Source organism: Streptomyces sp. NPDC031554 (assembly GCF_055580685.1).
Genome location: NZ_JBVIKX010000012.1, coordinates 169,929 through 227,599 on the forward strand (window position 1 = coordinate 169,929; position 57,671 = coordinate 227,599).

A 57,671-nucleotide genomic window follows, 5' to 3' on the forward strand; every position below is an offset into this window, starting at 1 on the left:
TGTCGTAACATGAAGCGTTGCGGCCGACAGGAGGAGCCCATGAGCGCCAACAGCAGGCTGACCATCGCCGCCCACGCGCTGGCCTGGATCGGCCTCTATCAGCGCCAGGGCCATGGGGTCGCCACCTCCGAGCAGATCGCGACCAGCGCGAACACCAACCCCGTGGTGATCAGACGGCTGCTCGGCGAGCTGCGCAGGGCCGGGCTCGTGGAGTCCCGGCGAGGCGCGGGCGCAGGCTGGTCGCTGGCACGCGAGCTGGAGTCGATGACCCTGCTCGACGTGTACGAGGCAGTGGAACCCGGCCCGTTGTTCGCGATGCACCGCACCACCCCGGACCAGGGATGCGTGGTGGGTCACGGGATCCAGCCGGCGATGCAGAGCATCTACGAAGGCATCGAGGAGACCCTGAGACACGAGCTGGCCCGCGTCACGCTCGAGAACGTACTCCAGGGCGTACTCGCCACGCCTCGCTAGAGGGCTGTCACGTGGGCTGATCGAGCCGGGACGATTTCCGGGTGGATCAAACCGGGAGAGGTCGTCCGCCGAACCCCCGGCCTTCCGGGCTGCGGCCGAGGTCGGTGAGGTCGGGCATCCGGGCCTGGTCGCGTCGCAAGCCGTAGGCGACCTCGAACAGGGCGGTGTCAACGAGGCCGGTGCGTGGGAGAAGCCGCACCTGGTGCTGCCGAAGAGGCTGCGGTCGGCGAAGCAGCCGGACTGGTCACGGGCGGTGATCGACTCCTCCCCTGGCTTCGCCGGGGCCACCCCCACCCCCGTGCGGGTGGCCCGCAGGGGCCCGAAAGCGGTCCCAGCCCGGTCGACCGCGCACAGCCGGGCAGCAAGCACCACGTCCTGGCCGACGGGCGGGGCATCCCGCTCGCGGTGTCGCTGACCGGCGGAAACCTCGGGCGACGTCACCCAGCTGATCCCGCTGCTGGACAAGATTCCACGCTGCATCAGCGAATTCAGGCGGTGTGTGCCCCGTCGAACCCGGGCGGGCCGGTGCGGGGAGCCGCGGTCGAGATCCGCGGCGCGGGAACGGAGCCGATGAGGGCCGCCGCGGGTCCGCCGTCGGCCGGAGAGCCCAAACGATAAAATGGTCTCTTACTGTCACGAAGTGGGTGAAAATGGCGCTACAGGACAACGTCACTGGGGGCCGGCCCGGCGAAACACCCGAGCCGTACATCGCGGTCTCGGCCATCGCCGTCGCCATCGCCGACGAGCGGGGTGTGATCACGGGGTGGAGCGAGGAGGCCCGGAGCCTGCTCGGTTACGCCCCGGGAGAGGTCGTCTCACGTCCCGCAGCCGATCTGCTCGTCTCGCGCCTGCCCGCCTCGGCTCTGCGCCCCCTGATGAAGCAGGTGCCGTGGTACGGCGTCGTCCCGGCTCGACACCGAGACGGTCGGGCGGTGGACATGGCCGTCCGGGCCTGCCCCTGCCCGGACAGGAGCGGGCGGACCCAATGGGTCCTCACGGCCTCGGTTCCGAGCGGCCCGAGCCCGCCAGAGGACAAAGGCACCCTGCTGAGGGAACTCACCCTCTCCCAGCTCCCGGTTGCCGTGGCGTTCTACGACCAGGACAACCGGGCAGTGGGAGCCAACGACGTGATAGCCCGGATAGTGGGCCTGTCCGAGGAGCAGATACGAGGGCGCCGCCTCATGGACTTCCTGCCCAGCCCGGCATACGACGAATTCACAGCCCTCCAGGACCAGGTGGTGCGCACCGGGGAACCCGTGCACGTGGTCCGGTACCTCCGGGCACCCGGCCAGTCACAGGGACGCGCCTGGTCCGTGTTCCTCTCCCCGTTGAAGAACCACCTCGGCCACGTGCAGGGATCATCCGTCGTGCTTCTCGACATCACCGAGCAGTACCTGGCCCGCCAGCGACTGCTCCTGGTCAATGAGGCCGGCAACCGCATCGGCAGCACTCTGGACGTCACTCGTACCGCACAGGAACTGGCCGACGTGATCGTCCCCCAGCTCGCGGACTACGCATCCGTCGATCTGCTGGAGTTCATCCATCGTGGCGAGGAGCCGCCCGACAGCCTGCCGCGCGGTCCGATCACCATGCGCCGAACCGCACGCCAGGCAGGCACCCATACCCTCCTCGACACCATGCTCGAGCTGGGGAGCAAGGTGGAGTACCCGATGTCCGCGCCCACGGCCGAGTGTCTGGCCACCGGCCGTTCCGCGGTGTACGAGGTGAACGGCTCCTCCATGGCCCGATGGACGGCCCAGGACTCCGAGCGGGCCACCCGCATCCTCCTGACCGGGGCGCACTCGGTGATGGTGGTGCCGATGCGCGCTCGCGGTGTCACTCTCGGCTCGGTCTTCCTGGGCCGCACCCAACGCCCGGAGACGTTCACACGGGATGACGTCCTACTGGCCGAAGAGATCACGGCCAGGGCCGCGGTATGCATCGACAACGCCCGGCGCTACACCCGTGAGCGCACCACGGCCGTGACCTTGCAGCGCAGTCTGCTGCCCATGACACTGCCCTGCCGGCCGGCGGTCGAGATCTTCTCCCGCTACCTGCCCGCCAGAGGCCGGGCCGGCGTGGGGGGCGACTGGTTCGACGTCATCCCCCTCTCCGGCTCCCGGGTCGCCCTGGTCGTCGGGGACGTCGTCGGCCACGGGATCCAGGCCTCCGCCACCATGGGGCGGCTACGCACAGCCGTCCGGACCCTGGCCGACATCGACCTGCCGCCCGACGAACTGCTCACCCACCTCGACGACGTCGTCATCCGCCTGTCCTCCGAGGCCGCGGCCGACGCCGACATCGCCGGAGACATCGGCGCCACCTGCCTCTACGCCGTCTACGACCCCGTCTCCCGCCACTGTTGCCTGGCTCGTGCCGGCCACCCTCCGCCCCTCGTGGTGACCCCCGAGGGCGAGGCCGCCTTCCTCGACCTCCCCGCGAGCCCACCGCTCGGCCTGGGCGGCCTGCCCTTCGAGGCGTGCGAAGTCGAACTGCCCGAAGGCAGCCTCCTCGCCTTGTACACCGACGGCCTGGTCGAAGCCCGCGGCCATGAGATCGACGAAGGGCTCCGTGCGCTGCGCCAGGCCCTCACCCGGCCCACGCAGACGTTGGACACGCTCTGCGACAACGTACTCGCAACGCTGCTGCCCGCCGCTCCCGATGACGACGTCGCCCTGCTCGTCGCCCGCACCCACACCCTGGGAGCCGGCCAGGTCGCCACCTGGCGTCTGCCCTCGGACCCCGCCGTCGTCACCCAGGCACGCAAACAGGTCACCGACCAGCTCACGGCCTGGGAGCTGGACGAGTCCGCCTTCGCCATCGAGCTGGTGGTCAGCGAGCTGGTCACCAACGCCATCCGCTACGGCCGGCCCCCCATCCAGCTGCGGTTGATCCACGACGGCAGTCTCACCTGCGAGGTCTCCGACGCCGGCAGCACCTCCCCACACCTGCGCCGCGCCCACTCCTTCGACGAGGGCGGACGCGGCCTGCTCCTCGTTGCCCAGTTCGCCCAGCACTGGGGCACCCGCCGTGCCGCCCAGGGCAAGACGATCTGGGCCGAGATACCTCTGACGACCTGAGCCGACATGGTCGGCCGAGCCGCGCGACGGGCCCGGGACGGACGCACCGGAACTGCGGGAGGCAGGTGGCAGAGGACTCCCCCAGGCGACACATGTGCATATTGGTCAGGAATTCATGGAGCTCTTGTTCAGGACGTAGCAGACGGTGAGGCCGCCGAAGCAGCCGCGGACGACGTGCGGTCATCGCTGACGTCCGCGGAAGAAGCGGCGGACCTCAGCGGCCCGTTCGGCCTGGTTCCGGACCCGGTGCCGTCCGGACGGACTGTGCTCGAGCTCGGCGCTGACCAGTTCGTCGGGGTTCAGCTCGGGCGAGTACGGGGCAGGAGGTACAGCTCCGCATCAAGGCCTCCCACACCGACGACGACAGAGGCCGCGCGTCCCCCACCGGATCACTCACCACCCACCAACGGCCCAGAACCCGAACCGTTTCGGATCAATAGGGCGTGCATCGGAAGTGCTCTAGGGTGGTGCGCTGGTCGGCCCCAGGCACGGGGTCTCAGAGGGGCGGGGAACAGGATGTCCGTAGAACGTCACGTGGCGGGGATGCTCCAGCAGATCGCCCGTCAGCAGGACATCGTCGAGATCGCCCCCCAGGGGACCACGACGAAGGCGGCCGCCCTGGCGCACGTGGCGGAGCAGTACGGCTACACGTACGGCATGGCGTACAGGACCGGTTTCAAGAACTCGCTCGTGCAGGTCCGGATGTACCGGGACCCGCGGCCCGACGCGCGCGTCCGCGAGGCGGCCACCATCGCCGCCCATCCGCGGGCGGGCAACGGCGGGACGGTGCCGGGGCTGGAGCAGGGCTCGCTGAAGCCGCTCCCCGAAGCGGTCGGTGCGGTGGCCGTGCTGAAGGACCTCGTCACCTTCGACGTCATGGCCCAGTACATCGCCGACCGGAGACAGAAGGTACTGGGCTACCTCGCCTGCGCGGTCCTGACCGTCCTCCTGCTCATCGACAAGTCGCCGGTCGAAGCGATCGCCTCCGGCGGGGCGGTCGCACTCCTCTTCACCGTCGCGTTCAAGGTGGGCGCGATCCGCCGCAGGAAGATCGCACAGCGGCTCACGGACGCCGGGTTCCTCCCGGTACGCGACGAACAGGGCAGCCAGCGGTTCCTGCGCCCGGGACAACAGTTGTCCGGCCATACCGACCCGTTCACCACCTGAGGTCCTGACCTGCGGAGCAGGCAGGACCGGGACACCGCTGGGCAGCTGCCGGCGGCCGAGCTCACCTGGCTGCTCGGCGTGTGTGCGTCCCGGAGGGTGGCGCGGTGCGGGAGCCCCCCCGAGTGCCGTCGGCTACTGCCCAGCGTCCTCGGACGGCCCAGGAACGCCTCAGTCATGAGGCACACGGCCGACGTCGAACGGCGGAGGCGGCCCGCCACTGCGTGGTGATGCACCCCTCTTCCATGCCCCACCACTCCTTCGCTACGCCGTGCTTCAGCAGCCCTTGCACCTTGGCGAGACCGGCGGCGGGCGGGACGTCCAGGGCGACCATGCCGAACCGCTCTATGCCCTCGCCGTCGACGCCGAGCCCCTTGAACGCGTTGATCACGCTCTGTCGTGCAGCTCCCGATCCGCCGTCACGGAACACGATGAGGCGGATGGTGCAGTTCTCAGAACGCCGGACCACCTCGCCGGCCCATCGCACGCCTTCCTCGTCCGGCTCGATGGCCACTCGCTTTCACCGTGGTTCCCCGCTGTTCCCCTCCCTGTCAAACGATCAATTCCGGGGGATTCCCGCGGAGGGTGGGGGTGGGCGGCGGCCGAAGCCACCGCGAGACGGTCAGGCGGCAGGCTGCCGGCCCTGGTTGTCGAGGTGGCGGCGGGCGGTCAGGCGTCAGGGTCGACTTCGGGGTGCGTGAACCGCACGGGCTTGTCCAGAGACCGGGCGTAGACGATTTCGGCTCGGGTGCTGTCTCCGATGTAGTCGCCGACCACGAGCACCTCATCAGCGAGTCGGATCTTCGCCCGGTGCAGACCGTCGAGTCGAACCTTCAGCGCCTCGGCCTCGACAGGGTCGGAGCAAAGTGCGTGCGGCGACTTCATGTCACAGCTCGGTTTGACGACGATCTTTCCGACTTTTGTCTCGCGCAGATCGGCCTCGTTCATCTGGGTCATGAAGCGGGTGGAGCCACAGATCGCGACGATACGTGGGAGGCTCAACAGCTTCTTCGCGTCGGCGAACTTCTCCTCGGGGGTGAGCAGTTGCGGGGATGACACTCGTTCCTCCTGGTGGAGTGGTCCAAGGGGTGCCTGCGGGCAGGAAATCTCGTTCAGCGCGATCGGTGGCTCTTGCCGGTGTCCCTTGCTCCGCCGACCAGTGCCGTTCGATCTTCGTGAAAGGATGCGGCAACCGCAGCAGGGAGCGGTCCGACGACATGAGGGCTCCATGACATCGATACCACCGAGAGCCGGAAGTGCTGCTCGCAGTACGGCAGTCGTGCTGGCGGCAGCAGTGACCGGCGGACTGTTGTTCGCGACTCCGGCGCGAGCCGCTTACCACGACACCGAGTTCCGCAGTGTCTCCATCAACAACGGCAAACCGATCGTCCTGGGCACGACCGGCTCGGTGACAGTACCCGTCAGCGCCGAGATCTATGACGATTCCGGGGGCCTGGCGACCATCGACGCGGCTGTGGCGGGGACCTTCCTCGAAGGTCCCGTGGCTCACAACATGACGTGCGTGCCTACCACCGCCACCGTGTCGACCTGTACCGGGGTGGCGATTCTCTATCCAGGGGGCAAGCCCGGACGCATCGGGCTACAGGTCTCGGGCTACGCGGCCGACGGCGGCTCGTACTTGGAGCACACCCTTTATCCGCAGTACGAGAATCTGCCGGGCAACAACGCTCTGTTGCTGATGAAGACCGGGTTGGCAGCGATGAACGCCGCTCCTGAGCCGGCTCGTAAGGGCGGCACCCTCACCTTCGCCGGCCGCCTGACCCGTCCTGACTGGAACGCCACAGAAGTGGACGGTCTGACGAAGGCCACCGTCGGCTATCCGGGCCAGCCGGTGAAACTGCAGTTCAAGAAGGCCGGCGCCACGACCTACACCACGGTTAAAACAGTCACCTCGGGGACGGACGGCAAGCTGAAGACGACCGCCACGGCGAACGGCTCGGGCGCTTGGCGCTGGCTGTTCGCTCAGAACGGCACGTCTTCCTCCGCCGCATCGACGGAGGACACCGTCACGCTGTTGAAGGTGTCGAAGCTGACGGTGAACGCCGGCCCGGAACCGGTGGCCAAGGGGGCCGAACTGACAGTTGCCGGCCGCCTCACCCGCGCGACGTCCGACGCGGCCACGACGTTCACCGGTTGCGCCGATCAGCCGGTGAAGCTGCAGTTCAGGAAGTCGGGCAGCAGCACGTACACGACGGTCAAGACTGTCCGCACGGACGCGACGGGCCGCCTGAGCACTACGACGACGGCCAAAGCCGCGGGCTACTGGCGATGGTCGTACGCGGGGAGCGGCACAGTGGCCTCCGTCAATGCCACGGCAGACGGGGTCTCTTTGAAGTGAGCCCCGTCGCCTCGTCCGGCACCACAGAACTCACAGGTTCCGGCCGAGAGCGACCGCCCGCGTGGAGACCGAGGGTCCCGGACCATGATCGGTCCGGGGCCTTCGCCCGGTGCCCGGCAGGATGCGAAGGTGCGTCACCCGTTGTGGAAGTCCTGAGCAGCCCGTCCAGAAGTGGAGCGGGACGCGCTTGCGCAGGGGTTCGAAGCAGGCGCGGCCGAACCGTCTGGCGCCTCAGCGTCCACGGCGGTGATCGCGGTGTCGCCGTCCGGCGCGAAGGCCCCGCCGTCCGGAAGCACGAGGCGTGCGGACGGCGGGGCCGAGGGATCGAGCGGGGTGTCAGGGCGCCATCATCGATATCCCGAACGGCACGGCCTGCGGGGCCGATTCGGTGCCGTCGGCGGCCACGGCGGTGACGAGGTAGTAGTAGTACGCCCGCGCCAGACCGGGGTCCTTGTACGTCAGGGCCGTCACGCCCGTGGCGATGCGGTGCTCAGGGGTGAAGACGTCCGAAGCGGACGTGGACCGGTAGACGTTGTACGAGACGGTCGCACCCTGGTCGCATGCTCCGACCTCCCAGTTGAGCTGGGCGTAGTCCGCGCCCCGGCCGCCCCCGGTGATCCGCGGGGTGGCCGGTCCGTCGAGGACCGGGCAGGGCAGGAGGGCCTCGGCCGTCGGCGAGAAGTCGGACCACTGGCTGTGCGTGCTGACGGCGCGCACCACGTAGTACCAGGTCTTGCCGAGGGGGACGTTCTCGTTCGTGAACGTCGTCCCGGTGATGAGCGGGGAGACCGAGTAGGCCGTCGCCGGGTCCGTGCCGGTCGTGCGGTAGACGTAGTAGCCGGCCACATCGGTCGACGTGCTCGCGGTCCACTCCACCGTGACGTTGCCGTTGCCGGCCGTCGCGGTGACCGAGGCGGGCGCGGCCGGCTTCTCGTAAACCGGCAGCCGCTTGCCGTAGACGGTGCCGTAGCCGGGCTCGGGCAGGGGGGAGACGTTGCCGGCCGCGTCGACGGCGCGGACGGTGTAGCCGTACTGCACGCCGGCCGGGGTGGCGGTGTCCAGGTAGGTGCCGTCCCGCACCGCGGCGATCTGCTCCCACGCGCCGAACATCGGCTTGCGCATGACGAGGTAGTGGTCCGTGTCGTCGGTGTTGGGCGTCCAGACGAGGTGCACGCCGTCCGTGGCGTCCCAGGCGTCCAGGCCGTACGGCATGTGCGGCGGGGTGGTGTCGCCGGTGCGGGTGGCGGAGGCCGTCGTCGACGGGTCCGACTCCGTGCCGAGGGTCGTGACCGTCCTGACCTGGTAGTGGCGTACCTCGCCGACGGGCGCCGCACGGTCGTCGTAGCCGGGGCCGGTGACCGGCGTCCCGGTCAACCGGGTCCACGGACCTGCGGCCGACTCGGCGGCGTAGACGTGGAAGCGGTGGGAGGCGTCACCGTCGTACCGCCAGCCGACGGTGTTGCGGTCGGCCCAGCCGTTGGCGGAGACGGCCGTCGGCGGGAGCGGCTTGGCCTCGGCGGCGTCGAGGCGGACGGGCGTGGAGTACGCGGAGGTGTTGCCCGCGCTGTCCTTGGCCCGCACGCGGTAGTAGGAGGTCGTGCCCACGACGGCGGACGGGTCGGTCAGGGCGGCGCTCTGCGGGGGCGCGGCGACCGAGGCGAACGGCCCCTCGGGGACGACGGCCCGCTGCACCTCGTAGGAGCTCGCCCCGCTCACCGGGGACCAGGAGAGCCGGGCGCCGGCGGACGGGTCGTACGTGGCCGTGAGCCCGGTGGGCACGGCGGGGGCCGTCCTGTCGGCGCTGACGACTCTCGTCACCGCGGACAGTGCGGAGACGTTGCCGGAGCGGTCGACGGCGCGGAGGGCGTACTCGTGGGCGGCGCCGGTGGCCGGGGGCGCGTCGGTGAAGGTGGTGCCCGTGATCGGGGTGGAGTTGAGCGGGCTCCAGCTGCCGGTGCCGGCGGTGCGACGGTGGACGCGGTAGCCGGCCAGGTCCATCTCGGGGTTGCGGGACCAGGTCAGGGTCGTCTTCAGGGTGGACGCCGAGTAGCTCGACTTCACGCCGGCCGGGGCGAGGGGGGCGGTCTTGTCGTACGTGGCGCCGATGACCGGCTTGTAGGAGAAGGAGACGTTGGCGGTGCCGGTGAACGCGGCGAAGTCCACCCGCAGGGTGTGGGTCCCGCGCGGCACGGTGAGGCGGACGGTCTTGCGCCGGGTCGAGCTGACGTCGCGCCACAGGTCGATCTTGCGGGTGCCGTCGATGTAGACGCGGGCGCCGTCCTGGACGGCGACGCTCAGGTCGAAGGGACCGCCGGAGCCGAAGTTGCGGGTGGTGGTCCAGCGGACACCGAAGTGGTTGTTCGGCAGGGTCACGCCGGAGGGGTCGCCGGAGCCGTAGTTCTCGGCGATGGCGGTGTCGCAGGCGGTTCCCTTCGGAGTGCCGGAGAGGGTGGTGTTGGCGTAGTACTGGGCCTTCCACACGCCGGCCGAGCAGGTCACGGCCGCGTGCGCGGTCGCGGGGAAAGCAAGCCCGGCCAGGGCTGTGGCCAAGGACAGCACGACCGCACCACCTGTACGGCGCACCGCGCCACGGAATATTCGCATCTACGGATGCTCACACTTTCGCCGAGGAGATGAGGACAAGGCGTGTATGCCGCACCCATGGTGCCATTTGAAAGATCGCTTGCGATAGATGGTTTACGCGGTGAAGGCACCGACGAAACAGGACTGCGCAGGGGACGAAAATCAGCCATTGCCTGACAGCCCTGCGGCTGGATCGAGGCCTGCACGCCGGCCGGCCACCAGCCCACGTGGACACCACGTTCCAGGATGCGCTGGAGGGCGCCGCCGTGTCCGCACGGGCTGCTGCCGTCAATGACGCATGGGCGCCGCGAGTAGTGCGGCAGCGTGTGGGCGGCTCGGTCGAGCCGTGGAACGAGCTGGTCCGGACGCCGTGTGGCGCCGACGACGATCATTCCGGCCCCGCCCGACGCCTCCAGCAGCACTCAGCGCTCGACCCCCAGCCGGAGATGCTCGCGTCCGGTCTCGCGAAACGCCTCGTCGAGGCCGGCCGGGGCCTGATCCTCGCGGGACCCGGCGGCGGAACTCGGGCGGACAGCTGCGGGGCATGACGGCTTCCGGATGCTGCTGGATCAGTCGACTCTCCAGCAACCCGACTCCATCAGACCCGGGGCAGACCAAGGGCGTCGGTCAGGGCGAGACGAGCCGTGATGCGTTTACCGACCGGTTCCTGCTCGACAAACAGGTTCTCGGTGACGGCCTTGACGATCTCCAGGCCGTGCTGGCCGATCCGGTCGGGATCCGCCGCCCGGGCCGTCGGCACAGTGGGGTCGCTGTCCCAGACCACGATCTCCACAGCACGGCCATTGATGCGTAGTTCCATCAGGACGGGGCCGGGAGCGTACTTGAGAGCGTTGGTGACCAGCTCACTGATCACCAGCTGAGCGAGGTCTCTGACGCGTGAGGGGATGGGCAGGCGGTGGTCGGTGTGGGCCTGGTCCAGGAAGGTGATGGCGTGGTGGCGGGCGTCGGCGATGCAGCCTTTACCGCCGTCCAGTGCGTAGCCGGCGCGCATCAGATACTCATGTGATGCCGGACAGCCGTCGTCGTCGGCATGGGATTGCACCTGGCACCGCCCTCGTTCCCCGATTTACGCACACCTGTACCCCAGATTCCGCCCTGCATGTCACAGGCATGTCGTTCGGCACAACTGCTCGAGAGTATGCGACTGGGGTGGTGGGGCAGAATCACCCGTGCGCGTCCTGCCCCGGGGCGCACCGAGCGCAGTCGAGGAGACGGTGACCGACATCGAGAAATCAGACCGGCCGGAGAGACTCTTCATCGCGCACGGCATGGTTGGCGATGTCCGTGTGGTGACCGTGGGGGGCGAGATCGACCACGACGTCCGGGACGTCCTTCGCCAGGCCTTGCTGTTCGAGGACGACGCGCCACCTCCGCTGCGGATCGTGGTGGATCTCAGCGCGGTGACCTTCATGGACTCCAGTGGTATCAACCTCTTCGTCGCCTGCCATCAACAGGTGAGCAAGACGCACGGCTGGGTGCGGATCGCCAGTGCCCAGGACTCCGTCCTGCGGGTGCTGAAACTGGTCGGTCTCAACAGCATCATCAGCTGTCACCCCAGCATCGAGCAGGCCCTCAGCGCCTGAGTGTCCCCGCTCAGGACCCGAACGAGGTGTCCCTTTGCCGACGCTGCACGGCTGCATCCGGCTCCTGCCCCACCAGTTCGGGAAGCGGCTGCCCCGAAGCCCATCCGATTCGCCACCTCGGCGATCGCGTACAGCTTGGTATCGGTGTGCTGGGACACCTCACGCAGCACACCGAACCCGGCCGCCGGCGGTGTCCGGTAGAACGCGATGAGGACACCGATGGCCTGATCGATCGCCGCATGAGAATCGATTGCACGCCTCAGCCGGGCATTCTCCCGCTCAAGGCGGACCACCGCGGCGTCATGTGCTCCACCAGGTGCGGTCCGCTGCTTACGGGACGTCGTCATGGCGGGTTCTCCCCACAGGGAACGGGCTTTCAACGCGTCCATCTCCCCACTGGAACAACAAGACCCGCCCCCTCCACGCAAGACGAAGATCACATGCATGCAGGGTTCATCGCCGTCCATGGGCGGCGTCCAGCTGAGAACCGGTCCCCCCTGACCCTCACCCTGCCGAGCCGCTTCTCGCCCTGGATCACAGCCACATCGGAGAGGGATCACCACTGCTCTGATCGCATGGGTTCACCCGCTTGGGGTGGTGTCCGGAGCCGGAGGTATCGGGGTGGGGCCGTCTTACCGTTCGTTGGGGGTGTTCTCGATCGCCCACCTGCAGAAGAGGGCGAGTGCCTCGGTGAGGTTGCCTGGTCCGCATGCGGCGTGGAAGGTCATTTCGGAGGTCCATGCCATGACCCAGTCGTTCCTGCTGCGTTTGAGGTCGTGACGGGGGAAGTCGTGTCTTTCCAGGTCGGTGTCTCCCAGGTCGATACGGACGGACCAGCCGGGGTTGTCGAGCGTGTCGATCTTGACGCCCCGCTCGTGCTCCCAGTCCTCGTCGCACTGTGCGGAGTACCAGGCCTGCAGCCACTCCAAGACGTTCTCTGCTTCGTTCACGGCACGAGATGCTAGTGCCGCATCAAGCAACGTTCGCCCTCAATGCTGCCGACACCGTCCACCACCAGGAACAGGGCAGCATGATCCGCCGCTACATCAGCTGGTGGAACAAGCACGCCGCCGACGAATGCCTCCGTCACCAGGGCCAACGACGCCTGACGCAGCACTGGAGGGCCTGTCTCGCCGATGCAGCCGGGCGGCGAGCGAGACAGTGCGTAAACTTTGGTTTCCATATATCGACTCGGGAACTATAGTTGTCACATGATGGCCTTTGAGATGACCCCGGAAGAGCAGACAGAGCTCGACAAGGCGCTGTACGACGCCTTGAATCCGCTGGCCTCGGCGATTCGCTCCCGACAGACCGGGCTGCCCGCGGAACGTATGTGGGAAGCGGATCCCATCGAAGTGACACTGTCCGTCCTGGCCGCTTGGAAGGTGATGGATGCCGAGGTCAGGCGGTTGACCGCGCACGCGGCAGCAACCGCTGGCTCCTACGGCGCCAGTTACGAGCAGATGGGGGCCGTCTGGGGCATCACCCGACAGGGTGCCCGTAAGAAATGGCCCGACGCCGTCAGCCGCTCAGAGCCCGCGACAGCAAGAAGGAACACGCTTGCGCTTTTCGGGGGGACTGCCGAACTGGTACAGGCGCCTTCCGGTGACTGGAGTTGGACAGCCGTGGGCGCTGATGGAGCATCCGCCACGGTCACCGATGGGACACGCCACGCGACCGCGGAAGAAGCAGCAGCCCATGTGGGCGCTTTCCTCAAAGAACACGCCCTCGACCGTTCGTAGCATCAGGCAACGTTCGCCCTGTTCACGACCTCGCGGAGGCGTTCGTCGGCGGCGTGCTTGTTCCGCCAGATGATGTAGCGGCGGATCATGCTGCCTTGCTCTTTGTGCCCGGCGTGGTCGGTGCCGTCGAGGGTGAAGTAGCGCAGGGCGGTGAACTGGGCCTCAATGCGGTTGAGCCAGGAGCTGTTGGTCGGGGTGTGGGCGATCTCCACGTTGTTGGCCGCCGCCCAGGTCCCGACCCGCCGGCACCGCTTCGTCGTCAGGTGCGGGGAGTAGTTGTCGCAGACGATCGCGATGCGCTTCCCGACCGGGTGCGACGCAGTGAAAGCCGAGCTGCCGCCGCACGTGCGGACCTACGAATGTGACTCTGCCACCTGGTCATCGACCGGGACGACGACGCCGCGCTCAGCCTTGCCGCTCTCGCGGCAGCCGCAGTGACCGGTACCGGAACGGCCGGAGACCAGGACACCGCCCCGCTGGTGTCGAAGTCTCGTGGAGCCGACCAGAGGACCCGCGTCACCCGCACCCGCACCCGCCGCAAGGCGAGCGCGGGTGCGGGCAGGTGGCGCACCCCTGCCGCAGCAGCGGCAGACGGAAGCGAGAGACCGTACTCAAGCCGAAGCCCTCACACTTCGGCGAGGTGACGGACCTTCCGGGCCGAAACGCCCGGAACACCGAGAGCCGCCGAGGCTCTCGGCAACGGTTGCGTCGAAGGACTCGGCGAGTGCGTCGTCCGCGCTGGAGCGGCGGCGCTCCGTACCGCTTTCGACATGCCCAGGCCCACGGCGGTGCAGGCCTCGCGTGCACCGTGCGTTTCTGCCCGGTACGCAGGCACGGACGGAGGAGTGGCTGCCGGCATCGGGGATTCGGTGTGCCCGCGTTCGTGTTCTGCCGGGGTGATGACGTCCTTTCAGTTGCCATGCCACGTACCGTTGGCCGCGTGGGAGCTGCCGAGCTCCTCGAAGGAAGCCATAGCCGTAACCGGCCCTTTCTCCGTAAGCCCGGCGAGAAGGTTCTTGGGCCTGACGGGAAGGAGGGGGCATGGACGATTTCGAGGTGGACCAGGTGGTCCAGCGGGCCCTGGACCGGCTGACTCTCCTGGCGGAGACCACCACCGCCATGACCAGCACGCTCGACTCCTATGCCGCGGTGCAACGGGTGTGCCGCATTCTGGTGCCCCAACTGGCCGACTGGTGCGTGGTCGACCTGCTCGACGACGACGGCCGTCCTCGCAGGGTCAGTGTCGTTCACCGCGATCCCGGCCTGCTGCCGGTCGGTGGCCTGACGGGCCTGTTGCCCAACGTCCCGGAAAATCCGGTTGGTCCGCTCTCACGCGCGCTTATCGGCGCCGGCCCCCTGCTGGTGACCACAGCCGACATCCCTAGCCCCGACAAGGCTGCCGACCCGCTGCACGCCTGTCAGCTCGAGCTGTTTCACCAGCTCGGCACCTGCACCGCCGTGGTCGCCCCCGTACGTGCCCGCCGGCAGGTCCTCGGCGCCCTGACCATCGGCCGCTCAGCCGATCGCGCGCCTTTCACCGACGATGACCTCGCCATGGTGGAGGACCTGACCCATCGCATCGCTCTGGGCGTGGACAACGCCCGGCTGCACCGCGAGACCCAGCACATCGCCGAACGACTCCAACGCTCGCTCCTGCCCGCTCTTCCTCGAACCGGCCCGCTGCAGATGGCCGCTCGTTACGCACCCGCCGCCGTCACCGCCGAAGTCGGCGGCGACTGGTACGACAGCTTCCCCCTGCCCAACGGCAGCACCACCATGATCATGGGCGACGTCACCGGTCACGACCTGCGCGCCGCGATCACCATGAGCCAGCTGCGCAACATGCTGCGCGGCATCGGCTGCGACCGCCAAGAACCTCCCGGGCAGATCCTGCGCCGTCTCGACCTCGCTCACCAATCGCTTTATCCGCATGCCACAGCCACCTGTGTGTACGCCCTCCTCGACCAGGACGACGGCGGAGGCTGGACGCTCACCTACTCCAGCGCCGGACACCCGCCACCTCTGCTGGTCACTCATGAAGGCGACACCCGCTATCTCAAAGGCGGCCGTGGCCTCCTCCTCGGCGTCGACCCCGACCTCCCGCGCGCCCACGCGATCGAAACCCTGCCCGCCCGCTCCATCGTGCTCATGTACACCGACGGCCTCATCGAACGCCGTGGGGAGGACCTCACCCACGGAATGACCCGCCTACGACAGCACGCCGCTGCCCTCGCCCGCGAAGATCTCGACACGTTCTGCGATGAACTCCTCGCCGGCATGGCCACCGACCACACCGACGACATCGCCCTCCTCGTCGCACGGACACCCACCCGATCACATCGCCCCAAGTGACCTCGCCGGCAGCAGCCAAAGCACGGTACGCCTGTGCACGATGCCGTTTCGCAGCGAGGACAGCAAAAGCTCGACCGGGAAGCGCCGAAAGAGCCGGCGGAGGCGGCGGGTGGCTACCGACCAGCCGCGTGACGATTACTGCTCGACCTGCGAGCTCCGCTATTCCTCAGACGCACCTCGCCCTGGCGAGGGGTGTCTTCCAGTGCAGGCGCTCCTGACTCTCCTCACCATCCAGGACATCGGCAGCCATACGAACTGACGCAACGTCATCTCATTTCCCTGGACCGCAGACCGGATGCAGGACACGAGCCCGTCAGGCAGAAGCCGACGGATATCTCACGCGTCCGGATTCGTCTCAGCCGCGGTGCGCAGCAGCCACAGTGGCCGCCGGCCCAGTCCCATGAGGGCGATTCGGAGCGCCGGGTCGCTGAGGGCGGGATTGAACAGCAGGTGAAGGTCAGCCACATCCATGAAGGGGTGTCGGTCAGGTCCCATCGCAGATCGGTCACTTGTGACGGCAGCACAGCAGCAGCGCGCAGCGGGGGGTGTGAAGCCCTGACAATCGAAGGATCCATAAGTGGCCTGGGGGTGCCGGGGCCGGCCCTGAACCGGCTCCGGCACCCCCAGGAACTCGACCCGAGCCTCAACCGGGCCAAGTGCCGGTCATGCGTCGGGTGGCGACAGCGCCGGCCCGGTCAAGTGCGGCCTTGACCCCGACGAAGATCGCATCCTGCAACATGGCGACAAGCAGCACTTCCATCCAAGCACGCTCTTCACCAGTGGTATCGGGAGCTTCCTCATCGTGGCCGCGCATCCTCCGCGCCCGCTCGAACAAGCCCCCAGCGACACACCGTCAAAAGGCGCCCACGGCGAGACCGACCGGCTTGCGGGCAACTTTCGAGGCCTTCACACCGCTCACCCCTTCCTCCGGCGCAGCAGCCACAGCACGACACCGGCCCCCGCGGCAGCCAGCAGAAGACCGCGGTTGTCCCGCGCCACCTGCGCACCCTGGACTGCCTGGGCGCGGACCGGCTCCGGGGCCCTGTCCTGTATCAGCTGACCCGCCTGGGCCGCCTTCGAGCGGACCTGCCCGGCCGCCTGGGCAGCCTTGTCCTTCACCAGGTCCGGCAGCTTGTCCTGCACCCGGGACGCGACCTGGGCGGCCCTGGCCTTCAGCTCTCCCGCCTTGACGGTGGCCCCCTCCTTGGCCTCAGCCGCCATGTCCTGCGCGCGGGCCTTCACGTCAGTCTTGCCCGCCAGGGCCGTGACCGTCCGCCCCAGCTCCTGACGGGTCTGCTCAACCTGCTCGCGCAGCTCCTTCGGTGTCGGAGTCGGGGAGGCGGTGGTCTCGTCGTGCGGCTGGGTCATCGCTGTGCACTCTCCTTGATCTCGGCCACGTCGGCCTTCACGCTGTCGATCGTCTTCTCGGGCGTAAGGGGTGCGCCCTGCTTCACCTGGTTCTTGCCCGCCAGCACCAGGACCGCGGTGATCGCGCCCAGCGCCGCGGTGACGATCAGCGCGGCGGCCCATACGGGCAGCGGCACCGCCAGCGCGGCGATCGCGGTGGCGACCAGCGCCTGCAGCATCAAAAAGCCCACAACGCCGGCGGCGCCGAACAGTCCGCCGCCTTTGCCGTAGCGCTTGCCCTTCTCCTTCATCTCCGCCTGTGCCAGCTTCATCTCGCCGCGCACCAGGTCCGTCAGCTGCTGCGAGGCCCGCTGCACCAGTTCGCCCACCGGCTCGCCGCCGCTGTGACTGCCCCTGCTCCCTGCAGTGGGTGACTGCACGGTAGACACGACGATCACCTCCCGTCCTGTTCGTCCGGTCTCCGCCGACGGGTCTTGAGCCCGTCGGCGGTGCGCACGCGAGTACCCAAAAAACACCAGCTCAGGACACCGAACACGACTCACTTTCAAGAAGCGGGACGGGGATGTGGCTCGCGGGTTACCCGCACGCTGCGGCCAGGGGGGAACGGCGGTGGCCTGGCCGGCACGTCGCGTACGGGCGGCAGTGCGGATCGCTTCGACCAGGCCGCTGTGGCTGTCGGAGATGACCGGGCGGACGCCGCTCAGGCCGGTGGCCCGCCGGTTGAGCGGAGAGCGGTCACCGGCAGACGGTGCACCTCAGGGAGCAGAACCCACGCACTCACCCCCGGAGATCCCCTACACCACGCAGCGGGACGCCGTCGATCGGTACGGGCGACAACCCCTTACATGTCGGGATGCTCCGGCAGGGCGAGCCAGTCCGGCCAGGAGATCTCGCGGCCGAGGAAACGCGGCTGCTCGAACGGCCAATCGGCGGCGATCCACTGCGGCACCAGCGCGTCGAGGGCCTGCTCGACCTTGCTGCCCACCAGCTCGTCCACCACCCACCAGGAGATCTCGCCGTCCGCGCCGACCCTCTCCGGTGGGTCGATGTAGACACAGCCGAGCAGAGCTGTCTCCGCCGCGTCGAACAGTGCGTAGTTGAAGGACTGGTGTGCGGCGATCTCCCTCTCGTGCCGCAACAGGTCGGCCTGGTCGGTCTCGTAGGTCATGGTGGCCGCGGGCCAGCCCCAGGCCGGGCCGAAGATGGTCCACAGCCGCTCGCGCGAACCCATCACAGCCGGATAGTCGAGCGGGGTGTCCGCCTCCCGGATCGGCCGCAGGTGATGGCCGCCGCCCGGCAGCGGTACCAGGACGGGGTGGACGAAGTCATCGGGAAGCCAGCTCATGGCGCCCGACCGTAGCAGCGCGCGCCCGTCCGCTCTCCTGGATTTTCCCCGCATGCCGTCAGGGCCTGCTCTCATGCCGGGCAGGGCCCGCGATCACCCGATCGCACGTCACAGCAGTCCTGGGATGCATTCGTCCCGGCGTGAACGCCGGGGCCTTCTGCAGGGACCCCGGTAACCGCGTCGTGCGGGGACCTTCGGGCTGAAGCCGAGCCGGTGCATCAGCCGGGTGTTCCCGGAGACGCTGTAGGAGACGTAGAACTTCCTGCCGAACGTCGTGGGTATGAGGACATCGAACGGACTCAGCCGTCACCAACCTCAGCGATGCTCAGTGTGATGATCCGCGCGAGTTGCTGACCGGCCCGACGAGCAGCCCGGGCCCACCTGGTCACGTTCGGCTGGGGGAAATGGATCTGAAGGCCCTTCGCGGCCTGTCCCTCCACCGAAGCCGGATGATGAGCGACAGCTCAGGCGGTGGGACGGGAATGCACGCTGACGGCGTAGCCGCCGCCTGGACGGTAAGCATCGCCGGCCCAGGTGGCGAAGCGCTCCCGCAACGTGAGTCCGGCCTCCGTGCACCAGTGGTCGAACTCCGCCAACGTCACTGTCGGTTCCGGCAGCGGCAGGTGTTCCGCGTCCAGTCCCATACCGGTGATCAACAGGCCGCCAGGCCGCAATACAGCGGCAAGTTGCCGTATGACAGCCGGTTCGGTACCGGGAGCCAGCAAAGGGATCACATTTCCCGCGGCGAGCGCCAGGTCGAAGCCGGTTTCCAGACCGAGGCCGTCCAGGTGTGCCAAGTCACCGTGGAGCCACTCTTGCGTGGGGGCGTGGCGGCGGGCGACGGCGAGCATGGAGCGGTCGATGTCCACGCCTGTGCAGTGGTGACCCAGCTCGGTGAGTCGGATCGCGATCCGCCCGGTGCCGCAGCCTGCATCGAGGATCCGGGCCGCGGGTGCCAGCAGCGCGTTGCACAAGGCGGCCTCACCGTGGATGTCATGGCCTGATTCAGCGAGCCGCTCAAACCGCCGGGCGTAGTCCTCACCGGCTTTTCCGCCCGTCAGTTCCGCCCAGCGGTCTCGTTGGCTGCTCATCGTCTGCGCGCCTTCCGGTAGAGAGGACAAGCACAGCGCCCATCGACTCCCTGGTCAAATCGACGGCACAAGCGAGCCGATGTCGCCGACGGCCCGGGCCCCGCCCCATCCGCAGCTCGCTCGGCATCCGATCCACCAGCACATCCTGATGGTCTTCGTCGCGGGTGCGGCAGGTGTACCAGGCGTCGGACCTGGAGCGCCCGGCTCACCCCAGGGACCGGAGATGCTGCTGGTGGCTGCACCATGCCGGAGACGCCGGAGCCGGCTCGACGATCGGCTCGACGAGCGGCTCGCTGCAGGGCCCCTCCCCCGTTGTTTTCTTGATCAGCCCTGTAACGGAGTGGCTCGACCATGACGTCGGGGCCTGAGCGCGATACGTGGCGGAACTCGACGACTGAAGCATCGAGTCACACGTGTGATCACTCCGAGGTCTGTCGCAGACCTCCCACCGGCCTCGTCCGGTTTCGTCGCCTTTTCGGCAGGTCATCACGAACGGCCGGAAACAGAGCCGCAAAGGTCGAGGTGCCCATGGGACACGCGCGACGCCACCGGCACGCTGTTTTGCCGAACCAGCAACAAGAGTGGCAGTTCAGGACCCGTTGCACGACGGTGGGCCCGTGACCAACGACATCGCAGCAGGATCACCCTCGTCCAACACCCCCTCACCTGCCGACGGCTACCTCGGCGACCCTGCGGTACGGGCGGAATGGGACAACCGCTACGCCGACCGACAACAGCTGTGGAGCGGCCGGCCCAACGGCGCGCTCGTGGCGGAGGTCGCCGGGCTCACACCTGGGCGAGTGCTCGACGTCGGCTGCGGCGAGGGCGCGGACGCCGTCTGGCTCGCGCGCGGCGGCTGGGACGTGACCGCGCTCGAAGTCTCGGGCGTGGCACTGGAGCGGGCGGCCGGGCACGCGCGGGACGCCGGCCTGGCCATTCACTGGGTACACGCCGCACTCACCGAGGCGGCACTCCCGCCGGCCTCCTTCGACCTGGTGTCCGCGCAGTACCCGGCCTTGTTGCGCACCCCCGATGCTGCGGCCGAGCGAGCGCTGCTCGCGGCCGTCGCGCCCGGCGGCGTCCTGCTGGTCGTACACCATGCGGGCATGGAAACCCAGCAGGTACACGACAGCGGATTCGACCCAGCCGACTACGTCTGGCCCTCGATGATCGCTGATCTGCTCGACGACGACTGGGAGATAGAGGTGGACGAGCAACGGCCTCGCGTGGCACCGGACGGCGGCGCAGGCGCGCACCACACCGACGACCTGGTGCTGCGCGTCCGCCGGCTGCGCTGATATTTGCGCAGAACCGGTGCCGGTTCGACACCGGGAGCCACAGTTTTGAGCGTCACTGCCGTCGGCTCAGCACTGGCGTCGGACGATGGAACATCGTGCGACGCCGGCCGGCGGCGACTCCGATCCCGGCCGTGACAGCGTCCACGAGGTCCTGGTCCGGTCAGAACTCGGAGCTTGCGGCGGCCGTTCACCGGTCCATGTCCAAGAGGAGCAGCCGGCCCGGCCACTGCGCTTCGGGTACGCGGGCCGAACCGTTCCGTGGACAAAAGCCCCGGCCGCGCCCGGCGGTTCAGCCCGTGAGGGTGTTGAGCCAGCCGGTCAGCAGACGGTTGGTCTCCTCGGGACGTTCCTGCTGGATCCAGTGGCCGCAGCCCTCTATGAGGTGGGAGGCGGTCAGGCCGGGGAGGGTGGTGGGGAAGGCATCGACAGCGTCGGACATCCAGGTGGTGGAGGCGTCCAGAGCGCCGCCGATGAACAGGGACGGCTGCTTGATCGGGGCGCCGCGGTGGGGGGCGAGATCTTCCCAGTCGCGGTCCATGTTGCGGTAGCGGTTGAGGGCGCCGGTCAGACCTGTGCGCTCGAACTCACCGGCGTAGACGTCGAGTTCCTCCTCGGTCAGCCAGGCCGGGAGCGGTCCGGCGGGGAAGCGGTCGCGCAGCCGGCCGCCGTGGGCGACGAAGTGCGGGTCGGGCTCGCCCCGGGCGGGCATGGTGTCGGCGGACAGGGCGGCGTAGAAGCCCGCGAGCCAGCCCCGCACGTCGGGCTCGATCTCCGTCTCAGCGCGGCCGGGCTCCTGGAAGTAGGAGACGTAGAACTCCTGCTCGGGGCCGCCGATCCGGCCGAAGATGCCGGTGGGACGGGGGCCGCCGGGTGGCGCGTACGGGACGCTCAGCAGGGCGACGGCCCGGAAGACCTCGGGGTGGAGCAGGGCGGAGGTGGCGGCGATGTTGGAGCCCCAGTCGTGGCCGACGACCACCGCGCTCTCCTCGCCGAGGGCACGGACGACGGCGACGTTGTCCTCCACCAGGTCCAGCATCCGGTAGGCGTCGGTCTCCGCAGGCTTGGAGGAGCGGCCGTAGCCGCGCACGTCGATCGCCACCGCCCGGTAGCCGGCCGCGGCGAGGGCAGGGAGCTGGCGGCGCCAGGAGTACCAGGACTCGGGGAAGCCGTGCACGAGCAGAACCAGCGGGCCGGTGCCCTGCTCGACCAGGTGGAGGCGCCCGGCCGGGGCTTCGACGGTGCGGTGGCGGAGCACGGCGGGCGACTCGGGCTGCATGGGGCTTCTCCTCGGTTCGCGGGTGAGTGCGGGTACGCATCGATCATGCGGCGCGGCGACCGTCCACCGCGATTGCCCTTGCCCATCTGGCAAACTTGCAGGACAGGATGGTGGAGCGGCACGTCCGGAAGGGGGCGGAGCGGGTGACGGGCGACGACGTGGCCGACACGCTGGCGACGATGGGCCCCCGGCTGCGGGCTGCGCGCGAACACCGCGGCTCCACGCTCACCGGCGTCAGCTGCGCGACCGGCATCTCCCCGAGCACGCTGTCCCGGATCGAGACCGGCCGGCGCAAGCCCACTCTGGAAGTGGTGCTGCAGTTGGCGAAGGAGTACGGCGTCTCCCTGGACGAGCTGGCCGGCATCGCCCCCGCCGCCGAGCCCCGCACCTCCGCGCTCCGGCGTTTCGGCGACGACAAGGCGGTGCTGCCGCTGACCCGGTACGTCGGGGGCCTGCACGCCCACAAGCACGTCCTACCCGCCGTCCAGGAGCCGCCCGCGAGGCCTCGGCAGGTCTCCCACGACGGCTGGGAATGGCTGTGCGTCCTGTACGGGCGGCTGTGGCTCGCACTCGGCGACCAGGACCTCGTCCTGAGTGCCGGGGACGTCGTCGAGTTCAACACCCGCAACCCCCACGGGGTCGCGAACGCCGGCCCCGGCGGCCCGGTCGAGTACCTGATCATGTTCGGGCCGCAGGGAGAGCGCCTGCGACCGCGCACCCCGCCCGCCCCCGGCCCCCGAGCTCGGTAGCAAGCCGCCGACGAACGGCCTGACGCCCCGGATACGCCCAGGACGTCAGCCCTCTTCCTCGTCGTCCCCAGCGGCATCGGGGGCGCGGAAGGGGCGCAGGCCCTGTTCCCGGATCTCGTCGGTGACGCCCGGCGCACCGTCCTGCAGCCGGGTGGCGGCCTCGGCCGGCGCCAGTGCCGCGCGCTCCGCGTCGGTGTGGAACGGCGCCTCGCACCACGCCGCGACGTGGTGCGGCCGCTCGTCGCTGTCACCCACCTTCTTCCCTCCGGAAATACTGGCGTAGAGGCACGCCGAGCAGCCGTTGATCTGGCTGACGCGCAGGTGTACCAGCGGCGAGCAGCTTCGGGTCGACGCCCTCGGCAGCAATCGCCTTCAAGAGGTGGTGGACCACGGTCCGCAGAAAGGTTGAACTCAGCCTCTGAGGAAACCTCACTGATTCAAACCTCAACCGTTCGCTTCGTGTCAGTATTCTTTTCCTGCCGCGCCGAAATTCCTGAGGTAGGCGGCAGGTGTGGTTCCGTAGAATGATTTGAAGTACCTGATGAAGTGGCTCGCGTCCGCGAACTGCCAGTGCGCCGCAATCTCGGACACATTGGCGTTGGCACCCCGTTGCAATAGTTCATCATGCGCCCTTTCCAGGCGTCGCCGACGAATGAAAGACATGACTGAATCATTCGATCCCGAGAAAGATCGATGCAATGTGCGTAACGACACCCCAATGAGTCGAGACACCATCACGGGAGACAGGTCTTTCTTGTCGAGATTTTTCTCGATGACATTCCTTGCGGCATGCATCGTAGCGTTCGAGTGATCCTGCATCCCCGAGGATGATCGATCGGAAAGCAACCCGGAGAAGAGGGTTGCACAGGCATCTCGCGCGATCTCCTGTGCGGCAACGGAACGGTCCAGATCGCCACTGCTTTTCTCAAGCGCTTCCAGGAAATTTTGAAGAAACCGAACCTCGGGGGTCGTGACGTCGGAAACGTACGCCTTGCCGAGGGATTTTGGTGATCCCATGCGCGACAGCACCAGCTGGCGAGGTATCGTCACGGCATGTGCCCTGGTGGCCGGCGCGCAGGTGAAATCCCAGGTCGTTCTTGCGTCACGAATGAGGATCTGGCCGGGCACAGCGGTGTGGGATACGCCGTTCCTCGTGTAGATGAGTCGACCGGAAGTCACCAAATGGGCCACGATCGGGTCCTGATCCGCATCGTTCCCGGAAATGCCGGCCAAAGAGTCGCAGTACACTCTGGCGAAGAACAGGTCGCCGAAGAGACGGCCGTTCGCCGAAAATTTAAATCCCCGATCGGCGGACGGCTGCGGAATGGTGAGACGCGCGAGATGCGCGAGCGGACCGCCTTTCCATTCCTGGGATATTCGCTGAGATTCCCTGATCTGCCGAGCCGTCAGATGTATCACACTTTTGAAATGAGTTGCGCGACCTCCCTTTACGGGAAATTTCGCGACATCTTCTATCTTTCGATTATTCATCGTCACCTCGTTTCGACACGCTGACCGGCTTCGAGCGCACTTGAACGCGGAGGGGGTGACGCAGAAACAACCCACTCGTAAAATTTCCATACTACTGGTTGCCGTTGACTCCTGTCGATAACGATCAAGGAAGTGGCATCCTGGTTCAACTTCGCACCCCTGGGCGGCATGTGATCGACGTGTCCCCCTGACGGATTCTGCGCGATCGGCACACGTCCGAACCGTGTGGGCGATGTCGGTCGCCCTGCGGTCAGCCGTCTCAGGCGCCATCGCCGCCTGCCCGCCGGCTTGGAGGACGACCGCTCCCGGTCGTCCACCGCAAGCAGGGAGGGACCGGGCGGCACCTCCGGCAATCCAGCGCCCGCGCGATCAGACTGGCTCCACGGCAGCTGGTGAGGGAACCGTGTTCGGTGGTCGGCACTGATCTTCTATACAGCCCTGAGAGCCGGCCCTTAGGTTCATGATCGGCAATGTCCCCTGCTGTGAAACGGAGTCAAGACCATGTGGGTCAAAGCGTTGACCGGTGCCACCGCGACGGCTTTGGTCGCCGGTGGAATGCTGGTCGCATCGGGAGCTCCGGCGAATGCGGCAGAATCCGACTGTGGAACGAATCAGATCTGCCTCTTCCAGGACTACAACTACGGCGGAAGAATGTTGAACATCACCAGGATCGGGGCTTGCATAGAAAATCTGAAGGGCTGGGAATTCAACGACATCACGTCGTCGGTGGTCAACAATTCCGCCACCACCATCAGGCTGTACCAGGACATCGGCCACGGTGGCAAGTATGTCAGGCTGACACCGGGTGAGAGGATCGCCAATCTCAGCAGCGTGACCATCTACAACAACGACGGTTCGTGGTTCGGCGTGAACACCTTCAACGACCGGACATCATCCACTTGCTGAGGTGACGCGGCCAGGGGTTGCAGCCGCAGCCAAGACACAAGCCCGGTCCGGTGACGCTCCATTTCGGGGTGAGCCCGAGTTGACGGAGACGGCCGTCAGGACGTGCGGGATGTGGGCCTTTCCCTGTCCTCGGCAGGCAGCGCCGCATGCCGTGTCCGTGGGCGGCGAGGGCGTGCCGGACGGTGCGGCAGAGCTGTTCGCTCCGTCATTCCGACCGCTCCGGCCAGCGCCTACCCCACTCCTTGACCACCCGGTCGCCGACGGCGAGCGACCGATACGTCCGGCCGTTCACCTCGATGCCGAGCTCCCGCCCGTCGTCGGTGCGGATGTGCATCATGTAGTGGCCCGTCGGGCCGTAGGTACCGGTCGAACTGCTGACCCCCCGGCCGGTGACCTCCCCGGTGTAGGCGTCCTTGCTCTCGCGCGACCCGCGCGCGGCGATCATCGCCAGGACCATGGCGAGCGGGCCGAAGGAGAGGAGCAGGACAAGGGTGTTCGACATGTGCGCCCCCCTGCGTCGACGATGGCACAGGCCGTCCACGGCAGCGTACCGGTCTTGTGGGCACCGGCCCAGAAGGCATATCCGGAGGGGCTGTTCGGCCCCGGTCCGGGGTCAGGGCTGACCCATGGTCCGGGTGGTGGGCGTCGTGCAGGTCACCGGAGGGTGACGGGACCGGCGAGGCCGTCACGACCGCAAGGAGGCTCCGGTTGACGGGGTGACCGGCCGAGGTCGCCCCGCATCACCGGAGCCTCGATGTGCCGACGGCCCGCCACCGTCTGCCTGATCGAGTCGCCCGGCCCCGCCGCACGCGAACCGTCCGTATGACCGGCGGCTGAGCCGAGGCCGCCGCCCGCCCGGCCGCGGACCCTGTCGGCCGCGGACCCTGTCGGCCGCGGGCCCTGTCGTACGGGATCCGCCGCACGGCCGACGGCGCCCGGATCCCCTCCCCCGCGGCCGTTCGCCCGCGGGCGCCGCCGTCCGGGGGGGGAGGTCCTCGCGAGGGGGCGTCAGGAGCCGACCGCACCCGGAACGGCAAGGGCAACGGCACAGGGCCGGGTCCGCCGAGCGCGGCCACCGGTTCCGCGACGTGGGCCCGCGTCCCCGGCACCCCGGCCACCGGGAGCGACGGGCCGGGCCGCGACTCGCCTTCGCACCCGCGCGTTCGACGGCAGGTCACCGTGGTGCCGCGACGTCGGACGGCGTCGCGGCACCGGTCGTCGGCCGCGTCGGGCTATCCGCGGCGGCCGGAGGTGAGCGGGTCGCCGGCCTCGCCGACGATGTCGGCGATCCAGGCCATGGCCTCGGGTACGTCGTAGTTGCCGGCGTGCGGCTGGTTCCAGGCGAGCCGGTAGTCCAGGTTCTCGACCTGCCGGTCGGCGGCGAGTGCCCGGTCGAGGTTGACCGGGACGGTGAACGCGGTGTCCCGGTCGCGGGTGCCGTGACGGACGTACCAGTTCGGCGCGGTGTCGGCGCGGGTGCCGATGAAGTCCATCGGATTGATCAGGTGGACCTGCTCGTCGACCGTGGTGCTCTGCTTCGCGGTGTACTGCTTCCAGGTCAGTCCGGTGTCGTCGAGGCCGCTGCCGTCGCCGGCGACGTCATTGTGGTTCCAGCCGTACTCGGTGTAGTTCAGGTATTTCCGGGTCGGCGGACCGAAGAGGTCGGTCTCGGTGCCGCTGGTGGTGTTCCCGTCGACCCCGACCGCGTCGAAGGCGGGGGTCGTCTTGAGGGTGGCCTGGGTGGCGACGAAGGCGAGGTACTTCGTCATGTCGAGGGAGCGGACCTCGCGGGTGGCGGGGTCGACGTCGATCCAGTCGTTGACGTAGGACTTGGTGGTGGGCGGGCCCCCGGGGCCGCCGGAGGTGATCTCGAAGGTGTCGCCCAGCGGCGGGACGGTGTGGGCGGGGTCGGCCTCCAGGTAGGTCTCCGCGGAGCGGACGACCTCCTTCTCGATGGTGTCGAGCATGGTCGCGGTGGTGAGCCGGGAGCCGTCGGGGTCGCGCAGCCCGAGGCTCTTCTCGTACGCCCCGAACCGGGAGGCCGTCTCCGCGGCCGCCTCGGGTGAGGGGTTGGAGTCGGTGGTGTCGCGGGTGCCCAGGACGTTGTACAGCCACTCGTAGGCGATGTCGGCGTTGCCGAGGTCGGTGATCGGGCAGTAGGCGTTGACGGCGAAGACGTCGTCGCGCAGGGTGCTGCGGCCCTCGGCGTCGACACCGGCGGCGCCGACCGCGGCCAGATAGGGGTCGTACTCGGCGCTGTTGCCGGAAGCCCCCAGGATCGACGCCAGCGCGCCGCCGCCGCTGGTGCCGTTGACGACGATGCGCTCCGCGCTGCCGGGCATGACGGCGTCGTTGAGGCGCAGGTAGCGCACCGCGGCCTTGGCGTCGGTCACCGCCGCGGGGGCCTTTCCGGGGGCCGAACCGTCGGCGCCGACCAGGCCGCGGCTGCGGTTGGCGACGTCGACGAAGACGTGACCCGCTTTCAGCGCGGCGCCGACGTTGCCGGTCGAACTGTCGTAGGAGGCGCCGGCGGTGACGCTCGCCCTGAGGTGACTGGCCTTCCAGCCGCTGTTGTTCACCGCGAAGTAGACGGGCGCCCGCTGGTCGTCGAAGGCGCTCTCGGGGACGAACACGTTCATGCTCTGGTAACCGCAGGCGGTGTCGGAGACCGTGGTGCCGCCGCCACCGGGTCCGCCGGGCTGCCGGGCCGCCGCCGCGACCGGCTTCGCGACATAGCAGATCTCCTTGTACCAGCGCACCTTCATCGGCCGGCCGTCGACGGTGACGGCGATCGTCGTGTAGGCGGCGGAGTCGAAGTCCAGCGCGGCGTCCTGCGGGTCCGCGGCACGGCCGTGATGCCGCGCGGCGGACGCACCGGCGCTCGCCACCGCGACGGAGGCCGGCACCACGGTGGCCGTGAGCGCGAGTGAGCCCGCGAGCGCCACGCCTCTCAGGAGATGTGCGCGGGGCGCCGGGCGTCCTTCCCGGGTCTCCGCCGGGTGGGTGAGTGCCTCGCGTCCAAGGGACGCGGAGTGCCGCTGCATGGGGTCTCCCCTCATCGGGTACCGAACGCTTCACCGATGCCTCGGGGTCGAGGCGTGACGCACGCTACAAGATTGTCAACAATATGCACAGCAATCTCGCGGACATTTTCGTCGCGGCTTCCGCGCGGTGCCGGACGGGGCACTCGCCGGTCAAGCGCGGGGAAGAAGGGGCGGCACGGTGGTGGGCCTCGCCAGGACCTGCTCCCTGGCCGCGCGGCATCGCCCGCACCGTTCCGGAGAAGGGCTTCCGCGCGATCGCGACCGGACACGAGAAGACCGCCGCCTCGTACGAGGCGGCGGTCGGTCTCACGTCGTTCCCGTTCCGGGCAAGGCCCGTTCGAAGACGAACCCGGGCTCGACGGGCCGGGCCGTTCCCGGCGCCGGGCGCGGACGGCGCCGCCGCGGTCGCTTCCCGCGCGGGTGGACTCCCGCCCCCGCCCCGCGGCACAGGGCGGGGACCCCGCATCCGTCTCCCGGGAGGCGGGCGGTCGGGTGCACCGGCCTCCCGTGCGCGTACGCACGGACGTGAGCAGGTGTCAGACGTACGGGGGTTGCGGCGGTGCGCCGGGCGTACGGGGCCGCCCGAACCACTGGATCGCCGAGCGCTGGGTGAGCAGCACGACCACGGCGACGGCAGCGCCGAGCGCGAGGACGCCCCCGAAGTCGTGGTTCGCCGCGGCGCCCATGCCGGCGAGGATCTGCAGGACGGCCAGCACGACGGAGGCGACCCGGACGCCGTTGCCCGCCTTCGGGTAGAGGAAGGCGAGGACGCAGAGCACGAGCGCCGTCAGATACCCCGCCAGGGAACGTCCGGCGGCCTCCGCGCCGACCGTGGCGCCCGTGACGACGGTGAGCAGCACTCCGAGTCCCGCGACGGCGAAATTCACCACCTGAGCGCCCCGCACGGAGGCGGGCATGGCGGGCGGGAAGGGCGGAGCAAACGGTTGGGGGTGCCGGCCCCATGTCCCCGGCCCGTACGGTCCGGGAGCGCCGTGAGGGCCAGGGACACCATAGGGTCCGGGGCCGTACGCGGCCTGGGGAGGGGGAGGTGGAGGGCCGGCAGGGATGTTCGGAACCTGCTGCGCCGGGGGCTGGGGCGGCCGGTACGGGCCCTGCGGGCCGGGCTCCGCGGGTCGGGCGTTCGACATGATCCGCACTGTAGCGACGAGCGGACCGGGCACGTCCGTCCGGGGGGTGGTGAGGAGGCGGCGTTCTCACCTCGCACCGTTCGGCCGGGCCGGCAGGCACCGCTCGATGTCGCGCGCTCGGACCGCCGGCGCGCGGCCTGTCGGTGCGCACGACGCCCCGGGCCGGCCGGGCCTCCCGCGCTCACGCGCTCGGCGCGTTCCGGGGCGGAGGGCCGGGCGGGGGCCGGGGCGACGGCGGACCGAGAGCTGCGGCCCGGGGCCAGGTCGCAGGCCAGGTCGCAGGCGCGGTCGTGGTCGCCGGTCGGCGAGGTCACGAACCCTCCGTGAACGCGATGGCGTGGTCGACGGCCCACTGTCGAAACGTTCGCGGTGCCCTCCCGAGGACGTCGGCCACTGTAGTGGTGATGTGTGCGGGCTGTCCGACCGCCGCGCTCCACGCGGCGAGCAGCATGTCGACGGCCGAGCCGGGCACCGTGCCCTCCCACAGACGTCGGAACTCGTCCGGCGTCATCTCCTCGAATGCGATCCGGCGCCCCAGGGCGTCACCGATGACGTCCACCTGCGCGGCCAGGGTCAGCGATTCGGGGCCGGTGAGGACGTAGTCGCCTCCGACGTGTCCGTCCTGGTGGAGGGTCCGCGCCGCGACGGCCGCGATGTCGCGGTCGTCGACCGGTGCCGACTCGGCAGCGCCGTGAGGCCATCGGACGACTTCGCCGGCCCGGATCGCGGGCGCCCACCAAGCCAGCGAGTTCGACGCGAACATCCCCGGCCGGATGATCGTCGACTCGAGTCCGGTGGCCCCGACGAGCCGTTCGATGCCGGCGTGCAGCACCGCCATGGGATTGGGCTGCTGGAAGAAGGGGTGCGGCGTCCGGTGCGGGGAGGAGAGGAGGACGACCCGCCGCACGTGGGCCGCCAGCCGCTCGACGACCGCCTCCGCGGTCCGAGGCGGGGCGGTCCAGACGAGGAAGACCGCGCCGGCGCCACTCAACGCCGGGTCGAGCGACTCGGGCACGGTGAGGTCACCGGCGAAGACCTCGACCTTCGCCGGCAGCGTCGCCGCCGCCGCGGAACGACGGGTGAGGGCACGGACCGGCACGCCCGCGTCGAGGAGCCGGTCGACGACGAGGCGGCCGACCCGGCCCGTCGCGCCGGTGACGAGCACGGGAGGAATGCCTGTCTGATGCATGCCGCCATGAAAACTTTACTCGGTTAAAAAAGCAACTCGGTAACGAATGTTACGGTGGTCGGATGAGCGAGTCGACGGGACTGCGGGCCCGCAAGAAGGAGCGGACGCGCGACGCCATCGGAGAGGCGGCCGTCTCGCTGTTCCTGGAGCACGGCTTCGACAGCGTCTCGGTCAACGACGTCGCCGCGGCGGCCGAGATCTCCAAACCGACTCTCTTCCGGTACTTCCCCACCAAGGAAGACCTGGTGCTGTACCGGTTCGCGGATCACCAGGGCGAGGCGGCACGCGTCGTACGTGACCGTGCGTCGGGCATCGAGCCGGTGACGGCGCTGCACCGGCACTTCCGGGCCGGCCTCGACCGGTACGACCCCGTCACCGGCCTCAGTGACCATCCCGAGGTGGTGGCGTTCCATCGGCTGGTGTTCACCACACCGAGCCTGGCGGGACGGCTCACGCGGTACCGGCTCGAGGACGAGGAGGCACTGGCGGACGCCCTCGGCGAAGGCATCCGGGCACGCCTGCTGGCCGCCCAGGTGCTCGCGGTCCAACGGGTGCTCGCCCGGGCCAACTGGCAGAAGATCGTCGACGGTCGCACCGCCCACGACGTCCACCCCGAAGCCGTGGCCGATGCCGACCAGGCATTCGGCCAACTGCCGTGACAGGCGGCTGAACGACATCGGGTCGCGGTCGGGTTCCCCACGCGAGGGGAACAGCTGCGCCACGACAGGGCCCCTCCGCCCGTCGGCGCGCCGAGGGGAATCACCACGCCGACGACGAGGGGCCCCGCCTCGCCGTCGGTCCGCCGGTGGCTCCGCCCGTGATCCGCCGGACAAGTGCCTAACGCGTGGGGGGCGGTTCCTCCGCCTGGCGTGCCCGCTGGGTGGTGCTCTTGCGGCGGCCGCGTTGTCGCGGCGGCGGGGGCGTGAGTTCGGCGCGGAGGGTCTCGATGCGCTCCCCGTCGAAGTGGACCGCGGGGTCCGCCTCGACGAACGTCATGGCGATCCCGGCGAGCGCGAGGGCGGGCTGGTTCCAGTCGGCGGGTGCGGGCGCGCCGAACGGGTCGGCGTGGACGGTACGGGTGGCCAGTTCCGGGCTGGTCGGCGCCATGACGACCATGCCCCGGATGGCCGCGGTGGTCAGCCGGGCCACGTCGGTGAACGTGACCCCCAGATCGGGCCGGAGACGGCAGCCCAGCAGCCCGGCGATCCGTTCGTAGGCGGTGGCCAGTCCGGCGGCCATGTCGGCCTCGGACTTCCGCAGGGATGCCTGGATCTCCGTCCGCAACTCGCTGTCGGCCAGGCTCAGGAAGGTGGCCTGCAGGGCGAGGTAGGTGCGCCACTCCGGGGAGTCGGAGAAGATCTGGAGCTCCTCGAGCGCCCCCTGGCGCAGCACCTCCGCCACCAGGGCGGTCCGCAGTCCGGGCCGCGTCAACCAGTCCAGGTGGTCGAGGATGACCTGGTGGACCGCCTCGGTCGCGACCGGGTTGGACACGCTGATGACGGGACTGGCGCCCCTGGCCAGTTCCTTCAGCAGGTCGCTGAAGAACAGGTCCTTGTAGGGCCAGCGGCGGTAGGCGGCGCTGCGCGCGACGCTGGCGTGGCGGATGACGTCCTCGAAGCTGATGTGGTCCAGCCCCACGGTCAGGCCAGAGCTGTTGATCATGCTCATCGCGGCCTGGAGCATGCGTTGTTCGGTTTCCTCGTCCGACAGCCTGCGCCGTCGGCGGGAGAGCCCGGACCCCATGGATGGCACATCGGCCAAGTCGTTCACCCCTCATGGTCATCACGTCGACAGCACGTTACGCCGATTCGGCGGGCGAGGACCGGACCCTGGGATGTTGACCCTCGACACCGACTCTTGATACTCAGAATTCTGAACATGGAGTCTCAACCATGGTGTCGTCGCCGACGACGGTCACCGACGACAGGAGGGATCAGCGGATGGGCGCAGACACACCCACGCCGACGGCTGAGGCGTCTTCCCCGGCGGACGCGCCCGGACACCGCTTACGGGGGGCGCCCTGGGTGACCCTCGTGATCGTCAGCCTCGGCGTGATGATGACCGACCTCGACATGACGATCGTCGCCATCGCCAACCCGGTGATCAAGGAGGATCTGGACGCCTCGCTGGCCGACGTCCAGTGGGTCACCAACGGCTACCTGCTGGCCCTGGCCGGCTTCCTGATCCCGGCCGGCCGGCTCGGCGACCGCTTCGGCCACCGCCGTGCGTTCCTGGTCGGCGTGACCGGCTTCACCCTCTGCTCGCTCGGCATCGGGCTCTCCGGCGACGTCGGGCTGGTCATCGCCCTGCGCGTGTTCCAGGGACTGTCCGGCGCCCTGCTGATGCCGGCCGCCCTCGCCGTGCTGCGCGCCACCTTCTCCGCCGAACGCCTCCCGGTCGCCCTCGGCGTCTACGGCGTGGTGATCGGCGCCTCCACCGCGGCCGGCCCCATCGTCGGCGGGCTGCTGGTGGAGCACGTCAACTGGCAGTCGGTGTTCTTCCTCAACGTCCCCATCGGGGCGGGCGTCGTCGTCGCGGGCCTCCTGCTGCTGGCCCGCCACGCACCGGAGCGGGTCCCCCGCTCCTTCGACCCGCCCGGCGTGGTGCTGCTGTGCACGGCGATGTTCTGCCTGGTCTACGCGCTGATCAAAGCGGACGAGCTCCGCCACGGCGACACCGGGACCTGGCTCCTCCTGGCGGCCGCGGCGGTCCTGTTCGTGCTGTTCGTCATCCGGGAGAACACGGCACGCGAACCGTTCCTGCCGCTGAGCCTGTTCCGCTCCCGCTCCCTGTCGGCCGGAACCGTACTGGCCACCCTCATGGCCTTCGCGCTGATCGGCGGGCTGTTCTTCATCACGTTCTACCTGCAGAACGTGCACGGCATGGGTCCCGCGGAAGCCGGGCGGCATCTGCTCCCGCTCACCGCCATCATGATCGTCGGCTCCCCGTTGGCCGGACAGCTGATCTCCCGGCTGGGCCCGCGGTTCCCCATGCTCGGCGGCATGCTGATCACCTCCGTCGCCCTGTTCGGGCTGGGCAGGCTCACCGCCGACTCCTCGACCCTGACCACCTCCCTGTGGTTCGTCCTGCTCGGCCTGGGACTGGCGCCGGTCGTGGTGGGGTCCACCGGTGTGATCGTCGGCAACGCGCCCGAGGAGCTGTCCGGTCTGGCCGGCGGACTCCAGCAGTCGGCCCTCCAGGTCGGCGGCAGCCTCGGCACCGCCGTACTCGGCGCCCTGGTGGCGACCAGGGTCGGCGACGACCTCCCGGACCGCTGGGCCGACGCCGGACTGCCCACACCGTCCGGAGCCCAGCTGCGCCAGGCGTCCGACGCCATATCGGTGGGACAGGCCCCCGTCCCCGCCGACGCGCCCCCGGCGCTCGCCGAGAGGATCACCGCCCTCACCCAGGACGTCTTCCTGTCCGGCATGCGACTGGCCTTCACCACGGCGGCCGCGGTCGCCCTCCTCGGCGCCCTGCTGGCCCTGCTCGTCACCCGGACCAGCGACGAAACCGCACCCGGGGAGAAGGCCGGCGCGACGGCCGGCCCGACGGGATCCAGCCGCGAGACGGCCGCTCCCGAGCACTGACGCCCGACGCCGTTCCGTCCCCCCGCCGTTCCCCTCTGTGGACAGGAGTGCCCTCCATGGCAGACCAGGTCGACTGCACACCCGCTCTTCTCTCCTACGTACGGGCCGTCTCCCTGCGCGAGGACCCCGTACTGGCCGCCCTCCGCGAGGAGACCCAGGCCCTTCCGATGGGCTCCGCCCTGCAGGTGATGGCGGAGGAAGGCCAGTTGCTGGCCCTGCTGGTCCGGCTCACCGGGGCCCGGGAGGTCCTGGAGATCGGCACGTACACCGGCTACAGCACCCTGTGCATGGCCCGCGCGCTGCCGGCCGGCGGCCGGATCACCACCTGCGACATCACCGACCGCTGGCCGGAGATCGGCCGGCCCCACTGGGAGAAGGCCGGCGTGGCCGGCCGCGTCGACCTGCGGATCGGTGACGCGCGCGAGACGCTGGCCGCGCTGACCACGGAGCGGGGGGCGGAATCCGTCGACTTCGTCTTCGTCGACGCGGACAAGGCGAACTACCCCGCCTACTACGAGGCCGCGCTGGTCCTGGTGAAGCCGGGCGGCCTGATCGTCGTGGACAACACGTTGTTCTTCGGCCGGGTGGTGGACGAGGGTGCCCGGGACGGCGACACCGAAGCGGTCCGGGAACTGAACGCCCTGCTGCGCGACGACCACCGGGTGGAGCTCTCGCTCCTCCCGATGGCCGACGGGATCACCCTGGTGTACAAGAGGCGGGAGCCGTCAGATCCACCGCGGTGAGCCGCAGGGTGGAGGGCGCGGGGCGGCGCTCCGGCAGCAGGTGCAGCCGCTGGACGTCGTCCGGCCCCTCCCCGAGGGACGCTCCGCAGTCGCAGGCGTCGTCGGTGAAACCGGCGAACCGGTAGGCGACCTCCATCATGCGGTTGCGGTCGGTGGGCCGGAAGTCGGCGACCAGGTGGACGCCGGCCCGTGCGGCCTGGTCGGTCAGCCAGTTCAGCAGGGCCGCGCCCGCCCCGAAGGAGACCACCCGGCACGAGGTGGCCAGCAGTCTGAGGTGCCACACCCGGGCGTGCCGCTCCAGCAGGAGCACGCCCACCGCACCGTGCGGGCCGAACCGGTCGGACATCGTGGTGACCAGCACCTCGTGGTCCGGATCGGTCAGCAGACCGCGCAGCACGGCGTCCGGGTAGTGGACGCCGGTGGCGTTCATCTGGCTGGTGCGCAGGGTGAGTTCCTCGACCCGGGAGAGTTCCTCGTCCCCCGCGCGGCCGACGGTCATCTCCAGCTCCAGGGAGCGCAGGAACTCCTCGTCGGGCCCCTTGAACCCGGCCTGCTCGGCCTCGCGGCGGAAACCCGCCTGGTACATGGCGCGGCGCCGGACCGAGTCCACCGTCACCGTCGCCGGGCTGAACTCCGGCAAGCCGGTCAGTTCCAGCGCCTGGTCCGCGCGGTAGCAGCGCACCTCGGGCAGCTTGTGGGCCACCTCGGCGCGCTCGTACGGCTGGTCGTCGATGAAGGCGACGGTGCGGTGCGCGAACCGCAGCCGCTCGGCGATCCCGGCCACCGCCTCGGACTTGGGGCCCCAGCCGATCCTGGGCACGACGAAGTACCCGGCGATCCCCAGCTCCTCCAGGCGTTCCCAGGCCGGCCCGAAGTCGTTCTTGCTGGCGACCGACTGCAGGACGCCCCGGGCGTCCAGGGTCCTGATCACCTCGCGGACCCCGTCGGTCAGCCGTACGTCGCCGTCCTCCGACAGGGTCCCCTGCCACAGGGTGTCGTCCAGGTCCCAGACGAGACACTTCACCAGGGCCGGCTCATCGGCCATCCGTTCCTCCCGGGGCGCTGTCCGCGCCGGTGCGGCCGTACTCGGCGACGACGTACCGGGCGAGGAGGGTCTGGCAGATCTCGTTGCTCCCCTCGATGATCTCCATCAGCTTGGCGTCCCGGTAGGCGCGGGCCACCACATGGCCGTCCTGCGCCCCCGCGGAGGCCAGCACCTGCACCGCGGACGCCGCGCCGGCGGCGGCGCGGGTCGCGGCGGTGTGCTTGGCCAGCACCGCCTCCGTCGCGGTCTGCGGGGCGCCGGTGTCCCAGGCGCGCGAGGCCTGCTCGCAGGCGTGGGCCGCCGCGCGCTCCGACACCAGCAGCTCCGCCAGGTGCCGTGCCACCAGCTGGTGCTCGGCGAGCGGGCGGCCGAACTGCTCCCGGGTGGCGGCATGGGTGCTCGCGGCCCGCAGACAGGCGCGCAGGATGCCCACGCAGCCCCAGGCGACCGACATGCGCCCGTAGGTCAGCGCGCTGGTCATCACCATGGAGCTCATCATGGCGGTGTCGCCGAGGACCCGGTCGGCGGGCAGCCGCACGCCGTCGAAGAACAGGTCGGCGTGGCCGGCCGCCCGGCACCCCATCGGGTTGACGGCCTTCTCGATCCGTACCCCCGGGGCGTCGGCCGGTACGGCGACGAAGGCGACGCCGTCCTCCAGACGGCCGAGGACCAGGAGCAGGTCCGCGTAGCACCCGACGGTGATCCACCGCTTCCGCCCGTCCACCACCACGCTGTCGCCCTCGCGGCGGATCGTCGTGCGGACGGCGGACAGGTCGCTGCCCGCCCCGGGTTCGGCGAAGCCGACGGCCGCGAGGCCTCCTGCGGTCAGCTCGGGCAGGAAGGTCCGTCGCTGTTCCGGGGTGCCGAGCCGCTGGACGGTCCAGGCCGCCATCCCCTGCGAGGTCATCACGCTGCGCAGGGAGCTGCACAGGCTCCCCACGTACGCGGTGAACTCCCCGTTGTCCCGGCTGGTGGCGCCGATGCCGCCGTACTCGGCCGGCACCTGGGCGCACAGCACCCCCTGACCGCCGATCTTGCGCAGCACGTCGAGGGGGATCTCGCCCGCCAGGTCCCAGTCGCCGGCGCCGGTCTCCGCCAGGGCGCGGACCAGCGGGCGACTCTCGGAGAGGCGGTCAGCCACGGTCCGCCGCCTCCGCGCCGCGCAGCCGTGTCACCAGCGCGGCCATGCCGCGGGGGGTGCGGAAGTTGTCCAGCCGCAGGTCACGGCCGCCCACCGTGATGCCGTAGGTCTGCTCCAGGTGGATCACCAGTTCCATGGCGAACATCGAGGTGACCAGCCCGGAGTCGAAGATGTCCTGGTCGGCGGCGACCGACGTGGCGAGCCGGTTCGCCAGGTACTCCAGGAGTTCCTTCTCCACGTCCTCCGGGGTCGCCGGGGCCGTGCCGGCGGTCCGTTCACTCATGGCCTTGCCTTCCGTAGTCGTAGAACCCCCTGCCGGACTTCCGGCCGAGGGCGCCTTCCTTGACCTTCTTCAGCAGCAGTTCCGCCGGCCGGCACCGCTCGTCGCCGGTCCGCTCGTACAGGGCGGAGAGGGCGTCGGCGAGGTTGTCCAGGCCGATCAGGTCGGCGGTGCGCAGCGGGCCGGTCCGGTGGCCGAGGCAGCCCTCCATCAGCTGATCGACCGTGGTGGCGTCGGCGGTGCCCTGCTCGACGACCCGCACCGCGTCGTTGATCATCGGGTGGAGCAGCCTGCTGGTGACGAAGCCGGGTGAGTCCGCCACCACCAGTCCCCGTCGGCCGAGGGCCGTCAGCAGGGCCGCGACCGACCGCAGCGTCCGCTCCGAGGTCCGCGGTCCGCGCACCACCTCGACCAGTTCGATGAGGTAGGTCGGGTTCATGAAGTGGGCGCCGACGAGCTCCTCCGGCCGGGCCACCGCGCCGGCCAGCTCGTCGACGGGGATGCCGGAGGTGTTGGTGATCAGCGGAGTGCCCGGACGGAGTCCGGCCGAGACCTGGGCGAGCACCTCCTTCTTCACGCGGGTCGACTCGACGACGGCCTCGATCACGGCGGTCACCGCGTCGGTGCCGGGCTCGTCGGTGAGGGACCGTGTCGTCACCAGCTCCCCCGGCTCGACGTCCGGGGGCAGCGCGCCCAGGAGCCGGGCGTGCCGGAGCTGGTGGTGGATGCGGGGGACGGCCCGGTCGAGAGCCGTCCCGTCGATGTCGGCCAGCATCACCGGAACGCCACGGCCGATCGCCAGGGTGGCGATGTTCGCACCCATGACGCCCGCGCCCAGGACGGCGAGCCGGTGCCGTGCGGGGTGGTCGGGGTCTTCCGGCACGGGTCCTCCTCACGTCCGCACGCCGGCGGTACGGGACCGTCCCGGCGTGACGGTTTCATGTTCCATCGGAACATCGGTAATTCGCATCAGGACGGAAAAGAAAAAGGGAAACGAGTGCCCGCGGTCCCGGCGAATCCTGACGACCGAGGGCTCGCACGCGGGAAAGCACGGCCCAAAGGGCCCTCATCGGGTGGCGGGCGTGACGGTGCGCCTCATGGAAACACCGGGCCGCCCGATCCCGCAAGGGCGTCGTCCGCGGACCGCGCGAACGGTGGCCCCGACGGCGCCACGCGTTCCGACAACCACCAAGTGAGCGTGGTTGTCGGGGTGTTCAACCACCCAAGCTGGACAGTTGAACATCGCGGGAGCCGAACGGCCCTTGCGGAAAAGACCGAAGGATGCACGTGCGATCCGCGCTTGGAAAGCGCGAGTTCAGGGCGCAATACTGACCGCCTCCCGCCCACCCCCCACCCCTTACCTCCCGAATTCCCTTTCCGGAAAGAATGCGGACGTTATTCGGGCGTGCGGGAGGCGTCTCGATGCATTGGCCACGTCCGGAAGACGAGGAAGACGAAATGGATGCTGAGCAGGCACTCCGGGACCCGGCCCGGACCCTCGCCGTCGTCGGCATGGCGGGGCGGTTCCCGCAGGCTCCCGACGTCCCGGGTCTGTGGAGACTGCTGGACGAGCGACGTGACGCGATCGCCGGCATCCCCTCCGACCGCTGGGACGCGACCGCGCAGTTCGACCCGGAGCTGCGGATCCAGACGGTGGGCGGCTTCCTGGAGGGCATCGACCGGTTCGACGCCACCTTCTTCGGCATCTCGCCCCGTGAGGCCGAGGTCATGGACCCGCAGCAGCGGCTGATGCTGGAGACGTGCTGGCTGGCGCTGGAGGACGCGGGTGTGCCCGCCGGCTCGCTGGCCGGATCGCGGACCGGCTCCTACTTCGGCGCCTCGTGGCACGACTACGAGTTCCTCCGCAGGGACCGCGGCGCCCGCCACACCCAGCACAGCGCCGTCGGCGGCGCCCTGGACATCATCGCCTCCCGCGTCTCCTACTTCCTGGGGCTGACCGGACCGAGCCTCACCGTCGAGACCGGATGCTCGTCCTCGCTGGTGGCACTGCACCTCGCGGCGCAGGCCCTGCGGGCGGGCGAGATCGACGGCGTGCTGGCGGGCGGCGTCAACCTGATCGTCACCCCCGACGGCTCGGTCGGTCTGACCCACTTCGGCGGCCTGTCCCCCACGGGCCGGTGCAGGACCTTCTCCGCCTCGGCCGACGGCTTCGTACGCGGTGAGGGCTGTGCGGCGGTGTACCTGAAGACCCTGGCCCGCGCACTGGAGGACGGGGACCGCGTCCACGCGGTCATAGCCGACACGCGGGTGAACAACGACGGCGGCGGCGAGAGCCTGGTGACGCCGAACCCGGCCGGCCAGGAGGACCTGCTGCGCGGGATCTACGACGCCCCGGGGTTCCCGGTCGACGACGTGGTGTACGTGGAGGCGCACGGCACCGGAACGCGGCGCGGCGACCCGATCGAGGCCGGGGTGCTCGGCCGGGTGCTCGGACAGCGGCGCGCCCCCTCCCGCGGGCCGATGATGACCGGATCGGTGAAGACCAACATCGGTCACCTGGAGGCCGCTTCGGGGATGGCCGGCTTCCTCAAGTCGCTGCTGATCCTCAAGCACCGCAGGATTCCGGCGAGCCTGCACGCCGAGGAACTCAACCCGGAGATCCCCTTCGAGGAACTGAACCTGCGGGTCACGCGGGACCCCGTGGACCTGCCCGCCACCGGCCGGGTGATGGTGGGCGTCAACAGCTTCGGCTGGGGCGGCACCAACGCCCATGTGGTGCTCGCGACCCCGCCGGAGCCGGCAGCGGCGGCGGACGCCTCCCCCTCCGGCGCCTCCCCCTCCGGCACCGTCCTCTCCAGCACCTTCCTCTCCGGCACCGTCCTCTCCGGCAACGCCCCCGAAGCCGCGCCCGTCCTGCTGCCGCTGTCCGCGCACTCCCCGCAGGCACTGCGGCAACGGGCCCGGGACCTGGGCGAGGTGCTCGCCGGCGGCGGGGTGGAGCCGGCCGGCCTCGCGGGCACCCTCGCCTGGCAGCGCGACCACTTCCCGGTGCGCGCGGCGCTGACGGCCGACGGCCCGGACCACGCCCGGGAACTGCTCGACCGCTTCGCCGGCTCCGGCGAGACCTCCGGCGAGGAGATCCCCGGAGTGGTCGCCGGCCGGGCCGCGGAGACGGGCCGTACCGCGTTCGTCTTCCCCGGCCAGGGCTCGCAGTGGGCGCACATGGGGCGGGAACTGCTCGCCCACGACCCCGTGTTCGCCGCGGCCCTGCACCGCTGCGCGAAGGCGCTGCGCCCGCACGTCGACTGGGACCTCGCCGAGGTCGTCTCCGGCACGGCGGGCGAGGAGTGGCTGTCCCGCATCGACATGCTCCAGCCCGTGCTGTGGGCGGTGTCGGTCTCGCTCGCCGAGGTCTGGCGGCACGCCGGGGTGGAGCCCGACGTGGTCATCGGCCACAGCCAGGGCGAGATCACCGCCGCCACGGTGGCGGGCATCCTCTCCCACGAGGACGCCGCGCTGGTGGTCGCCCGCCGCAGCTCCATAGCCCGCCGCACCTCCGGCAAGGGACTGATGCTCGCCGTGGACCTGAGCGTCGAGGAGGCCCGCGAAGCGTTGCGCGGCTTCGAGACGGACGTGGCGCTCGCCGTCAACAACGGCCCGACGAGCTGTGTGCTGTCCGGCACCGGCGAGATGGTCGAAGTGCTCAAGGAGGTGCTGGAGGCCGGGGGCACGTACTGCCGGCTGGTCAACGTGGACTACGCCTCGCACAGCCCGCAGATGGACCCGCTGGAGGACGACCTGCTGGCCGCCCTCGCCCCCGCCCGGCCCCGGGAGGGCGGCACCGAACTGCTGTCGACGGTGCGACTGGCCCCGCTGCGCGGCCCGGAGATGGACGCGGCCTACTGGGTGGAGAACCTCCGCCGCCCGGTGATGTTCGCCGACGCCCTGGAACTGGCCTTCGACAGCGGCGTCACCCACGTGGTGGAGATCAGCCCGCACCCGGTGCTGGCCCCCGCGATCGAACAGGCCGCCGCCCGGCGGGACGTCCCGCCCCGGGTCGTGACCACCCTGCGCCGCGACCAGGGCTCCCCGCGGGACCTGACCGACGCGTTCGCCCGGGCGTGGACCGCCGGACTGGCCCCGCTGGGCCGGCTGCCCCGCCGCACCTGGGCACCGGTGCCGCCGTACCCCTGGCAGCGCGGCAGTCACTGGGTGCCGGCCGGGCGGCCGCGCAGCGGGCTGCGCGACGGGCTGGACGTCGAGCTGATGCCGGCGGTGGGCGAGGCGGACGGCTGGTCCGCGCTGCTCGAACCCTCCCTGGAGGAACTGCCCTGGCTGCGGGACCACGCGGTGCACGACGCCGTCGTCCTGCCCGGTACCGCGATGCTGGCCCTGGCCGTGCGCACCGCACGGGCGCGGACCGGCGCGGTGCCCGCCGCGCTGGCCTCGGTCGCCTTCCGCAGCGACCTGTCCTTCGGCCCCGAGGGGACCGCCCGGGTGGCCGTCCGGTGGCGCGACGACACGGCGGGCACCGGCCTCTTCTCCCTCTCCTCCCTGTCGCCCGGCGCGGACGTCTGGACCGAGAACGCCACCGCCCGGGTGCTGGCCTCGGCCCCCGCGGAAACGGACGGCGCCGGCTTCCCCGACGCCCTGCTGGGCGCCGAGCCGACCGGCCCGGACGAGTTCTACGCCGCCCACGCCGCCCGCGGCCTGCGCTACGGGCCCGCCTTCCGCGGTGTGCGCGCCCTGTACCGGAACGGCGACGACGCTCTCGCCGAGGTCCGTCTGCCCGACGTCTGCCTGGCCGGAGCCCGCGCCCACGACCTGCACCCCGCGTTGTGGGACGGGGCGCTGCAGGCCTGCCTGCCGCTCGTGGAGCAGGACGGCACCGCGGTACCCAGCTCGGTGCGCCGGATCCGGCTGGTGCGGGATCCGTCCGAGCCCGTCACCTCGGTGTGGTCGCACGCGGTGCGCCGCGGGCCGCTGCTGTTCGACCTCCGCCTCTACGACGACGACCGCGACCTCCTGATGACGATGGAGGGGCTGGGCCTCACCCCGCTGCCCACCGCCACGGAGCGGGACGACGGGGCGGAACGCCTGCACCGCACGGTCTTCGTGCCGCGGCCCCGCACTCCGGACGGCGAGGCCGCCGGGCCCGGTGCCGGTTCCCGCACGGTGTGCGCCGGGCGGGACGGGGACGGCCCGGCCGCCGCCCTCACCGGGGCGCTCGCCGACGCCGGCGCGCCCTCGGACACCGTGGCGTTCCCCGACGACCCCACCGACGAGGCCGCCTGGACGCGGCGCCTGCGAGCGGCGGGCGAACCGTCCCTGGTCGCCTTCCTCGCCCCGGACCGCGACGCCGGGATCGCCGCCCAGCAGGACGGTCTCCTCGCCCTGACCGGCCTGACCCGCGCCTGCCTGGCCCTGCCCGCGCCGCCCCGGCTGGTGGTGGTCACCTCCGAGGCGCAGGCCGTCGCCCCGGACGACCGCACCGACCCGGGGAGCGCGCTGTACTGGGGGTTCGGCCGGGTGCTGCGCCGTGAACACCCGGAGCTGCGCCTGCTGCTCCTCGACGTGCGCACCGGCGACGAGGGGTGGTCCGGCGTCTGCGCCGCCGAGCTGACCGCCGCCGAGAGCGACGACCAGGTGGTCCTGCGTGACGACCGGCGCTGGGCCGCCCGTCTGCGGCGCGGCGCCGTCGACCGGGAGCCGGACGGCGCCGGCGCCCCGTGGCGGACCCCGGCGCAGCCGTTCCGGCTCAGCCCCGACCGGCCCGGCTCCTTCTCGGGCCTGGCCTTCCGGCCGTGCGTCCGGCGGGCGCCCGGTCCCGGCGAGATCGAGATCGAGACGTCCGCGGCGGGCCTGAACTTCATCGACGTCATGAAGGCCATGGGGACCTACCCGGACCCGGCGGGCGCCGGGCTGCTCGGCCTGGACGCCACGGGTGTGGTCACCCGGGTCGGCTCCGGGGTGGACGGCCTGGCGCAGGGCGACCGGGTCGTCGTCAGCTCGCTCGGGGTCCTCGCCTCCCACCACACCCTGCGCGCCGATCACGCCCGCCGCCTGGGCTCCGCCGCGCCGGGCGACACCGACGCCGCCGCACTGCCGTCGGTGCTGATGACCGCCTGGTACGGGCTGCACGACCTGGCCCGCCTCGGTGCGGGCGAGACCGTGCTGATCCACTCGGCGGCCGGCGGGCTCGGCCTGGCGGCCCTCCAGGTGGCCCGGCTGCTCGGCGCGACCGTCGTCGCGACGGCCGGCAGCGAGGAGAAGCGCGCGTACCTCGCCGGGCTGGGTGTCCGGCACGTCTTCGACTCCCGCGACCTGTCCTGGGCCGAGTCGGTGCGGGAGGCGACCGGCGGACGCGGTGTCGACGTCGTCCTCAACTCCCTGACCGGCTCGGCCATCGAACGCGGGCTGGAGGTGCTGGCCGAGGACGGCCGGTTCGTCGAGGTCGGCAAGAAGGACATCCACGGCGGCCGGGCGGTGAGCCTGGAGGCGTTCCGCAAGCGCGTCGCCTTCTTCTCGGTGGACCTCGGCGGCCTGATGCTGCGTCGCCCCGAGCGGTTCGGCCGGCTGCTGGCCGACGTGTGGCGGCGCGTCGAGTCGAAGGAGCTGACCCCCCTGCCGGTCGGCGTGCGTCCCTTCGCCGACGCGGCGGAGGCGCTGCGGGAGATGTCGCGCGGCGAGCACATCGGCAAGTTCGTCCTCGACGATCCCGGTTCGGTCCGCTCGGTGGTGCCCGAGCCGATGCCGGACGGCCGTTTCCGCGCCGACGCCGCCTACCTGATCAGCGGTGGCCTGGGCGCGCTCGGCCTGTCGCTGGCCGAGTTCATGGCCGACCGCGGGGCGGGCGCGCTGGCCCTGGTCGGCCGGTCCGCCCCGACCGACCGGGCCGCCCGGCGGATCGACGCCCTGCGCGCCCGCGGGGTGGACGTACGGGCCTTCCGGGCCGACGTCGCCGACGAGGGCGCCGTCACGGAACTGCTCCGGCGGGTGCGGTCCGCACTGCCTCCGCTGCGCGGCGTGGTCCACGCGGCCGGTCTGCTGGACGACGCCACCGTCGCCACCGTACGGCCGGACCAGGTGCGGCGGGTGCTCGCCCCCAAGGTCGACGGCGCCCGCCACCTGGACGCGGCCACCGCGGACGACCGCCTGGACCTGTTCGTCCTGTTCTCGTCCGCGGCCGGGCTGTTCGGCAACCCGGGCCAGGCCGCCTACTCGGCCGCCAACTGCTACCTGGACGCCCTGGCCCGGTCCCGGCGGCAGCGCGGTCTGCCCGCCCTGAGCGTGCAGTGGGGGGCGTTCACCGACGTGGGCCTGGCCACCCTGGACGACAACCGCGGGGCCCGGCTGGAGGAACGCGGCATGGGCGGCTTCACCACCGGCGAGGCGTGGCCGGCGCTGGAGCGCCTCCTCGACGGTGACCCGCAGGTCGTCGGCTACACACCGGTCGACCTGGGCACGTGGTTCGAGGCCAATCCCGACACCGCCGCGCTGGCCTGCTGGAGCGACCTGCGCGAGGCGGCCCGGGGCGGCCGGGACGCCGTCCCGGCGGGCACCGCCTTCCGGGCCGAACTGGCGGCGGCCGACGGGGACCGGCGGGCCGGGCTGCTGGCCGGGAAGGTGCGGGAACTGGTCGGCCGCGTGCTGCGCCTGGAGACGGCGACGATCGACGACGACACGCCGTTCAAGGCGCTCGGACTGGACTCCCTGATGAGCCTGGAGCTGCGCAACCGCCTCGAGGCCACCCTCGGCCTGAAGGCCTCGCCGACCCTGCTGTGGACCTACGGCAACGTCCGCGCCCTGTCCGGCGCCCTGGCGGAGCAGCTGGCCGCCGACGGCTCCACGGACACCGAGGAGCGGCGGTGACGGGGGAACGGACGGGCGGCGCCCCGTCGTCGTCCGCCGCGCCCACACCGCTGACCCGGGCGCTGGCGACGATCAGGGACCTGCGGGCCAGGCTGGACGAGGCCGGCGGCACCGGTCCGATCGCGGTCGTCGGCGCCGGGCTGCGGCTGCCGGGCGGCATCGAGGACCTCGACGGGTACTGGGCCGCGCTGGCCGAGGGCCGTGACCTGACCAGCGTGCTGCCGGACTCCCGGCAGGGGCCCTTCGCCGCGCAGTGGCAACGGCTGCCGCTCCGCGCCGGATGGCTGGACGAAGCCCAGGTCACGGATTTCGACGCCGAGTTCTTCGGCATCGCCGCGGACGAGGCCGAGGCCCTCGACCCCCAGCACCGGCTGCTGCTGGAGTGCGCCTGGGAGGCCCTGGAGAACGCCGCGCTGCCGCCCGGCACCTTCGCCGCCGACCGTGCCGGTGTGTTCGTCGGCATCAGCCACAACGACTACGACCAGCTGCGGCAGGGCGCGCCGGACTGGAACTGGGACACCGGCAACCGCAACTACTTCGCCGCGTCCCGGCTCGCCTACCACCTCGGGCTGAGCGGTCCCGCGCTCGCCCTGGACACCGCCTGCTCCTCCTCCCTGGTCACCGTCCACCTGGCACGGCAGTCGTTGCTGCGCGGTGAGTGCGACGTGGCGCTGGCCGGCGGTGTCAACCTGGTCCTCACCGCCGGGACGACCCGGCGGTTCCACGAGAACGGTCTGCTCTCGCCGGACGGCCGGTGCCGGGCGTTCGACGCGCTGGCCGCGGGATTCCCGCGCGGCGAGGGCTGCGGCGTGGTCGTGCTCAAGCGGCTCGCCGACGCCGAACGCGACGGCGACCGGGTCCTGGGGGTGCTCGACGGGTCGGCCGTGAACCAGTACGGCCGCTCCACCGGCTTCGCCGCGCCCAACGTGCTCTCCCTGACCGCTCTGTTCGAGGCCGCGCTCGACGACGCCGGGCTGACGTCCGCCGACATCGGCCTGGTGGAGGCGCACGGCACGGCCACCCCGCTGGGCGACGCCATCGAGCTGGAGGCCGTGGCCGCCGCGCTGGCCCGGCGGGACGGCGCGAGGCCGCTGCCGGTCGGCACGGTGAAGGCCAACATGGGGCACCTGGAGTCCGCGGCGGGGATCGCCGCCCTGCTCAAGGCACTCGCCTGTGTGCGTCACCGGGCGGTGCCGCCGCTGCTGCACTTCGCCTCCCTCAACCCGCTGATCGACCTCGACGGCACCGGCATCACCCTGCCCACCGAGCTGACCCCCTGGCCGGCGGGTCCCGCGGGCCGGCACGTCGCGGTCACCGCGCTGAGCATGGGCGGCACCAACGCCCAGGTGATCGTCGGTCCGGCGGAGGAACGGGGCGCGGACCGCGCGGCGGGTCCGGGGGCGCGGGTCGACGGCTTCGTGCTGTCCGCCCGTACGCCCGGGGCGGTGCGCGCCCTGGCGGCCCGGTTCCACGACCGGCTCGCCGGGCTGTCCGACGCCGACTACCCGGCGTTCGCGTACACCGTCTCCCGGGGACGGGCGCGGCACCGGTGGCAGGCGGAGCCGGCCGCCCCCGACCGGTCCGCCGCGCTCACCGCGCTCAAGGCGCTGGCCGACGGGGCGGACGGGGCTGTGGGGCTGTGCGAGCGGCCCGGCGCGGAAGAGGCACGGGACGCGGCCGACGGCCCGGGCGGCGGTCCGCCCCGCGCGGTCGTCGATCTGCCGCCCTACCCGTGGCAGCGCCGGCGGCACTTCGCCGGCCCCACCGCCCCGCCGGCCCCCGGTCACCTCCCGGCGCCCGCGGACCGTCCCGGGACCGGCGGGGGGGTCGACGGCGACGGGAGCGGCCCGGCGGCGGACGCCGGTGCGGCGCCGCCCACCGGTTCCGCGGTGTCCGCCGGCGCCCCGGCGTCCGCCGCCGCCGAGGACGGACGTGGTGTCGGCGTGGTGCTGTACCGGCCGGGCTGGCGGCAGGCGGAGCGGCCCGCGGACGAGGAGGCGGTGGCCGGCGGGTGGTGGCTGGTCGTGACCGGTGACGACGGGACCGGGGACGCGCTGGCCGCGGAGCTGGCCGCACGGGGACGGGAGTGCGTCACCGTACGGGAGACGGAGGTGGAGCCGGGCGGCGGGGACCCGGCCGGGCTCCTCGCCGCCCGGGCGGGCGGGCGGCCGCAGGGCCCCTGTGCCGGTGTCGTGCACGCGGTGGGTACCGGGCGGCCGGACGGCGTGCCGGCCCCCGTGGTCCTCGATGCGGCGCGGTCGGCCGCCGGGGGGAGCGCCCGGACGGTGGTCGTGACCCGCGGCGTCCGGCGGGTGACCGAGGAGGACGGGCGGGCCGCCGGCGACCCCGTGGCGGGAGCGGCGGACGGGCCGGGTCCGCTCCTCGTCGACCTGGATCCCGCCCGTCCGGACGGTGAGACCGCGCGGCTCGCCGACGAGGTGCTCCGGCTGCGGGACGGCGACCCCCCGGTCGCGCTGCGCGGACCGCACCGGTACGTCCTGGCGCTGGAGCCCGACGGCGACGGGCGTCCGCGCCGCGTGGTGCCCGGCCCGCACACCAACCACCGCCTCCTGGCCACCCGTCCCGGCGTGCTGGCCGGTCTGCGGCCGACCGTCTGGCGGCGTGTCGCGCCGGCACCGGGCCAGGTCGAGATCGAGGTCACCGCGACCGGGCTGAACTTCAGCGACGTCCTCAAGGCGATGGGGACCTACCCGGGCGCCACCCCCACCACCCCGCTCGGGGTGGAGTGCGCCGGACGGGTCACCGCGCTGGGCGAGGGCGTCACCGGGCTGTCCGTCGGCGAGCCCGTCATGGCGGTGGTGACCTCGGGGCTGGCGGCGTACGCCACCACCGAGGCCCATCTGGTGGCGCCCCGGCCGGCGGGGCTGACCGACGAACAGGCGGCCGCCGTACCGATCGCCTTCCTGACGGCCCTGTACGGCCTCGACCACCTGGCCCGGCTGCGGCACGACGAGAGCGTGCTGATCCACTCCGCCACCGGCGGGGTGGGCCTGGCCGCGCTGATGCTCGCCGGGCAGCTGGGCGCGGAGGTCTTCGCCACCGCGGGCACCCCGGAGAAACGGCGGCTGCTGTGCGAGCGGGGCATCGCCGCCGATCACGTCATGGACTCCCGCACGACCGCCTTCGCGGACGAGATCCACCGCATGACGGGGGGTCGCGGTGTCGACGTGGTCCTCAACTCCCTGACCGGCGAGGCGCAGTCGCGCGGTCTCGGACTGCTCGCGCCGGGCGGCCGGTTCGTCGAGATCGGTAAGCGGAGCGTCTACGACGACGACTCCCTCGGCCTGGGCGCGCTCAAGCACAACCGCGCGCTGTTCGCCGTGGACCTGGAACAGGCCCTGTGGCACCGGCCCTCGATCGTCACCGAGCTGTTCGACCGGATCCTGCGGGGGCACGCCGCCGGGGACTTCGAGGCCCTGCCGGTCACCACCGCGCCGTGGGGGCGGGCCCAGGAGGTCTTCGCGCGCATGGCGCAGGCCCGGCACACGGGGAAGCTGGTGCTCACCCCCGACCCGGACCCGGAGGTGACGGACCCGCCCGGGGGCCGGCCGGCCGATCCCGGCGCCACCCACCTGGTGGTCGGCGCCGCGGACGCCCCGGTCGCGGAGACGGTCCGTCTGCTGACCGACCTGGGCGCCCGCCGGCTGACCCTGCTGGGCGACGCCCCCGGCCCGGACGTCCTGGACCCGCTGCGCGCCCGGGGGACGGTCGTCGACGTGTCCGGGGACGCGGCCGGCCCGCCGTACGACACGGTCCGCGCCGTCCTGCGCGCCGGCGGGGCGTCCGCGTCCCGCCCGACGGTCCTGGTGCACGTCGTCGCCGGGCCGGCCGACGAGGAGTCGCGGCGGCTGTGGCGCCTCGCCGCGGAGCACGGGCTGGACCTCCTCGTCGCGGGCTCCCCCGCCGCCGTACGGCCGGACACCGGGGCGGACGGCGCCGCGGAGATCCGCCGCCGGCTCCTGGCGGCCGAACCCGGCCGCCGGCGCCGGGCGGTGCTGGTGCGGCACGTCGGCGACACGGCCGCCGAGGTCCTGGGCTCGCCCGCGGGCACCCCGGTGGACCCGGCCGCACCGCTGGCCGAGCTGGGCTTCCGGTCGATGCACGTCCTGGAGCTGCGGGCGCGGCTCGAGTCGTCCCTGGGCATCACGCTCCCGGCGACGATCGGCTACCGGTACCCGACGGTCGACGCCCTGGTGCCGTTCCTCGCCGAGCGGATGGCCGTCCCGCTGGAGGCCCCGGCGGCCCCGGCGGCCCCGGCGGCCCCGGCCGCCCCGGCGCCCGGAACGGATCTGGACGAACTGTCCGACAGCGAGATCGAGGCGCTTCTGCTGGCCAAGACAGAGCAGTTCGACGAAGGGCACCGGACATGACGGACAGCAAGGCTTCGTCGTCCACGACGGCGATGAAGCGCGCCTATCTGGCGATGGAGCAGATGCAGCGCCGGCTGGACGCCTACGAGCGCGCCCGGTCCGAGCCCATCGCGATCGTCGGGGCCGGCTGCCGGTTCCCCGGCGGGGCCGACGGGGTCGAGGAGTACTGGGAACTGCTCCGTTCCGGCACCGACGCGGTCGGCGACATCCCCGCCGACCGCTGGGACATGGAGCGGCTCTACAGCGAGGAGCCGGGCCGGCCGGGCCGCATCAGCACCCGCTCGGGCGGGTTCCTGCGGGAGATCGACAGGTTCGACCACGAGTTCTTCGGCATCTCCCACCGGGAGGCCGTCCGCATGGACCCCCAGCACCGCCTGCTGCTCGAAGTCGCGTGGGAGGCCCTGGAACACGCCCAGGTGGTGCCCGACTCGCTGGCCGGCAGCGCGACCGGTGTCTTCGTCGGCCTGTCGTCCAACGACTACGGCGACCGGGTCTTCGCGGACGCCGAGACGGTCGACCTGCACGCCGGCACCGGCACCGCGCACTCCGTGGCCGGCGGCCGGCTGTCGTACCTGCTGGACCTGCGGGGGCCCAGTGTCGCACTGGACACGGCCTGTTCGTCCTCCCTGGTGGCGGTGCACCAGGCGTGCCAGAGCCTGCGGCTCGGCGAATGCGACCTGGCGCTCGCCGGCGGGGTCAACGCCCTGCTGTCCCCCCAGGTGCACATCGCCTTCTCCCAGTTGCCCGGCATGCTCTCGGTGGACGGCAGGTGCAAGGCGTTCGACGCCGGCGCCAACGGGTTCGTGCGCAGCGAGGGCTGCGGTGTCGTCGTCCTCAAGCGGCACTCGGACGCGGTGCGCGACGGCGACCGGGTCCTCGCCGTGATCCGCGGCTCCGCCGTCAACCAGGACGGGCGCAGTTCCGGCCTGACCGCGCCCAACGGGGACGCGCAGCGGGCGGTGCTGGGGCAGGCGCTGCGGTCCGCCGGGATCGAGGCGGGCCGGGTCGCGTACGTCGAGACGCACGGCACCGGGACCAGGCTCGGCGACCCGGTCGAGGCGGAGGCACTGGCCGAGGTGTACGGCCGGGCGGAGGGCCCGACGGTGTACCTCGGCGCGGCGAAGACCAACCTCGGTCACCTGGAGGCGGCGTCCGGGGTGGCCGGGCTGATCAAGGCGGCGCTCTGCGTGGACCGGGGTGTGATCCCGCCCAACCTCCACTTCACGCGGCTGAATCCGCACATCGACCTGGACGGCACCCGGCTCGCGGTGCCGACCTCCCCGACACCGTGGCCCGAGCAGGAGGGGCTCCGTACGGCGGGGGTGAGCAGCTTCGGGTTCAGCGGGACCAACGCCCACGTGATCGTGGAGCAGGCCCCGGAGCGGCCGGCCGCCTCGCGGGAGGAGCGGGGCGACTCCGCCCGTCCCCGGTCCGTGCTGGCCCTGTCGGCGCGGAGCGGGACGGCGCTGCTGAAACTCGCGCGCCGCTACCAGGACCGGCTCGCCGGCGCCGGGCCCGAGGAGGCCGGTGCCGTCTGCCACGGCGCCAACACCGGCCGCTCGCAGCTGCCGTACCGGCTGACCGCCGTGGGCTCCGACGGCGACGAGCTGGCCGCCCTGCTCGCCGACCACGTGCGCGGCGACACCGCGGACGGCCTGCTCTGCGGCACCGCCGGGCCGGGCGGGCCGGGCGACGTGGTGTTCCTGTTCACCGGACAGGGCTCCCAGCGGGCCGGGATGGCCCACGAGCTGTACCGGACCCATCCCGCGTTCCGCCGGACGCTGGACCGCTGCGCCGAGATCCTCGAGAACGTCCTGGACACCCCGCTGCCGCGGATCCTCTTCCCGCGGGGGCCGGACGACCCGGCGGCCGGGCTGCTGGACGACATCGAGTACGCCCAGCCGGCGCTGTTCGCCGTCGAGTACTCCCTGGCGGTGCTGTGGCGGTCCTGGGGGGTGGAACCGGCGGCCGTGGCGGGCCACAGTCTCGGCGAGTACGCGGCCGCCACGTTCGCGGGCGTGATGTCCCTGGAGGAGGGGCTGTGGCTGACCGCCGAGCGGGCACGGCTGCTGAAGCGGTCGTCCGGCGACGGCGCGATGGCCGCGGTGTTCGCCCCCGAGGCCGTGGTCGCCGAGGTGCTGGCCGGCTTCGGGCCCTCCCGCATCGCGATCGCGTCCGTCAACGGGCCCTCGAACGTCACCGTCTCGGGAGAGGCGGACGCGGTCGCCGCCGCCTGCGCGGCGTTCCAGGACCGCCGGGTCTTCGCCGAGCGGCTGCGCATCTCCGCCTCCTCGCACTCGCCCCTGGTGGAGCCGGTCCTGGAGCCGCTGCGCCGGCTGCTGGAGAAGGTCGACTTCGGTCCGCCGCGGGTCTCGCTGGTGACCAGTACGACGGGCCGGCCGCTGCCGTGGGACGCGGCGCCGGACACCGAGCACTGGCTGCGGCACACCCGGCAGCCGGTGCTGTTCGAGCGGAGCGTGCGGACCCTGTACGAGATGGGTCACCGCACCTTCCTGGAGGTCGGTCCCGCCCCGGTGCTGCTGGGCCTGGTCCGGGAGATCGTGCCGCGCGAGGACGAGTCCGTGCTGACCCTGCCCAGCCTGCGGGCCGCCGGTGGCGACTGGGACGTCCTGCTGGACAGCGTGGGCCGCCTCCACGTGCGTGGCGGGACCGTCGACTGGGCGGCCTTCGACCGGGACCGGTCCTTCCCCCGGGTGGAGCTGCCGAGCTACCCGTTCGACGGGGTCCGCTGCTGGCTCGAACCCGCCGGACCGGCCCTCCCGCCCGCCGCCGGCCCCCGTACCCCGCCCGCCGCCCGCCCGATGGGCGCGCCCCACGAGGACGGGCGTACGGCGGCCGGCGGCCGGACGGGGGACGGGGGGCCCGCGGCCGGGCGCGCGCGTCCGGGCAGCCGGCTGCCGTCCGCGGAGGAGTTGCTGGGCCTGCCCGGGGTCGAGCGTGCCGAGACGCTGCGGACCCGGCTGCTGGAGACCGTACGGGCCGTGCTCGGCTCCCGGTCCTCGGCCTCCCTGGACGCGCGGCGGCCGCTGCCGCAGCTCGGGCTCGACTCCCTGATGGCGGTGGAGCTGCGCAACGAGATACAGGCCCGGCTGGGGGTCTCGGTCACGGTGGCGGACTTCCTCGCGGGCGCCAGTGTGCTGGACCTGACGGAACTGGTCCTGGAACGCCTGTCACCCTCCGGCACCGGGGCCGCCGAGGACACCGACGGCACGGCGATCCACCGCGTGACCCGGGCCGGCGAGGTCCCCGGCGACGTCCCCGAGGACGTGCTGGAGCAGTTGCTGGACCGGCTGGAGCGGGAGCAGGAGGAGCGGTCGTGACAAGTGCGGACGAACGGCTGCGGGCGCTGTCTCCCGAGCAGCGCGCCCGGCTGGCGCGCCTGCTGGCGGAGCACGGCCGAACGGACGGGTCCGGGACGGAGGACGTCTTCCCGCTCTCGGTGTTCCAGCAGGGCATGTGGTTCCTGGAGCAGGTGCGGCCCGGCAACCCCGCCTACGTGCAGCCGAGCGCGATCCGGATCAGCGGGCCGCTGGACACCGCCGTGCTGGCCGGGGCGCTGCACGAGGTGGTGCGCCGCCACGAGGCGCTGCGCACCGTCTTCCGGCTCCGCGACGGCCGGCCGGAACAGGTGGTGGCGGACCGGGCACCGCTCGATCTGCCCGAGACCGACCTGCGCGGACGGCACGTCACCGGCGCCGCGCTGACCGAGCGCATCGCGGCCGAGGCGCTCGCCGCCCCCTTCGACCTGGAGCACGGCCCGCTGCTGCGGATGTCGCTGCTGCGGATCGAGGACGACGAGCGCGTCCTGGTGATGGCGCTGCACCACCTGGTCGCCGACCGCACCTCCGCGGCGGTCCTGCTGTCGGAGCTGTCCGCCCTGTACGAGGCCTTCACCCGGGGCGAGCCGTCACCGCTGGCCGAACTCCCGGTCCAGTACGGCGACTTCGCCGTCTGGCAGCAGGAGCAGCGGGCGTCCGGGCGATGGGCTCCGTCACTGCGGTACTGGCGGGAGCAGCTGGCCGGAGCGCCGGCCGCCCTGGAGCTGCCCGTCGACGGGCCGCGGCCGTCCGTGCAGGGCTTCCGCGGCGCGACGCTGGCCGTGGAGCTCCCGGCGCCGCTGGTGCGCGCGCTCGGTGACCTGGCCGGGCGGCACGGCGCGACACCGTACATGGCGCTGCTGACGGCGTTCGGTGTGCTGATGCACCGTTACAGCGGCCAGAGCGACGTGGTGGTGGCGGTGCCGGCCGCCGCGCGGGACCGGACGGAGACCGAGGCGCTGATCGGGCACCTGGTCAACACCCTGCCGATCCGGGTCGCTCTGGGCGGCGACCCCTCCTTCACCACCGCGCTGGAACGGGTGCGGGACACCTGTCTGGACGCCTACCGGCACCAGGACGTCCCGTTCGAGCTGGTGGTGGCCGAGCTGGGCATGGCACGTGACCTGAGCCGGCCCCCCGTGTGCCAGGTGAGCTTCTCCTACGGCCGCGAGCCGGTCTCCGGCCGCACGCTGGGCGGTGCCCGGCTGGAGCGGCTGCCGGTGGAGAGCGGGGGCGCCCGCTTCGACCTGGAGCTCCAGGCGTTCGACACCGCCGACGGCGGGATCGGCGGCTGGTTCGAGTACGACCGCGACCTGTTCACCGAGGAGACCGTCGGCCGGCTGGCCCGGCACTTCCGCCGGCTGGTCGCACGGATCGTGGCCGATCCGGCGTGCCGGGTGGGCCGGCTGGAGCTGCTGGACCCGGCGGAGCGGGAACGCGTCCTGCGGGACGCGGGCGGCGAGACCCGGCGGTGGCCGGCCCGGGACGGCTGGATCCACGAGTGCTTCGAGCAACGGGTGCGCGAGCGGCCGGACGCCGTGGCGCTGCGGTTCGAGGGCGAGTCCCTGGAGTACGGCGAGCTGAACCGGCGGGCCAACCGGCTGGCCCACCGGCTGATCGCGCTGGGCGTCGGCCGGGACGTCCTGGTCGGCGTCGCCATGGAGCGCTCGCCCGAGCTGGTGGTGGCGCTGCTGGCGGTGCTGAAGGCCGGCGGTGCCTACGTCCCCCTCGACCCCGGGTACCCCCCGGCCCGCCTGGAGCACATGGTCCGGGACTCCGCCGTGCCCGTGCTGCTGACGCAGAGCCGGGTCCTGCCGGTCCTGCCGGCGCCCGCGGACACCGTGGTGCTCTGCCTGGACGAGCTCGCGGACCCGCTCGCCGGCGAGCCCGCCCACGATCCCGGTGTGCCGGTGGACGGCGAGGACCTGGCGTACGTGATCTACACGTCCGGTTCGACGGGACTGCCCAAGGGCGTGATGAACGTGCACGCCGGGATCCGCAACCGGCTGCTGTGGATGCAGGACGCCTTCGGGCTGGACGCCGGGGACCGGGTGCTGCAGAAGACACCGTTCTCCTTCGACGTCTCGGTGTGGGAGTTCTTCTGGCCTCTGACGACCGGCGCCACGCTGGTCGTCGCCCGGCCCGGGGGCCACCGGGACAGCGGTCACCTGCTGGACCTCGTCAAGCGCGAGCGGATCACCACGCTGCACTTCGTGCCGTCCATGCTGCAGGTGTTCCTGACGGAACCGGTGGAGGAGTGCGTCACCCTGCGCCGGGTGATGTGCAGCGGCGAGGCGCTCCCCCGCGACCTGCAGGACCGGTTCCTGGCGCGGTCCGGAGCCGCGCTGCACAACCTGTACGGGCCCACCGAGGCCGCCGTCGACGTCACCCACTGGCCCTGCCGGGAGGACGGCGACCGGGGTCCGGTGCCGATCGGGCGCCCGATCGCCAACACGCAGATCCTGGTCCTCGACCGGTTCGGGGAGCCGGTGCCGCCCGGTGTCGCGGGTGAACTGCACATCGGCGGCCGCAACCTGGCCCGCGGTTACCTCGGCCGCCCCGAGCTGACGGCCGAGCGGTTCGTCGAGAACCCGTTCGCCCCCCTGGTGCCCGGTGAGCGCCTGTACCGGACCGGTGACCTGGCCCGGGTCCGCGGTGACGGTGCCGTGGAGTTCCTGGGGCGGCTGGACCACCAGGTGAAGCTGCGCGGTTTCCGGATCGAGCTGGGGGAGATCGAGGCCACGCTGACCGGGCACCCCGGGGTGCGCGAGGCCGTGGTGGTGGCCCGTGCCCGGGAGGGCGGCGACACGCGGCTGGTCGCCTACCTGACGGCCGACGGCACCGCGCCCGACGCCGCCGAACTGACCGGCCGTCTGCGACAGCGGCTGCCGGAGTACATGGTGCCCGGCGCCTTCGAGGTGCTGGACGCGTTCCCGCTCACCCCCAGCGGCAAGGTCGACCGCGGGGCGCTGCCCGAGCCGAGCGGCGGGCGGCCCGCCGTCACGGCCCGGTACGTGGCTCCCGGGGAGGGCGCGGAGGCCGCCGTCGCCGGGATCTGGCAGCGGGTGCTGGGCGTGGACCAGGTGGGCCTGCACGACAACTTCTTCGATCTGGGCGGCCATTCGCTGCTGATGGCCGAGGTGCGGGACCGGCTGGCCGGCCAGGGCCACCGGGTGTCGATGGTCGAGCTGTTCCAGCACCCGACGGTCGCCTCCCTCGCCGCGCACCTCGTCCGGCCCGACGGCCCGCCCGGTGCCGACCGCGGGGACGCGGCACGCGCGCGTGCCGAGAACCGCCGCCGTTCCCGTACCCGCCAACAGCAGTCGGCCGATCGCCGAGCCCGTTCCCACAGCGACAGGTGATGGAATATGTCCGTAGTTCCCGAATCCGAAGTTCCTGAGCCCGAGGTCCCCGAGTCCGACGTGCGCGCGACAGCCGAGCTCTCCGGGACGGGGGGGCTTCCCGGCTCGGGCGGGGACGACGGCCGCGTGGCGGTCGTCGGGATGGCCGGGCGGTTCCCCGGCGCCCCCGATCTGGACGTTTTCTGGGAGAACCTGACGCGGGGCCGGGAGGGGATCACCTCCTACTCCGACGAGGAGCTGCGGGCCGCCGGCGTCGACCCGGACCTGCTGGAGCGGGACGGGTTCGTGCGGGCCAAGGGGGAGCTGGCGGACGCCGACCGGTTCGACGCCTCCTTCTTCGGCTTCAGCCCGCGCGAGGCGGAGATCATGGATCCCCAGCACCGGGTGTTCCTGGAGTGCGCCTGGGAGGCCCTGGAGTCCGCCGGATGCGTGCCGCAGGACTTCGACGGGCGGATCGGCGTGTTCGCCGGGGCCGGGTTCAACAGCTACCTGCTGCGCAACGTGATGACCGATCCGCAGGTCGTCGGGGCGGCGGGCATGTACCAGACCGTGCTCGCGGGCGACAAGGACTTCCTGTCCACCCGGGCCGCCTACAAGCTGGGCCTCACCGGTCCGGCGATCACCGTGCAGACCGCCTGCTCCACCTCGCTGACCGCCGTCCACCTGGCCGTGCAGAGCCTGCTGGCCGGCGAGTGCGACATCGCGCTGGCGGGCGGTGTGAGCGTCGGCGCCCCGCTCCGGGACGGGTACGCCTACGAGCCGGGGGGCGTCCTCTCCCCCGACGGCCACTGCCGGCCGTTCGACGCCGACGCGGGCGGCACGGTGCCCGGCAACGGCGTGGGCGTCGTCGTCCTGCGCCGTTTGGCCGACGCGCGGACCGCGGGCGACCGGGTCGACGCCGTCGTGCGGGGCAGCGCGGTCAACAACGACGGTTCCCTCAAGGCCGGTTACACGGCGCCCAGCACGGACGGCCAGGCCGAGGTGATCACCGAGGCGCTGGCGGTCGCCGAGGTGCGCGCCGGTGACATCGGCTACGTGGAGACCCACGGCACCGGCACCGCGCTCGGCGATCCGATCGAACTCGCCGCCCTCAACCGGGTGTTCCGGGAGGACACCGACGCCGTCGGGCGGTGCGCGATCGGCTCGGTCAAGAGCGGCATCGGGCACCTGGACGCCGCCGCCGGGATCGCCTCGTTCATCAAGACCGTGCTGGTCCTCCGGCACGGCGTCATCCCGCCGACCCTCCACTTCAGCCGCCCCCACCCCGAACTCGCGCTGGAGAGCAGCCCGTTCCACGTCCCCGCCGAGGCGCGGCCCTGGCCCGGGCAGGGGCGTCCGCGGCTGGCCGGGGTGAGCTCGTTCGGTATCGGGGGCACCAACGTCCACGTGGTGCTGGAGGAGGCTCCGCCCGCCGGTGACCCGCCCGCGTCCGGGACGGAACCCGCCCGGCCGGTGGTGCTGCCGCTGTCCGCCCGGACCCCCGGGGCCCTGGCCGAGGGCGCCCGGCGCCTCGGCGGCCACCTGGAACGCCGTCCTGACGACGCCCTCACCGATGTCGCCCGCACCCTCGCCCTCCGGCGGCGCGCCTTCGAGCACCGGGGCTTCGTGGTCTGCCGCGACCACGACGAGGCGGTCGCCGCGCTGCGGGCGCCGCTGCCGGCCGGCCGGCCCGTCCCCGCGGGCCA

General features: G+C 71.6%; 43 protein-coding genes and 3 pseudogenes (1 of these 46 only partly in view). 19 read left to right on the forward strand and 27 right to left on the reverse strand.

Annotated elements, in window-relative coordinates; all coding sequences use genetic code 11:
* Positions 1-39: 39 nt before the first annotated feature.
* The 3 genes from ACZ5FU_RS27955 to ACZ5FU_RS27965 all read left to right on the forward strand — a co-directional run bounded on the left by ACZ5FU_RS27955 (position 40) and on the right by ACZ5FU_RS27965 (position 4,721).
* On the forward strand, positions 40-474 hold the full coding sequence (locus tag ACZ5FU_RS27955) for an Rrf2 family transcriptional regulator (RefSeq protein ID WP_451530531.1): 435 nt from the start codon (positions 40-42) through the stop codon (positions 472-474).
* A gap of 650 nt (positions 475-1,124) precedes the next feature.
* Positions 1,125-3,554, forward strand: coding sequence for a SpoIIE family protein phosphatase (locus tag ACZ5FU_RS27960; RefSeq protein ID WP_468646353.1), 2,430 nt, complete (start codon positions 1,125-1,127; stop codon positions 3,552-3,554).
* Between the two features lie 516 nt (positions 3,555-4,070).
* Entirely contained in the window at positions 4,071-4,721 is a 651-nt protein-coding gene (locus ACZ5FU_RS27965; protein WP_451530533.1) for a hypothetical protein, read from the forward strand.
* Between the two features lie 172 nt (positions 4,722-4,893).
* Here ACZ5FU_RS27965 and ACZ5FU_RS27970 read toward each other — a convergent pair.
* Both ACZ5FU_RS27970 and ACZ5FU_RS27975 read right to left on the reverse strand, forming a co-directional pair.
* A pseudogene (locus ACZ5FU_RS27970) lies at positions 4,894-5,232 on the reverse strand (DUF4265 domain-containing protein); the annotation flags it as partial.
* Between the two features lie 155 nt (positions 5,233-5,387).
* Entirely contained in the window at positions 5,388-5,777 is a 390-nt protein-coding gene (locus ACZ5FU_RS27975; protein ID WP_469047265.1) for a hypothetical protein, read from the reverse strand.
* A 220-nt stretch (positions 5,778-5,997) separates the two neighbouring features.
* On the opposite strand from ACZ5FU_RS27975, the gene ACZ5FU_RS27980 reads away from it, so the two are divergent.
* Entirely contained in the window at positions 5,998-7,077 is a 1,080-nt protein-coding gene (locus ACZ5FU_RS27980; protein WP_468839213.1) for a hypothetical protein, read from the forward strand.
* 336 nt (positions 7,078-7,413) lie between these two features.
* On the opposite strand, the gene ACZ5FU_RS27985 is transcribed toward ACZ5FU_RS27980, so the two are convergent.
* Positions 7,414-9,681 (reverse strand): fibronectin type III domain-containing protein, encoded by a 2,268-nt coding sequence (locus ACZ5FU_RS27985; RefSeq protein ID WP_451778603.1) that lies wholly within the window; start codon positions 9,679-9,681, stop codon positions 7,414-7,416.
* Between the two features lie 206 nt (positions 9,682-9,887).
* Between ACZ5FU_RS27985 and ACZ5FU_RS27990 the strand changes: the two genes are divergently transcribed.
* The gene (locus tag ACZ5FU_RS27990) at positions 9,888-10,208 is read left to right on the forward strand and encodes a hypothetical protein (RefSeq protein ID WP_451778605.1); all 321 of its coding nucleotides are present in this window, start codon (positions 9,888-9,890) and stop codon (positions 10,206-10,208) included.
* 50 nt (positions 10,209-10,258) lie between these two features.
* Here the strand turns inward: ACZ5FU_RS27990 and ACZ5FU_RS27995 are convergent, their stop codons facing one another.
* Positions 10,259-10,672: an ATP-binding protein gene (locus ACZ5FU_RS27995; RefSeq protein WP_451530539.1), complete on the reverse strand. Its 414-nt coding sequence runs from the start codon at positions 10,670-10,672 to the stop codon at positions 10,259-10,261.
* Positions 10,673-10,895: 223 nt separating this feature from the next.
* Between ACZ5FU_RS27995 and ACZ5FU_RS28000 the strand changes: the two genes are divergently transcribed.
* Positions 10,896-11,264: an STAS domain-containing protein gene (locus ACZ5FU_RS28000; protein WP_451530540.1), complete on the forward strand. Its 369-nt coding sequence runs from the start codon at positions 10,896-10,898 to the stop codon at positions 11,262-11,264.
* On the opposite strand, the gene ACZ5FU_RS28005 is transcribed toward ACZ5FU_RS28000, so the two are convergent.
* From ACZ5FU_RS28005 to ACZ5FU_RS28015, 3 genes are all read right to left on the reverse strand, one after another.
* Positions 11,231-11,731 carry an ANTAR domain-containing protein gene (locus ACZ5FU_RS28005; RefSeq protein ID WP_469047267.1) on the reverse strand — a complete coding sequence of 167 codons (501 nt, stop codon included), beginning with the start codon at positions 11,729-11,731 and terminating at the stop codon, positions 11,231-11,233. The two genes, ACZ5FU_RS28000 and ACZ5FU_RS28005, sit on opposite strands and share 34 nt — an antisense overlap.
* A 165-nt stretch (positions 11,732-11,896) precedes the next feature.
* Positions 11,897-12,214: an immunity 53 family protein gene (locus ACZ5FU_RS28010; protein ID WP_469047269.1), complete on the reverse strand. Its 318-nt coding sequence runs from the start codon at positions 12,212-12,214 to the stop codon at positions 11,897-11,899.
* Positions 12,215-12,225: 11 nt separating this feature from the next.
* Positions 12,226-12,447, reverse strand: coding sequence for a hypothetical protein (locus ACZ5FU_RS28015; RefSeq protein WP_469047271.1), 222 nt, complete (start codon positions 12,445-12,447; stop codon positions 12,226-12,228).
* 28 nt (positions 12,448-12,475) lie between these two features.
* Here ACZ5FU_RS28015 and ACZ5FU_RS28020 point away from each other — a divergent pair, with 28 nt between their 5' ends.
* The gene (locus tag ACZ5FU_RS28020; protein WP_469047273.1) at positions 12,476-13,006 is read left to right on the forward strand and encodes a hypothetical protein; all 531 of its coding nucleotides are present in this window, start codon (positions 12,476-12,478) and stop codon (positions 13,004-13,006) included.
* 2 nt (positions 13,007-13,008) lie between these two features.
* Here the strand turns inward: ACZ5FU_RS28020 and ACZ5FU_RS28025 are convergent.
* Positions 13,009-13,320: pseudogene (locus ACZ5FU_RS28025) on the reverse strand (transposase); the annotation flags it as partial.
* A gap of 727 nt (positions 13,321-14,047) precedes the next feature.
* On the opposite strand from ACZ5FU_RS28025, the gene ACZ5FU_RS28030 reads away from it, so the two are divergent.
* Positions 14,048-15,358 carry a PP2C family protein-serine/threonine phosphatase gene (locus ACZ5FU_RS28030; protein WP_469047274.1) on the forward strand — a complete coding sequence of 437 codons (1,311 nt, stop codon included), beginning with the start codon at positions 14,048-14,050 and terminating at the stop codon, positions 15,356-15,358.
* A gap of 336 nt (positions 15,359-15,694) precedes the next feature.
* Here the strand turns inward: ACZ5FU_RS28030 and ACZ5FU_RS28035 are convergent, their stop codons facing one another.
* From ACZ5FU_RS28035 to ACZ5FU_RS28065, 7 genes and pseudogenes are all read right to left on the reverse strand, one after another.
* Entirely contained in the window at positions 15,695-15,823 is a 129-nt protein-coding gene (locus ACZ5FU_RS28035) for a hypothetical protein (RefSeq protein ID WP_451530542.1), read from the reverse strand.
* 178 nt (positions 15,824-16,001) lie between these two features.
* Complete coding sequence (locus tag ACZ5FU_RS28040; RefSeq protein WP_469047277.1) at positions 16,002-16,193, reverse strand: DUF4235 domain-containing protein; 192 nt, start codon at positions 16,191-16,193, stop codon at positions 16,002-16,004.
* 80 nt (positions 16,194-16,273) lie between these two features.
* The gene (locus ACZ5FU_RS28045; protein ID WP_451530544.1) at positions 16,274-16,726 is read right to left on the reverse strand and encodes a DUF3618 domain-containing protein; all 453 of its coding nucleotides are present in this window, start codon (positions 16,724-16,726) and stop codon (positions 16,274-16,276) included.
* Positions 16,723-17,154 carry a phage holin family protein gene (locus ACZ5FU_RS28050; protein WP_451530545.1) on the reverse strand — a complete coding sequence of 144 codons (432 nt, stop codon included), beginning with the start codon at positions 17,152-17,154 and terminating at the stop codon, positions 16,723-16,725. Before ACZ5FU_RS28050 ends, ACZ5FU_RS28045 begins: the two co-directional genes overlap by 4 nt.
* Positions 17,155-17,567: 413 nt before the next feature.
* Positions 17,568-18,071, reverse strand: a complete 504-nt coding sequence (locus ACZ5FU_RS28055) for a GNAT family N-acetyltransferase (protein WP_451530546.1) — start codon at positions 18,069-18,071, stop codon at positions 17,568-17,570.
* A gap of 177 nt (positions 18,072-18,248) precedes the next feature.
* Positions 18,249-18,353 (reverse strand): annotated as a pseudogene (locus ACZ5FU_RS28060) (helix-turn-helix domain-containing protein); the annotation flags it as partial.
* A 182-nt stretch (positions 18,354-18,535) separates the two neighbouring features.
* Positions 18,536-19,162 carry a class I SAM-dependent methyltransferase gene (locus ACZ5FU_RS28065; RefSeq protein WP_451530547.1) on the reverse strand — a complete coding sequence of 209 codons (627 nt, stop codon included), beginning with the start codon at positions 19,160-19,162 and terminating at the stop codon, positions 18,536-18,538.
* A 617-nt stretch (positions 19,163-19,779) separates the two neighbouring features.
* Between ACZ5FU_RS28065 and ACZ5FU_RS28070 the strand changes: the two genes are divergently transcribed.
* Positions 19,780-20,460: a class I SAM-dependent methyltransferase gene (locus ACZ5FU_RS28070; RefSeq protein ID WP_451530548.1), complete on the forward strand. Its 681-nt coding sequence runs from the start codon at positions 19,780-19,782 to the stop codon at positions 20,458-20,460.
* Positions 20,461-20,749: 289 nt separating this feature from the next.
* On the opposite strand, the gene ACZ5FU_RS28075 is transcribed toward ACZ5FU_RS28070, so the two are convergent.
* On the reverse strand, positions 20,750-21,736 hold the full coding sequence (locus ACZ5FU_RS28075) for an alpha/beta fold hydrolase (protein ID WP_451530549.1): 987 nt from the start codon (positions 21,734-21,736) through the stop codon (positions 20,750-20,752).
* A gap of 143 nt (positions 21,737-21,879) precedes the next feature.
* Between ACZ5FU_RS28075 and ACZ5FU_RS28080 the strand changes: the two genes are divergently transcribed.
* A complete protein-coding gene (locus ACZ5FU_RS28080; protein WP_451530550.1) occupies positions 21,880-22,485 on the forward strand; it encodes a helix-turn-helix domain-containing protein in 606 nt (201 codons plus the stop codon).
* A gap of 45 nt (positions 22,486-22,530) precedes the next feature.
* Here the strand turns inward: ACZ5FU_RS28080 and ACZ5FU_RS28085 are convergent, their stop codons facing one another.
* Both ACZ5FU_RS28085 and ACZ5FU_RS28090 read right to left on the reverse strand, forming a co-directional pair.
* A complete protein-coding gene (locus ACZ5FU_RS28085) occupies positions 22,531-22,851 on the reverse strand; it encodes a carboxymuconolactone decarboxylase family protein (RefSeq protein WP_451530551.1) in 321 nt (106 codons plus the stop codon).
* A 96-nt stretch (positions 22,852-22,947) separates the two neighbouring features.
* The gene (locus ACZ5FU_RS28090) at positions 22,948-23,976 is read right to left on the reverse strand and encodes a helix-turn-helix domain-containing protein (protein WP_469047278.1); all 1,029 of its coding nucleotides are present in this window, start codon (positions 23,974-23,976) and stop codon (positions 22,948-22,950) included.
* A gap of 501 nt (positions 23,977-24,477) precedes the next feature.
* Between ACZ5FU_RS28090 and ACZ5FU_RS28095 the strand changes: the two genes are divergently transcribed.
* The gene (locus ACZ5FU_RS28095; RefSeq protein ID WP_451530553.1) at positions 24,478-24,882 is read left to right on the forward strand and encodes a peptidase inhibitor family I36 protein; all 405 of its coding nucleotides are present in this window, start codon (positions 24,478-24,480) and stop codon (positions 24,880-24,882) included.
* Positions 24,883-25,087: 205 nt separating this feature from the next.
* Here ACZ5FU_RS28095 and ACZ5FU_RS28100 read toward each other — a convergent pair whose 3' ends face one another.
* From ACZ5FU_RS28100 to ACZ5FU_RS28115, 4 genes are all read right to left on the reverse strand, one after another.
* Positions 25,088-25,384, reverse strand: a complete 297-nt coding sequence (locus ACZ5FU_RS28100; RefSeq protein WP_451778622.1) for a DUF7489 domain-containing protein — start codon at positions 25,382-25,384, stop codon at positions 25,088-25,090.
* Positions 25,385-26,114: 730 nt separating this feature from the next.
* Positions 26,115-27,827, reverse strand: coding sequence for a subtype B tannase (locus tag ACZ5FU_RS28105; RefSeq protein ID WP_469047280.1), 1,713 nt, complete (start codon positions 27,825-27,827; stop codon positions 26,115-26,117).
* Between the two features lie 635 nt (positions 27,828-28,462).
* Positions 28,463-28,843: a hypothetical protein gene (locus ACZ5FU_RS28110; RefSeq protein WP_451530556.1), complete on the reverse strand. Its 381-nt coding sequence runs from the start codon at positions 28,841-28,843 to the stop codon at positions 28,463-28,465.
* Between the two features lie 541 nt (positions 28,844-29,384).
* Complete coding sequence (locus ACZ5FU_RS28115; RefSeq protein ID WP_469047282.1) at positions 29,385-30,263, reverse strand: NAD(P)H-binding protein; 879 nt, start codon at positions 30,261-30,263, stop codon at positions 29,385-29,387.
* A gap of 62 nt (positions 30,264-30,325) precedes the next feature.
* Between ACZ5FU_RS28115 and ACZ5FU_RS28120 the strand changes: the two genes are divergently transcribed.
* Entirely contained in the window at positions 30,326-30,922 is a 597-nt protein-coding gene (locus ACZ5FU_RS28120) for a TetR/AcrR family transcriptional regulator (protein WP_451530558.1), read from the forward strand.
* Between the two features lie 178 nt (positions 30,923-31,100).
* On the opposite strand, the gene ACZ5FU_RS28125 is transcribed toward ACZ5FU_RS28120, so the two are convergent.
* Positions 31,101-32,024 (reverse strand): hypothetical protein, encoded by a 924-nt coding sequence (locus tag ACZ5FU_RS28125; RefSeq protein ID WP_469047283.1) that lies wholly within the window; start codon positions 32,022-32,024, stop codon positions 31,101-31,103.
* A 179-nt stretch (positions 32,025-32,203) separates the two neighbouring features.
* Between ACZ5FU_RS28125 and ACZ5FU_RS28130 the strand changes: the two genes are divergently transcribed.
* Positions 32,204-33,853: an MFS transporter gene (locus tag ACZ5FU_RS28130; RefSeq protein ID WP_469047284.1), complete on the forward strand. Its 1,650-nt coding sequence runs from the start codon at positions 32,204-32,206 to the stop codon at positions 33,851-33,853.
* Between the two features lie 56 nt (positions 33,854-33,909).
* Complete coding sequence (locus ACZ5FU_RS28135) at positions 33,910-34,596, forward strand: O-methyltransferase (RefSeq protein WP_469047285.1); 687 nt, start codon at positions 33,910-33,912, stop codon at positions 34,594-34,596.
* Here the strand turns inward: ACZ5FU_RS28135 and ACZ5FU_RS28140 are convergent.
* The 4 genes from ACZ5FU_RS28140 to ACZ5FU_RS28155 are packed head-to-tail and all read right to left on the reverse strand — an operon-like array spanning position 34,550 to position 37,945.
* Positions 34,550-35,641 (reverse strand): HAD-IIIC family phosphatase, encoded by a 1,092-nt coding sequence (locus tag ACZ5FU_RS28140; protein WP_469047286.1) that lies wholly within the window; start codon positions 35,639-35,641, stop codon positions 34,550-34,552. The two genes, ACZ5FU_RS28135 and ACZ5FU_RS28140, sit on opposite strands and share 47 nt — an antisense overlap.
* A complete protein-coding gene (locus tag ACZ5FU_RS28145; RefSeq protein WP_469047288.1) occupies positions 35,631-36,782 on the reverse strand; it encodes an acyl-CoA dehydrogenase family protein in 1,152 nt (383 codons plus the stop codon). The genes ACZ5FU_RS28140 and ACZ5FU_RS28145 overlap by 11 nt, the downstream gene beginning before the upstream one ends.
* Entirely contained in the window at positions 36,775-37,065 is a 291-nt protein-coding gene (locus tag ACZ5FU_RS28150; protein WP_469047290.1) for an acyl carrier protein, read from the reverse strand. Before ACZ5FU_RS28150 ends, ACZ5FU_RS28145 begins: the two co-directional genes overlap by 8 nt.
* Positions 37,058-37,945 (reverse strand): 3-hydroxyacyl-CoA dehydrogenase family protein, encoded by an 888-nt coding sequence (locus tag ACZ5FU_RS28155; RefSeq protein WP_469047291.1) that lies wholly within the window; start codon positions 37,943-37,945, stop codon positions 37,058-37,060. The genes ACZ5FU_RS28150 and ACZ5FU_RS28155 overlap by 8 nt, the downstream gene beginning before the upstream one ends.
* Before the next feature lie 575 nt (positions 37,946-38,520).
* Between ACZ5FU_RS28155 and ACZ5FU_RS28160 the strand changes: the two genes are divergently transcribed.
* The 5 genes from ACZ5FU_RS28160 to ACZ5FU_RS28180 all read left to right on the forward strand — a co-directional run.
* Positions 38,521-44,895 carry an SDR family NAD(P)-dependent oxidoreductase gene (locus tag ACZ5FU_RS28160; RefSeq protein ID WP_469047292.1) on the forward strand — a complete coding sequence of 2,125 codons (6,375 nt, stop codon included), beginning with the start codon at positions 38,521-38,523 and terminating at the stop codon, positions 44,893-44,895.
* A complete protein-coding gene (locus ACZ5FU_RS28165; RefSeq protein ID WP_469047294.1) occupies positions 44,892-49,286 on the forward strand; it encodes a beta-ketoacyl synthase N-terminal-like domain-containing protein in 4,395 nt (1,464 codons plus the stop codon). The genes ACZ5FU_RS28160 and ACZ5FU_RS28165 overlap by 4 nt, the downstream gene beginning before the upstream one ends.
* Positions 49,283-52,627, forward strand: coding sequence for a type I polyketide synthase (locus ACZ5FU_RS28170; RefSeq protein WP_469047295.1), 3,345 nt, complete (start codon positions 49,283-49,285; stop codon positions 52,625-52,627). The genes ACZ5FU_RS28165 and ACZ5FU_RS28170 overlap by 4 nt, the downstream gene beginning before the upstream one ends.
* Positions 52,624-55,986 (forward strand): amino acid adenylation domain-containing protein, encoded by a 3,363-nt coding sequence (locus tag ACZ5FU_RS28175; RefSeq protein WP_469047297.1) that lies wholly within the window; start codon positions 52,624-52,626, stop codon positions 55,984-55,986. Before ACZ5FU_RS28170 ends, ACZ5FU_RS28175 begins: the two co-directional genes overlap by 4 nt.
* 126 nt (positions 55,987-56,112) lie before the next feature.
* Positions 56,113-57,671 carry the 5' portion of a type I polyketide synthase gene (locus tag ACZ5FU_RS28180; RefSeq protein ID WP_469047299.1) on the forward strand. Its footprint extends 4,246 nt past the window's final position, so the window shows 1,559 of its 5,805 coding nt (coding positions 1-1,559); its start codon is at positions 56,113-56,115; the stop codon falls past the right edge of the window.

Bases quoted from the DNA above. Each gene is read 5' to 3' on its own strand.
- ACZ5FU_RS27955 (WP_451530531.1), top strand. From the start codon at position 40: ATGAGCGCCAACAGCAGGCTGACCATCGCCGCCCACGCGCTGGCCTGG.
- ACZ5FU_RS27960 (WP_468646353.1), top strand. From the start codon at position 1,125: ATGGCGCTACAGGACAACGTCACTGGGGGCCGGCCCGGCGAAACACCC.
- ACZ5FU_RS27965 (WP_451530533.1), top strand. From the start codon at position 4,071: ATGTCCGTAGAACGTCACGTGGCGGGGATGCTCCAGCAGATCGCCCGT.
- ACZ5FU_RS27985 (WP_451778603.1), bottom strand. From the start codon at position 9,681: ATGCGAATATTCCGTGGCGCGGTGCGCCGTACAGGTGGTGCGGTCGTG.
- ACZ5FU_RS27995 (WP_451530539.1), bottom strand. From the start codon at position 10,672: ATGCGCGCCGGCTACGCACTGGACGGCGGTAAAGGCTGCATCGCCGAC.
- ACZ5FU_RS28005 (WP_469047267.1), bottom strand. From the start codon at position 11,731: ATGGACGGCGATGAACCCTGCATGCATGTGATCTTCGTCTTGCGTGGA.
- ACZ5FU_RS28015 (WP_469047271.1), bottom strand. From the start codon at position 12,447: ATGGAAACCAAAGTTTACGCACTGTCTCGCTCGCCGCCCGGCTGCATC.
- ACZ5FU_RS28020 (WP_469047273.1), top strand. From the start codon at position 12,476: ATGATGGCCTTTGAGATGACCCCGGAAGAGCAGACAGAGCTCGACAAG.
- ACZ5FU_RS28030 (WP_469047274.1), top strand. From the start codon at position 14,048: ATGGACGATTTCGAGGTGGACCAGGTGGTCCAGCGGGCCCTGGACCGG.
- ACZ5FU_RS28045 (WP_451530544.1), bottom strand. From the start codon at position 16,726: ATGACCCAGCCGCACGACGAGACCACCGCCTCCCCGACTCCGACACCG.
- ACZ5FU_RS28055 (WP_451530546.1), bottom strand. From the start codon at position 18,071: ATGAGCTGGCTTCCCGATGACTTCGTCCACCCCGTCCTGGTACCGCTG.
- ACZ5FU_RS28065 (WP_451530547.1), bottom strand. From the start codon at position 19,162: ATGAGCAGCCAACGAGACCGCTGGGCGGAACTGACGGGCGGAAAAGCC.
- ACZ5FU_RS28075 (WP_451530549.1), bottom strand. From the start codon at position 21,736: ATGCAGCCCGAGTCGCCCGCCGTGCTCCGCCACCGCACCGTCGAAGCC.
- ACZ5FU_RS28090 (WP_469047278.1), bottom strand. From the start codon at position 23,976: ATGAATAATCGAAAGATAGAAGATGTCGCGAAATTTCCCGTAAAGGGA.
- ACZ5FU_RS28095 (WP_451530553.1), top strand. From the start codon at position 24,478: ATGTGGGTCAAAGCGTTGACCGGTGCCACCGCGACGGCTTTGGTCGCC.
- ACZ5FU_RS28100 (WP_451778622.1), bottom strand. From the start codon at position 25,384: ATGTCGAACACCCTTGTCCTGCTCCTCTCCTTCGGCCCGCTCGCCATG.
- ACZ5FU_RS28110 (WP_451530556.1), bottom strand. From the start codon at position 28,843: ATGCCCGCCTCCGTGCGGGGCGCTCAGGTGGTGAATTTCGCCGTCGCG.
- ACZ5FU_RS28115 (WP_469047282.1), bottom strand. From the start codon at position 30,263: ATGCATCAGACAGGCATTCCTCCCGTGCTCGTCACCGGCGCGACGGGC.
- ACZ5FU_RS28120 (WP_451530558.1), top strand. From the start codon at position 30,326: ATGAGCGAGTCGACGGGACTGCGGGCCCGCAAGAAGGAGCGGACGCGC.
- ACZ5FU_RS28130 (WP_469047284.1), top strand. From the start codon at position 32,204: ATGGGCGCAGACACACCCACGCCGACGGCTGAGGCGTCTTCCCCGGCG.
- ACZ5FU_RS28135 (WP_469047285.1), top strand. From the start codon at position 33,910: ATGGCAGACCAGGTCGACTGCACACCCGCTCTTCTCTCCTACGTACGG.
- ACZ5FU_RS28140 (WP_469047286.1), bottom strand. From the start codon at position 35,641: ATGGCCGATGAGCCGGCCCTGGTGAAGTGTCTCGTCTGGGACCTGGAC.
- ACZ5FU_RS28150 (WP_469047290.1), bottom strand. From the start codon at position 37,065: ATGAGTGAACGGACCGCCGGCACGGCCCCGGCGACCCCGGAGGACGTG.
- ACZ5FU_RS28160 (WP_469047292.1), top strand. From the start codon at position 38,521: ATGGATGCTGAGCAGGCACTCCGGGACCCGGCCCGGACCCTCGCCGTC.
- ACZ5FU_RS28170 (WP_469047295.1), top strand. From the start codon at position 49,283: ATGACGGACAGCAAGGCTTCGTCGTCCACGACGGCGATGAAGCGCGCC.